Source organism: Roseiconus nitratireducens, from assembly GCF_008629675.1.
GTDB classification, from domain to species: domain Bacteria; phylum Planctomycetota; class Planctomycetia; order Pirellulales; family Pirellulaceae; genus Stieleria; species Stieleria nitratireducens.
The window spans coordinates 288358-346028 of the sequence record NZ_VWOX01000007.1 but is presented as its reverse complement, the minus strand read 5'-3'; the positions used below and the strand labels follow the sequence as shown (position 1 = coordinate 346028).

The window sequence follows — 57671 nt, the reverse complement described above, 5'->3', positions numbered from 1 at the left end:
AGAATCGGTTCCAAATCCACCACGGCCAACTCGGCACGTTCGGCTCGGGTCAATTCGCCAAACGGATTGCGAAACAGATTGGACCGGGGCCAACAACGGCTCGGCGACGCGTCTTGACGACAGGTCCCCAAACTTCGATGCGTCTGGATGCGATCGGCATGGAGGCGAAAGATTTTTGAGATCGAGGGCATTCTGGTACTATGCCTGTTGGCTCGGGCGGGTGGCAAGCTCGATCGGGATTTCACGCGTGAAAAGCTTGGCCTCCAGCTCGCTCGCATCCCGCCGTCGTCTTCGCCGTCGCCGTCGTCGGCCAGCGTGGGCGTTGCGGCGGGAGTGATTTGACAAGTCGACTGGCGGGGACAAGTTGACTTGCAGGGACAATCGACGCCCCCTTTTCGATGACTTGGCATGATTTCGCAGACAGGCTCGGAACGCACCTTGAATGCCGAAGCGGATCTCCCGTCGGATCCTTCCCGTCCCGGCCGACCTCGGCTGGGGCGTCGGATCTGGCTGCCAGCGGCCCTGGTGACGGTCGGTTTGATCTTTTACTTGCTGGGGTTTCGGCTGGGCGGCCTGTCGGAAAGGCTGGAGACAACCGGCGACTGGGCGCCGTTTTTCTTCTGGTTGGCGGGCGTCGCGGCGATGTCCCTGATGATGCCCAAGACCATGGTCAGCTTGACCGCCGGTGCTTTGTTCGGCACGGTTCTGGGATGCCCCCTGATGTTGCTGACCGCGGTCACCGCCGCCAGCCTGAACTACGCCATCGGCCGGGTCTACCTGGCGGGTAACCCGGATCCTCCGACGTCCTCGGCAGCGATGGAACTCCTTCCGGACCAGTCCCTGTTGTCGTGGCGCCAAGCGATCAGCCGATTGGCACGTGATGCCGGATTCGGTTTGCACCTGCTGGCCCGGCTCTCGCCGCTGCCGACCACCGTCATCAGCTACTCGATGGGCGCCGCCCGGGCCCGCTTTCTGCCCTACCTGGCAGCCGCCACGGTCGCCGTGTTCCCCCAATTCCTCTACATCCACGCCGCTTCACTGGCCACTTCCCCCGGCGGCTCGGATCGGTACCGCTGGGCATCTTCGGCGGTGTCGCTCACCCTGGCGGCCATCGTCAGCGTGACGCTCCCGCAGATCGCGTTGCGACGATTGAATGAGATCCGCCGCTCGTCCGGATTGCCCGCGGACGGTCACGAGCATTGAAAGCGGCTGATCCCGGTGCCGTTCGCCGCGGCACAGCCGACCGACCGTCAAGGCTATATTGATTTCTGTCGCGATCGGCGGGCAATTGGGGCCGGGAGGCTCCGCGACAAGGTCGGGTCCGCGTTCGTGAGCAATACTTCTCCGTCGGGTTCACGCCAATTCTTCTCCACGCCCCATGCTCTCATGAACACTCCAGCACTGTATCGCCACAGCGGCAAGGTTCCGCCCGCCTCCCTGGTCATGGCCGCGTTCATTCTGATCCCACTGGGATTGCTGGCCGGACTACTCTATTCCGCCGCGGTGGTGTACCTGCCCTTCATCAAGCTGCGGGGATTGGTCACCTTCTTCTTCGGCGCCGGTCTGGGAGTGATCGCCGGGACGGTGTGTTACAAGTTGAAATACCGGAACCGGCTGCTGGTGGCGCTGACCACGCTGGGATTCGTTGCCATCGCCTACTACACCTCCTGGGCGGTTCATCCGGCGCTGGTGATCGGTGCGGGCGAGTTGCAGGAAGCCTTCATCCCGACGTTGATCCAGGGTTTTGATCCCCGCATGATCATCGGCTGGGCAACCCTGATTTTTAAAGAAGGGATCTGGGGGATGGGCCGCAACGGGGGCGCCCTGTCCGGCTGGGGTGCCGTCATCGTGTGGCTGATCGAAGCCGGATTGATTTTCATCACCGCTCACGTGACCGCCAAAACGACCTTCGGTGATCGTCCGTTCTGTGAGAACTGCTATCGCTGGAACGACGAAACCGAAGAATTGGCCGTGCTGCCGGTCGCGACCAACGATCCGGCCTGGGATCAAGTTCGCAACGGCAATGTCGACGCGTTGAAGAAGTTGCAAATCGTGCCCAACCAACAGGGTTCTTACGTTGAATTGCGATTGGCAGATTGTCCCACTTGCGATGAAAACGATTACCTTTCCGCCATCGGCATCGTGTTGACGATGGATGACGGGCAATTGAAAAAGAACGAAACGCCGATCTTTCGGCACCTGAGTATCAGCCGCGACCAACGTGATGAAATCGTCGCCTTCGCCGCGGCGATGGCCGAAGCGATCGAAGAGATGAATGAAGCCGATGAGATCGAAGACGAAGATCAGGTGCCGCAGGAAATGGGAGAACCCGAGACCAACGCATGAATGCCGCCGGACTGAATTCGGATGACAAGATCTCCGATCCGCCGCACGATCCGCCCGCCCAAGAGATGAAACGGCCACGAAAGTCCGTCTACCCGTCGGCGGTGGACTGGTGGCTGCTGGTGCTGTTGCTGATCGGACCACTGATCCTGATCATGATGTCCGTTCTGCTGCTGGGGCAAGGCAGAGCCCGTGAGGCCGGCTACTGCATGTGGGCTTCGGCGGGGACGCTTTTGGTCACGGCGATGTTCACGGTGCCCTGTCGGTACACGATCCTCTCGGACTCGCTGACCATTCGCTGCGGGATCCTGTTCAACCGGGTTCCGCTGGAACAGATCCGCGCCATCGAACCGAGTCGCAGTTGGCTCAGCGGTCCGGCGCTGTCACTGCGACGCGTCAAGATCAGCACCGCGTCGCGTTTCTACCTGGTCTCGCCGGCCGAGCGAGATCGATTCATTGCCGAATTGACCGACGCGGTCGATCGTGCTCACCCGTCTGGCGAATCCGCACCAGGCTGACCGGGCGCGGCTGCCGGCCTCGGCGTGACTTGCGGAAGCGGGCTTGGCGCGACCCTGCGGAACACGAACTCGTTGCAACCCCAGCCGCTTCCGACGGTCTTCAGATTGATCAGCGAGAACTGACGATCGACCAACGGCAGAATCACCTCTTCGGGTCGTGCAACTTCAAACGGCAGCCCGCCGACCCAGTCCACCCAATCATGCCAGGCCGACATGCCGCGATCGCGTTTCTTCGCGCGCCAGTCGTCAAACGGCAACGGATTTCGAAGTCGCAACAATCTCGCCACCGCAAATTTGGTTTCGTACCAGGAGGCGATTGCCACGACCCAGGCGGAACGAAGGAACCGCGGAAGGCGGTGGTAGACCCGCTTGATCGTCAACCAGCGGCGACTGGCGCCCCCCTGATCGTTGTAGATCGACACGGCCAGGATCCCGCCGTCGCCGACGCGTTCACTCGCGTGTCGAATGGCGGTCGCCATCTGACCGGTGTGATGCAACACGCCCCAACTGTAAACGATGTCAAACGTCCCCAGCGATTGCATCCACGACGGGTCCAAGACGGATCCGCGAACGACCCGCCAGGTGTTGCCATCCCGTCCACGGCCAAAACGATCACACAGGTCCTGGGTGCAATGAACACAGTCGGCGTCGTAGTCGACGGACACGACGTCGGCGCCCAACCGGTGGGCTGCCAACGAAAACAGCCCGCTGCCGCTGCCGATGTCCAGAAACGTCTTTCCCTCCAACGGTCGTTCGGACGCTAAAGCTTCCGTACCACCCTGTCCCCGCCCCAAGCAAAGCAACTCGCACAGCGAACGGGTTGCCTGATCGATTCGGTCCTGGTCAAGCGAGTCCAGAAACGAGCTCCAATTCTGGCCGAACGCAAACCGGGTCTCCGTCATGACGCTTCCAAATCCAACAGAAAACGTTTCGTCGTCAGGCCGCCGGGGGCGCTGAACCCGCGAAGCTTGCCGCCGACACTGATCACACGATGACAAGGGATCACGATCAAGAGACGGTTTCGCGCCATCGCCGCACCGACGGCTCGGCTTGCCGCTGCACGGCCGGCACGGCTGGCCAGATCCTTGTACGTCAGCGTTTGTCCGCAAGGGATCTTACGGCACTCCCGGTAGACCTGTGTCTGAAAGGGCGTCCAGCCAGCTGCGTCTACCTCGATCGAACCGAAATCCGCCCGCCCCGTCTGGAAGTACGTCTCCAGCCGCTGTTGCAAACGCTGTGCGCGATCATCGCTCGCCGACACCTCCGGCGACGACGCGGCGGCATCGCTGTCGGATTCCGCCCAGGCCAGCGACCACAAACCCCGCTGCGTCCATGCCGCCGACAGCGGACCCAACGGCGTGGAAAATGTCGAGGCGAACTTCATGGCGACCGCAGCGAAAGGGAAAATCTGGCTACTTGCCGATGCAAAACCGGCTGAAGACACGGTCCAGGATATCATCCGTGTACACGGCTCCGGTGACTTCGCCCAGCGATGCCGACGCGATTCGCAATTCCGACGCAACGTACTCCTGGCCTTCGCCGAGCTCTGCATGTTCAATCGCCGCCGCGATGGCGGATTCCGCAGCGATCAAGCTGCCTTGACAGCGGGCCGCCGTGCCCAGCACGGATGTCGATTCGGCTGAGTCGCGGGCGGACAACAGGTTCCCCAAAGTCTCGACCAAATCCGATATCCCGCGACCGGTCACGGCGCTGGTCGCGATCCAATCCGCCCCGGGCGCGTCACCGGCCAAGTCGCACTTGGTCGCGATCCAAATGTCGCGGACCGACGCCCGCCGGTCGGCTGCCAACTGCTGCATTGCCGCAAACGTTTGGTGCCAATCGTCGCGGCTGTGGTCGACACACCACAGGCGTACATCGGCGTCTCGGCCGGCACGATCGGCCTGGCGCTGCGCCTGCTGCGACAACTCTCGCAAGACGTCCCCGCCGGACAGATCGTCCCCGCCGGACAAACCGTCATCGGCGTCGCCTTCAATACCGGCCGTATCAACCAGAACCACATCGTGACCGGCGATTTGCGTGCTGACCCGCACGACGTCACGCGTCGTCCCCGCCTGGTCGGCCACGATCGCCGCCTCGCGACCGGCCAGCACATTGATCAGCCGACTCTTTCCCGCATTTGGAAGGCCGCGAAGGGCGATCACCGTTTCAGACTTGCCGCCGCCGCGCCCGGCCAACTGTTCGCGCGACGCGCTGACGGCGGACAGAATGGCCCCCAACCGCTGAAGCAACTCGGGCTCCGATATGAATTCAATGTCTTCATCGACGAAGTCCAACCCGGCTTCCACGTCCGCAAGCAAATCCAGCAGTTGCCCGCGCAGGAATTCCAGCGGCCGCGACAGATTACCCGCCAATTGCCGCAGGGCGTGATCGAGCGCCCCGCGGTGGTCGGCATCGATGACTCCCAAAACGGCTTCCGCTTGCGTCAGGTCCAAACGTCCGGCCAAGAACGCCCGCAAGGTAAATTCCCCCGGCCGCGCCGCACGGGCGCCCGACTCGGTTGCACGGCGGACCACCGCTTGCAGGATCGGCAGGGAACCGAACGTGTGCACCTCCACGGCCGGCTGACCGGTGTAGCTTCGTCCGGTCGGCCATACCAAGGCACGCACCGGGATGACTCCCAAAGGACTCCCCAGATCGATCGACGTTTCGACTCGCGAAGCCCCACGCTGGTTTTCCGGATGGATGCCCAGCCGCCCAGCAATCGTCAACACATCGGACCCCGACATCCGCACGGCACCGCGGTGCGCCGCCGCGGGCGAAGATGCGATCGCAACGATGGTGTCATCGACATCGATGGCGGTGGTCGAAGCCATCTAACGGTCAATGTTCCGACGTCGATTCGGAGACGGACGGTCTGGCCGAAGTCAGCCGTTGACCGTTTCCGGCGCTGCCGGAAGCAACCTTGCGGGCCGCGACGCTGGGACCGGCTTCCTGGAGCGCTTCCAGAACCGAAGTCTGCGACACCAGATCGCGGAGCACGATTGGCGAATCCGGCTTCTGCCCGGGAAAGATCGCCAAGACGGGAATCGACCGGCTATCCAATTCGCGGAGCTTGGATTCGATCTGCTGGTTCTGGTCGGTCCAGTCCGCCAACATCGCTACTCCGTCCAGTTCCTTGAGCAGCTTGCTGGTCGCTTCGGTATCCAGCGCGACCTTTTTGTTGACCATGCAGTTGACGCACCAGGCGGCGGTAAAATCCAACATCACGGTGGTGCCCGACGCTTGCAGTTCTTCTAGTCGAGCCTCGTCGTACTTTTCCCAACGCAGATGATTGTCGACGATGTATTCCACTCCGGGCGTGCCCAACGTCGGCGGGGCCGGTTTCTCGCCAAGCGTCGAGAACGCCAACCAACCGATCACGGCGGCACTGGCGATCCCGATCGTCCAGCCGCGAAGTCGTTTGTGAACCGACTCCCACGGGGGCACCTTGCCGATGATCCAGCAGCCGAACCACACGCCGATCAAGGTGACAAACACCGGCAACTTGTCCGCATCAGCGAATTGGTTGAAGAAGAACGCGACCGTTCCCAGGAACAAGAATGCCAGGAATTCCTTCAGCGTCACCATCCAGTTCCCCGGCTTGGGAAGGAAACCAACGGCCGACGGAAACAATCCCAAAATGATGTACGGCAACGACATCCCCAGACCGACCGTCATCATCACGGCCGCTGTTTCGATCGGTTGCAGCGTGATCGTGTAACCAAGCACCACGCCCAACAACGGACCGCTGCAGGGAGTCGCCAGAATCGTGGCGAACGCGCCCGTGAAAAATGCCCCGGTGAATCCTTCACGCTGTTGCAACTCGTGCGATGTTTCGCCAGAAGCCAGACCGGGTGTGGGCAATTCCCAAACGCCCAAGTACGAAAGGGCCAGCGCGAAAATCAAAACGGTCAGCCCCAAGCGGACGGGGAAGTAGGTGAATTGCTGGCCCCAGCCGAACGATGCGAACACGGCCAACAGCGTCAGTCCGGCGAACACGGCCAGAATCCCGGCGACGTAAGCAAAGTTCAACATGAAGATCCGCTTGCGATCCTCGCCCGCCTGCTGGACGAAGCTCATGATCTTCAGCCCCACCACCGGAAGCACGCACGGCATCAAGTTCAAGATGATGCCGCCACCGAAGGCCATCAATAGAATGAGCGGCAATGAGGCCCTGGAACCGGGCGTCGAATCGGCCTCCCGAACCTGCAACGCTTCGTCCACCGCCGGTCCCGTCGCATCCGGTTCCGTCGCGTCTGGTGCGGCAGCGTCTGTCGATGGAGCCTCCCCGGCGGAATCTTCCGTACCAGAGGAAGACGGTGTCTCGGTGGTGCCGTCGCCCGCCTGCGGATTCGCTTCCCCGGACGTTTCCGGTTCCGCGATCGGTTTCAACTCGTCCACCCAGTCGGTCTCCGCCGCCAAGTCGACCGCGGTCGAGTACTTGGCCGTCGCCAGCTCAATCGGCCGGGCGGTCGTCGCTGTCGAATCGGAGACGGTCACTGTGGCCGTGAACTTCATCGCCTTGGGTTGCAGACAACTGCTGTCGGTACAGGCCTGGTAGGCGACGTATCCGTTCAACGGGTAATCGCCCGCCGCGGTGCCCTCGGGCACCTGGATCGGAACCGTCCAAGTGACCGGACCGACGTGGTACTTCACCGGCGGCGCATCGGGCACGCCCGGAATCGAAGGGAACAGCGACTTGGAAACGATCGGCTGATCCGTCCGGGGCTCTCCGACCCGCAACCCGCCTTTGTCGGTGACGATAAAGTTGGTTGACGATTCCGAATCGTCGGTGACAGCTTGGTAGACGTGGTAATCCTTTTCCGGCTTGGCCGAAAACACCAGGTAGCCTTCGCCGCCGGGAGCGATCGACGCGGACACTCCCGCGGTCCAAACAACCTCGTATCCGTCATCGCGGAAACTCGTTGACTTGGATCCGTCTTGGGTCAGCAGGGCCGCAGCGTTATTCACCACCGACGTCGCGGACTTTGAATCCTCGCTTGATTCTTTCGATCGATCACCGGCAGGATCACTTGAGGCCTGCGCATCAGGTGCCCCGGCAAATGAAGCGGTCAGAGTTTCATTGGCCGGCATGCACGAACCCCCGGTTTGGCACATCAGGGCGCGAACGTCCACTTTGATTTCACCTTCGAAGTCCGACGGCAAGGTGATCGGTGCCGTCCAGCGCACCTTGCCGGTGTGCTCTTCGATCGTGACTCCCGGGTACAGATCGGACACGCTCTTCTCCGGCGGAGCAGCCGGCTGGAAGGGACCGTCAACGGAGACACTTTTGGGTGCGACGATTGAGAACTGGGTTGCCAGAGGACCGCCCGGCGGTTGCGTCGTCGAATACACATGCCAGGACTTGCCGACCTGGGCCGTCATCTCCAACTGGCCGGTGCCGCCCGCGGCAAAGTAACGTGCCTGCCACGTGATCGGTTCTTGCGCGGCGTCCGTCAGCCCGCCAAAGTTGACATCACCAAAGACATCGGTTCCCGCACCAAAGTCGGTACCGAAATCGGCCTGACCAAAGTCGGTTTGGTCGAACGCGTCTTGGGCCGACGCGGGACGGGGCCCGGCGATACCGGCCAGCATCCCGACCACCAACGCCACCGCCGCGAAAGTGCCCGAGAGCGATTTCGCCCGAACGGTGGTTGGGCCGAGCATACAAGTAGGGTGAAATTTCATGATCTTCAGAAGGCTCACGGGATGGTCCGCGATCGGATTCTGCTTGGGAATGAAGGAAGGAGAACGGCAATTCGCTCAAGCGTGATTGGATACAAGCCTAGTTTTGGTCGACGAAAACGGTCAACGCCGTCGCAAAACGGCCCGTCGTCGCTCGCCCCCCCCCCAAGGAAACCGAGGGAAACGGCGGCAAAGCCGACAGGCACCGCTCAAAGTGTGCAGCGGATCTGCTCCAGCAAGCGTTTCAGTCTCTCGTCGACGCGGCCCCAGTCCGGAAACTGTCGCCCCTCGACGACCAACCAAACCACCCAATTTGCCAGACTGATCCAGCCCGCGGAATCAATCAGGGCTCTTAACAGTGTACGCAACTCAGCCTGCGGTTGGCGATTGAATAATGGTTCCTGATCGCCGTAACCCGCCACCACCGCCTCGATCGTACCGTCCGGATCCTGCCAATAGGCGGCAAAACTTCCGGTCCAACGGGCCAGATCCGTCGCGGGCGAATCGACGCGAAGGGCGTCAAAATCGATAATTCCCGAGGGTTGCCCCTGTCGAAACAGCACGTGTTCCCGATGCACATCGCGCAGCACGTAATGAGCCAACCGGGGTTGGCGGCCGACGGCCTCCAACCGACGCGAGTGGGATGTCGACACCATAGCCCAGTGCGTCCGCAACCAAGCCGCCGCCCGCACCACGGTGTCGGCAAGCTCCGATGGCAGTTGGCGAGGCGGATCCGTCGCGACCGCACGGGGTAACGCGGCATCCAAAGCACCGATCCGCACCTGTCGGTCACGCACCGCAGCGACCGGTTGCTCCGACTGTCCCTGGATCCGCAACGCACGGTGCACCGCAGCGATCGCTCCGGCCCCCGCGGCGACCTGATTGCGGGTCGCGGCATACGACAGCGGTTCGCCCGGCATCCAGTCAACCAATTCCCAAAGGCCACCCCGCGCGTCGACGACCACCGTCTCGCCCGCCCGCCCCCGCTGGTACTCCGGCAACAAGGGACAGTGCTTTTGGGCTTGCGAGATCACGCGATGAACCAATGCAACTCGATCCAGCTTCGTCCCGCTTGGCCAACGCCGCAACACCAGCCGACGCGGCCCCTGGCAGCCGTACAACTCGGCACCACTCATCCCGGCAGCCAAGGGATGCACCTGCGTCAGCCCGTGATGCTGCAGCAAGCCGGATCGGATCTCTTCAGGAATCATGACAGGGAAGGCCTCAACGTCTGCCGCCTGGCGACGGACACGGCACGGTCCGGGCAGGGCTCCCATTACCGCACCACCGCACCCCAGGACTGGGCGTCGCGGCGCAGCGATTCCAGAGCCGGCCGCCACACGGCATCTTCACTGGCAAAGGTGACGATTCGCGCAGGAGATTCGCCCCCAGCCGGATCGACTTCCATGGTGATCCAAAGCGTCTCCGTGGGCAGAACAGATTCCACTCGGTCGGCCCATTCGATCAGGGTCCAACTCCGCGGCGCTTCGAACAACTCCTCCACGCCAAGTTCCAGAAACTCGTCTTCGTCGCCAATGCGGTAGGCGTCCAGGTGATGCAACTGGATTTCACCGCTGGGCAGACGTGCCGCGTAGCTGGACAACAGCGTGAACGTCGGACTGGTGACGTCTTCCGGATCGATGCCCATCGCGGCGGCCAATGCCTGCGTGAAGGTCGTCTTGCCGGCACCCAGCGTCCCCACCAAACCGATGACGGCTCGCGAGGGAAAACCGGCGACGATCGCGGAAGCCAGCTTGTCCAACCGCGCCAGGTCGATGTTCGAAAGTGTCAACGTGGTCATCAAGTCCGGTCCGAATTACGGAATCAGCCAGAACGCACCGGTCATGGCAGCCGCCTGCGTGAGTGCTCCGCGGGCGCTGATCGGCACCGGCGGCACAATCCACGGGGCACAGTCACCCGGTCGATAGTAGCCCAGGGCATACTGGCACTCGTTGGGCGGGTGAATTCCCATTTTGTAGGGCGTCACCGCGATGTTCGCAAAGAAGTGCGCCGATGAAACGACCGGCTGCAGCCAGGGACCCGCGGTGTGACCGTAGCGTTCCAAATTGACTTCTTCGTAGTACCGCGGCTTGCTGCACAGGTTCGACGCCTTCCACGTCATGGTCAGTGGTGTCCACGATCGCGGGGTAAACGCAACCTGTTCGATCAGGCATTCCTTGGGAAGCCCCCAACTCTCGGACAGGTAAGCCAAATCGCCTTCGCTCAAATCGTCCACCGGCAATCGTTGCTTGTTCCCATCGGCGGACTCGATGATCACGTGTTCGTAAGCCAGGTCGACCAGTTTTCCTGAGGCCATGGGGCGTCCTCGCACGTCGCTCCATTTGCGCACCGTCTGGCTCTGCTCAAACTTCTCTCGTTGCTTGCGATACTCTTCCTGATCAAACAGGTCCGGTCGGAACGGCGGACTGATATCCAGCGTCAGTTTGTCGATCGTTTGATCGGCAATCCGATCGCGGAACTCGTCGCACGTCAGTTCGTTCGCGGCGATGGTCGACGTGGCACCGCCGTCCCGAGCCGCAGCGCCAGCCTGGCCGTTGCGAGGTTCGAACTCGCGTCCCCGCTCTTTGCGATCGAAGGGATTGTTAAACGGCGGCTGATCGCCCGAAGCGCGGTCGGATGGCGACTCGGTTTGACGATCCGTCACGTCGCCCTTAGGAAGAAAATCAATCTCTGGATCGCCTGGTGATTTGCCGTCGGCGGCCGGAAGGTCGTTGCTGTCCTGAAGCAGGTCGCGCATCGAAGGCTCCGCATCGCTTGAAGGCAACTCCGTTTGCGGCAGTTCGGGTTGCGGAAGCTGGTCAGCATCCCGCGGACTCTCAGCATCTCGCGGACGCTCAATCGATTGCGGCATGGGCAACGACCTTGCCCCCGGTTGCGTCGGCGCGACGGAAGGCGGAACCGCTTCGGTTGGCCCTGCCGACGGTGGCAACGCCGATGGTTCAGCCCCGGCGTTGCCGCGAAGCAAGTTCGAGGGCAGTTCCTCGGCCGATTCGGCGGCTTGCCCGGCCGGACCGGTTTGCGGGGAGTCCGACGGCAGCTGAAAACCGCCTCCCTGTTGTGCGACTCGCACCGCATTCTGCGGCGCGGCGTGATTCTGCGGCGCAACGTTCCGCGGTGCCGCGGCACCACGGCCAGCGGTGTCTGCAAACGGGTTGTTAAAGAAGTCGTTCGGCTGGGCAATCGACTCGTCTGCGGGCCGGTGGTAATTGCCGACGGGCTGTTCGTGACCGGTCTGACGGACCTGGCCGGGATCAACCGCAACCGCACCCTGGCGGCGGTGATGAGCCGCAGCGGCGGTCTCAAACGCATTGGCGGTTTGAACGGCCGGCGTGGCATAGCCGACCGGTTGAACCGCCGCGTGAACCGCTGACCGTTCCCCGACCCGCTGCGTCTGACGTTGCGAGGCGCTGGCAACCGCGGCGGCTTGAACCGGGACCGATTGCGACGCCGTCCGTGGGGGCCGGGCAAAGACATCCTCGGCGGGAACATGCACCGGCTTTGGAGCGACCTGGGCACTGCGACGCCAACGCAGATTCCATCCGGGCGGGGTGGTCGACGACGGCTGCTGGGCGATTGCCGCGGCGGGGTCAACGGCGACCGCTCCGCAAGCCAGCAAAGCCGCGAGGGCGGCCGGCCAGGCGCGTCGCCGACCGACAGCCAATTTCGACTCAGTTGTTTTCCGGCGATTGAACGTCGGGACTGTAATTGGGCGCTTCCTGGGTGATCGCAATGTCATGCGGATGGTTCTCCCTAACCGTCGCTGCGGAGACGCGAATGAACCTGCCATCACGTCTGAGCTCGTCAATCGTCCGTGTTCCTAAGTAACCCATTCCCGCTCGCAAGCCGCCGACCAGTTGGTAGACGTAATCGCTTAGCGGGCCTTTGTAAGGCACGCGGCCTTCAACGCCTTCGGGGACCAGTTTTCCGGCCTGGACTCCCTTCTGGCGATACCGATCACTGCTGCCTTTGACCATCGCGCCCATCGATCCCATCCCGCGGTACGTCTTGAAAGTTCGACCTTGGTACAGAATCGTTTTGCCAGGGCTCTCGCTTAAACCGGCAAATAGGCTGCCGATCATCACGGTGTTCGCTCCGGCGACAATCGCTTTGGTGATGTCACCACTGAAGCGGATCCCGCCGTCAGCGATGATCGGTATGTTGTTCTCTTTGGCGACCGAAGCGGCTCTCAAAATGGCGGACACCTGGGGTACCCCGACACCGCTGATCACCCGCGTGGTGCAGATCGATCCCGGTCCGATTCCGACCTTGATCGCATCCGCTCCAGCGTCGATCAACGCCTGGGCCCCTTCGGCGGTCGCAATGTTTCCCGCGACCACGTCAATGTCCCAATTTGATTGCGCTTTGATCTCCTTGACGGTATCGATCACGTTCTGGCTGTGGCCGTGAGCCGAGTCGACGACCAACAGGTCCACGCCCTGTCGGATCAGCCCTTCGGCACGCTCCAGATCACCCACTCCGATCGCCGCACCGACCCGAAGTCTGCCCTGGGAATCTTTGCACGCTCGGGGGAACCGCTTCATCATGTCGATGTCGCGAATCGTAATCAGTCCCGTCAGTTTTCTTTCTTCGTCAATCAGCAAAAGTTTCTCGACCCTTTTTGCCGTTAAAATTCGTTCAGCCTCCTCAAGCGTTACATTCCCCGTCCCCGTCACCAGATTCTCACAGGTCATGACCTCAGAAACTGGGATATCTGGGTCTTCCAGGAAACGCAGGTCGCGTCGGGTCAGGATGCCCGCCAGGGTGCGATCCTCGTGCACGATCGGGATTCCGGAGACGTTGGCCTCATCCATCAGCTCACTGGCTCGCCCCACCTTCTCGGTGGGCGGCAACGTCACCGGATCGACGATGATTCCGTTGGCCGACCGTTTGACCTTCAGCACTTCAATGGTCTGCAAATCCGCGGGCAGGTTCTTGTGAATGATGCCCAGACCACCCTCCTTGGCCAGTCCGATCGCCATCTCCGCCTCGGTGACGGTGTCCATCGGAGAGGACAGCAGGGGGATCTGCAGTCGGATTCGCTGGGTCAGCTGGCTGCTGACATCGACTTCACTGGGCACGACGTCGCTGTAGCGCGGTTCCAGCAGGACGTCGTCGAAGGTGACCCCGGAGTAGCTGATTTTGTCTTCAAACATGCCGAACCTGATAACCGAGCGCGAGCTTGGAATTGGGAAAAGTCCAGCAGTATGACGAACGTCAATCGGACCGGGAAGTGGCGGCGAATTTGGTCAAAGGTTCGCCCGCGGCCCCCTCTCGCTAGCGGCATGCTGTGCCGCAGATTGGCGAAATCCCCATCCGCGCCCCGCTGGTCCATTATCATCAGCTCCATTCTGAACACGCCCCGTTTGCTAGAAAGGCGCGCGATGCCCACCGAAATCTTTCGTACCCTGTGCCACCGACTCCTCTGTCTGGCCGCTGTCCTGATCGGTTCGACCGCGACCGCGGCGGACCGGCCCAATGTTCTGTTCATCTTTCTGGACGACTTCGGCTGGCGGGACGCGGGCTTCATGGGGAGCGACTTCTACGAAACTCCCCACCTGGATGCCTTGGCCGCCAGAGGAACCGTTTTCACGCAGGCCTACTCGGCCGCGGCGAACTGCGCCCCGGCCCGGGCGTGTTTGCTGTCCGGCCAGTACACGCCGCGCCACGAAATCTTCAATGTCGGGACGCAGCGGCGCGGCAACCGCAAGCACGGCAAACTGATGCACATCCCGGGAACCGACACGCTGCGGACCGACATCCGCACCTGGGCCCAATGCGTTGACCAGGCCGGATACCGGACCGGAACGATCGGCAAATGGCACCTCAGCGACGATCCCTTGCCGTACGGATTCGATTTCAATTTTGCCGGAACACACAGCGGTGGCCCCCCGCAAGGTTACTACCCGCCCCACGGCAAGATCGAAGAACTGGCCGATGCGCCCAAGGACGAGTACCTGACCAATCGCTTGACCGATGAAGCCATCGGGTTCATCAATCAATCGGACCCGGCCCCCTGGTTCCTGTACCTGACTCACTTCGCGGTGCACACACCGCTGCAGGGCGAACCCGATCTGGTCGCCAAGTACCGCGACAAGCCCCCGGGGGAATTGCACGATCACGCGGTGATGGCGGCCATGATCGAAAGCGTTGACACCGGAGTGGGGCGAATCGTCGAAGCACTCCAACAATCTGGCCAGTCGGACAACACCATCATCGTCTTCACCAGTGACAACGGCGGCTACGGGCCGGCCACTTCGATGAGCCCGTTGAAGGGCTACAAAGGAACGTACTACGAAGGCGGGATTCGCGAACCGATGTTCGTCGTCTGGCCGGGTGTGACTCAGCCGGGGAGCGTTTGCGAAGTCCCGGTGATCAACGTCGACTTGTATCCGACATTCTGCGAGATGACCGGCGCCGAATTGCCAGACCAAATCCGGGACGGAAAGAGCCTGGTTCCGCTGCTGAAGTCACCCGATGCGGCCCCCGAATCGTTTGATCAGCGGGCCCTGTTTTGGCACTTCCCGGCCTACCTGCAAAGCTACGCCAGGACCGATCAGCAGCGCGACGTGCTGTACCGCAGCCGGCCGTGCAGCATCATCCGCGCGGGCAAATGGAAGCTCCATGAATACTTCGAAGACGGCGGTCTGGAATTGTACGACCTGCAAGCGGACGTCGGCGAATCGAATGATCTGAGCGAGACCCACCCGGAGATCCGCGATTCATTGCACCAGCGGTTGCGTCAGTGGCGCGAATCGACCAACGCGCCGGTCCCGACCGAACCGAACCCGAACTACGACGAAGCCGCCGAACGCCAAGCGATGCGAAAAGCGTTGAAGAAACGCGACTGATCAGGCCGTTCCCGTTTCAGGGCGCCCCCGTTTCAGCGCTCGGTTGGCCGCGACGATCGAATCCCGATGCGTCGGCCAATTCGCCGGGCCAATTCGTCTCGCCGTCTCGCGTCCTACCCGCGGGCGTCAAAGTATTCCCGCAGCGGCCCGATCATCGGCGTCAATCCTTTGTAATCCGCCACCGGTTCGGGGATCGTCCGCAACACGCCCGCCATGATCCGACACTGATCCGCCGTCAGCTGATCCAGCGGACGGCGTCGCGTCAGGATGGTGAACACGATCGCCCCGCTGTCAGGCATGCGGGTCAGTGTCTGGTACTCGACGCGAAAGCAACACCGCTGACCGGCGGTCTGTCGGTCGACTTGTCGGCGGGCGGAATTCAACTCCGCTGCCCGTTCGGGTAACAATGCCAGGTCAGCCGTCGGGACGATGCCCCAGTTGTACCGGTGGACGGTCTTCAATGGCCGCAGCGAAGCCAACAGCTTCACCGTCCGCGACAAAAGATGCTCGGCGAACCCGGCCACCGGACCATGGGTCGACGCCATCGACTGGCCAAGCTTGCCGCGAATCGACCAACCGCTAGGAAAACAGACCAGTCCCGCCACCACGGGGAACCCCGACGCGGCGTCATCGCTGACGACCGCCACGTCTTCTTGAATCTGCAGCCCCACGTCGACCAGTTGCGGGTCTTCGTCCGACCGCTCCTGGACCCAGTCCGCCTGTGACCGAATCCAGCGGGCAACCTCCTCGACCAGCGTTTCCGATCCGGGGCGCACGGCAAACACCTGGTCGCGGTGCGTCCGATACAGTTCCCGCTTGAGCCGGACTTCGTCCTCGAATTCCGCAGTCCTTTGCAGCGGAGTTGCATCCGCCGGCAGAGCCTGGATGCCAAACTGGTGCTCAAAGGAGGGCCGCGTCAGCGGAAAATCGATCATCAGCGTGACGCCTCCTTCTTCGCAACGCGTTCGATCGCGAACACCTCCACATCGACGCCCGGGCAATAGTGCACCAGATCCGGCATGCGACCCGGCGCAGGCATCCCGGCGGCGGCAAGCAACTGCTCTTCCAGGTCCAACACCTCTGCGGTCCAAGCCTGGTAGGGCGCGTGATGCACTTGGCCACGGTACACCGCCCCGCCGCGCAAGACGAACAACAGGTAGCGTTCCAACAGAAAGTATTCCAGCGTTCCCGGCAGGGAGGCGCCCAGCGGATCCTGCACGCGAAACGCGACACGGTGCTTGCCTTGACCGCCCCGCCGATGACTCTGGTAGCGATGCACCTGGTCCTGTTGAGACCCCGTCATGGTCGCATGATGGTACGGCAACGACCAACCGATGCGCGCGGCCCAGACAGCCAGCAGAGAACTTGCGTCCAGCGAAAAAAAGTAGACGCCCGGTTCGCCGCGGTACGTCACGTACGTGCGAACGTTGGTTTCAAAAAAGTTGAAGGCCCAGCGTTGCGGCAACCACGGCGGCTTGATGTCGCGCATTTTGAAAGGAACCAGTCCGACAAAAGCTTGGCCCTCGAACAGGTCCAATTCCAGCGACTCCGGCACGAGAGGGCGGAGCACGGCCGCGTCGAACCGCCAATGACAGAACAACAGCGATTCCCAGCTTTGCGTGCCGTCATTCTTTCCCGGCGGTCGGGCCGTGGGGCCGATCCGATCAGCCATTCGTGTCTCGCCGTTGGGACTTGGCATCTACCCAAGTCACATCACGCTCCCACTCAGAGGTCATGCCGTTTTGTTTCACCCTCCTTTCCGCACTCGAAAAGCTGGACGACTTCCGAGCGGAGCCGCGTAGCACTCGCCGCGGGTTTCTCCGCATCAACCGGCGGCTAGCGCCTCGCCGCTTATTGCATATCAATTCGCATTCTCTTGGATTGAAAATGCGCTGTGCCGCTAGAGCGGTTTGATTTCCAAGTTGCGCCAACGGACTTCGTACGGCCCGGCTTTCTTGCCGATCCCGTGGACCTGCAGACCGATCAGACCTTCAGGATGAGTCTCGTAGATCTCCTCATCGGTCAAGTCCGCGATCATTTCGCCGTTGATCCAGACCTTGATGTTGGGCCCTTTGGCGACCACACGATACTGGTTCCACTGGCCGTTCTTGAAGTGATCGTGTTGGTTGACCGATTTGTCTTCCGACTGGGGTTCCGGCGACAGCCAACCACGTCCGGTCGCTTCTCCGTAGATGTAACCCGCTTGGCCGGGCCCCGATTCGATTTCGACTTGCGGGCCGTACACGCGACCGCCGTAAGCATTCTTGGCGTCAGCATTCTTCAGCTTCGAACGAATCTGGACACCGGAATTCAAACCGTCGTCGACTTTGACTTCAAACTTCAATTCGAAATCGCCATAGGTCGCATCGGTACACAGGAAACTGTTGGGGCTGCCTTCGGCCGTCCGTCCGACGATCACGCCCCCGTCTTCCACGCCGTAGGTTGCGTAGCCGCTCTTGACGGAAAACCCGTCCAGCGTTTTTCCATCGAACAGCGGTTTCCAGCCGTCTTCGGCCGAAACGACGGACGGGACAGATGCAATCAATCCGATCAGCAAAGCAAGGGTCAGTTTATGAAGCATGGGAGGCACTGATTTCGTCTGAGGGGGATGAAATGGGAAGGTCGGCGGGCATTATAGATCAAGCGACTGTTGCCGTCGGCGACGCGCGACCGGATCGGCCACGCCAATCGGCCGACGCCGATTGACACCTCCCCAGAAACCCTCGCACGCCCCCTCCGACGAGGCCTACAATAAAACCAAAGGAATCCCCAGGCCAACGCCCCACTTTTCTGGCCTGTCCACGGCGCGTCCCCCGCGGCCGCCGGGCGGAACGATGATCGTGCTCTGTTCCTTCGTTTCCCTTCACCGGAGATTCAAGATGTCAGTTCAAGCCCTGGGCGAACGCGTGCTCGAAGTCGAGTACACCAACCGGAAACAACACACCGCCTTCATGACCGGGCAAATCAAATGTGAAGACGGCGGCGCCGGAGAAATCATGGCGGAACTCTGCGACGCGGACGGACAGCGAAAATTCGATCTGACCGCCGGTGCCCACCAACATTCCGACGCGCGGGTCGCCTGCAACACCCTGACCATGCCAATCCCGCCCCGATGGAGCGTCAAGTGCTATCGCATCGAAACCAAACCCGGCATCAACACGCGGTGGGCCGAGATTGACTAGCCGGTTCACCTGCCCTGCTTTGCTTCACCCGCGAGGAGGTCGTGCAGCTTTGCTTCACCCTCCCTCCGGGAGGGTCGCGGAGGAGCTTGCGACGACGCGGGGAGGGCTCGTCCGGGGTCGTTGTATTTCAGCGGATTGTTGAAGACACCCTCCCCAAAGGCTCGTGCCTCGCCTTTGACCCTCCCGGAGGGAGGGTGAATTTCAGAAAAGCACGTCTCTTACCGGCTCGGAAAGCTGCACGACCTCCGAGCGGGAGGGTGAAGGCTGTTTGCCAATACATCACGGCGGATTCAGTCTCCACCCAGACAGTACAACACTTCTTGACGTTTGCCGTCCCGCATGACTCCGTGTCGCGCGTAGATGCGGCCGCCGACGATCGTCGGCGTGGCGAAAGCGTCGTCGCCCAGACGGCTGCGGGCCAGACGTTCAAAGCCTTCCGGGGTGGCACGGAACACCGTCGTCGTTCCATCTTCGTCCGTCGCATAAATCCGATCGCCGACCAAAACCGGTGACGCGGTGAAGTTGCCGCCCAACCGAGCCTTCCATTGTTCGCGTCCGGTGGCCGCTTCCCAACAGATGGCGACGCCCGCATCCATCACCGCGTACAAGTAACCGTCGCGGATCAACATCGACGGGACGTACACTCGGTCGCCCGTCTCCCACGCGACTTCGCCGCTGCCGTCGGCACGAATCGCGGCAACATGGTTTCGCGGATAACCGCCACTGCTGTAGACCAACTGGCCATCGGTCACCGTGGACGTCACACACTCGGTCGTCGCTCCCTCGATCTCCCACAGTTTCTTGCCCGTGTCAGGATCAAAGCTGGACACCAATTCACAACCGGTCATCACCAGCTGATCCTTCCCATTCGCTCGAACAACGATCGGTGACGCATAGTTGGGCTTCTCGGGGCGTTGCTGCTTCCAACGCACCTCCCCCGTTTCCCGATCGAAGGCGACCAACGCTCCGCCGCCCTTGTTGTCGGCCGCCACGATCACCAGGTCGTGATAGATCAACGGCGATGATCCGTAGCCTTGATGGATCACGTAGTCGGACACCTTCTGTTGCCAAAGCACGCGTCCCTTGCGATCCAAGGCGGTGGTGAACACGGCGCCGTCGTTCAGAAAGTTGACGAACAATCGCTCACCGTCACAAGCCATCGTCGAAGACGCCTGCGATGCCTTCTCATTCTTTTTCATCAACCCGTCACGGTGCACGACGGTTTCCCAAATCAATTCTCCCGTCTCGCGCGACAGGCACAGCACCGACTGCACCTGGCGTTCGCGGTCGGCGGTCGGCAGGTAGACGTGATCGCCGACGACAATCGGCGACCCGTGTCCCCGCCCCGGGATGGGTCGCTGCCACAGGATGCCTTCCTCCGGCCCCCACTGCATCGGTGGATCCTGGTCCGCGTCGGCGCTCCCGTCCAGTCGAGGACCACGCCACCAGGGCCAATCCTGGGAGGTCAAACCAAGTTCTGCTTCGGGTTGAGCGCTGGCGGTGGAAGCAACCGCCGCAACCAAAGTAGCAGTCAAAAGAAGAGCCGGAAGGACGCGTGAATTCATGAGCCTGGGCAACGTGGGAAGGAAGATGGGCTTGTTTTCGGGGCCAGCTGAACGCGATCGAACCCTCGTCACCCGACGGGATGCGCCCGGGCGCGGGAGGCAACTCGATCGCGAAAGCGGCGCCACCACCGCCTGAGAAGTGTAGCCACGCGAGCCAGGGCGTGGAAGAAATGCGGGGTAGCCACCTCCTGCCGACGGTGGCATCCGTGGATGCCCCTGGTTGACGGCCCGTGATCGAGGATTGGTTAAGCGAACCAGTCGTCGACGACGCGACCATGCACATCGGTCAACCGGAAGTCGCGACCGGAATAGCGATAGGTCAACCGCGTGTGATCGATCCCCATCAGGTGCAACACCGTCGCGTGCAGGTCGTGAACGTGGACCCGGTTTTCGATCGCGTGCATCCCGAAATCATCGGTGGCCCCGTGCATCTGACCGCCTCGAACCCCGCCGCCGGCAAGCCACATCGAGAAGCCGGTGTGATGGTGATCGCGGCCCGCGTTCTTGGGATCCTTGTCCTTGTCGACTTGGGCATAGGGAGTCCGACCGAATTCACCGCCCCAGATCACCAGGGTGTCCTCCAGCATGCCACGACTTTTCAAGTCCGCCAACAAGGCGGCCGTGACCCGATCGGCATCGGCGCACAATTTCTCATGCCCCGCGTTGTTCTTGGTGTGCGTATCCCAAGGTTGCTTGCTGTTCTTCTTGACGTAGAAAACTTGCACCACGCGCACGCCACGTTCGAGCAATCGGCGGCCCAGCAGACAACTGCGGCCGAATTCCGAATCACCGTACGCCTCCCGCGTCGCGAGCGTCTCGCGTTCCAAATCAAACGCTTCGGAAGCCTCGCGTTGCATCTCGAACGCCAATTCCATCGCGCGGATGTGCGTTTCCAAGGCCGCTTCGCCCGGCCGAGCGCGACGGTGGATGTCGTTGATTGACTGCAGCAGATCCAACTGTCGCCGTTGCTCCGCGGGCCCAAGATTCGGATTGCGAACGTTGCGAATCAGCTTGTCGACTTGCGTCTGATTGGTGTCGATTTCGACACCCTGGTGCTGTCCGGGCAAAAACGCGTTCGACCACAATTGGGGACCGACCACCGGCAAGCCGGGCGAGAGCGCGATAAATGAAGGCAGGTTGGCGTTCTCCGAACCCAGACCATAGGACAGCCACGACCCCATGCAGGGACGCGTCGGCTGCTGGTGTCCCGACTGCATCAACAGCAACCCGGGCTCATGGTTGGGCACATCAGTGTGCATCGAGCGGACGACGCACAGATCGTCGGCGTGCGCGGCCAACTGTGGAAACAGCTCGCTCATCACCACGCCGCTCTCGCCATGCGCTCGAAACTTGAAGGGCGACGGCATGTACCCGGATGCTCGATTCTTCTTGGCGATCTCATCGCCGGTCGGCGTTTCCCCGGCATGTTTGGCCAACATCGGCTTGGGGTCGAAGGTGTCGACATGCGACGGAGCGCCGTTCATGAACAGAAAGATCACCCGCTTGGCACGCGGCCGGTGGTGCAGTCCTTCGCCGGCGGACGATTCTGCCGACGCGGCCGACAACACGCCGCCGGCGTCCAACGCCGACAGCAACCCCACGGCACCGAAACCGGCGCCACTGCGACGCAACCATTGACGACGAGAAACAGGACTCAACATGATCAATCCACCATGAACATTTCGTTACTGATCAACAACGCCTGGGCCAGCTGAACCCAGCGTTGATCGGGCTCCGATGGCTTTCCGGAAGTTGCCACGCCGGACACGTCGTCAGCGGACAGCTCGTCACCGGGGCCACCCAGAAAGGCTTCGGCCAAGGCCATTTCTTCTTCATCCGGCTGGCGGGCGAACAGCCATTGGTAGGCCACCGAAATCCTGGCCCTCCGCGTCGAAGCCTGCGCGGCGATCCGGTCGGCCAAGGCCTGACTGTGCTGCAGCAAAAACGGACTGTTCAACAGGAACAGTTTCTGCAGCGGAGTAGTCGTCTCATGACGGACCGGGCTGTGGGCATTCGGATCGGGGAAGTCGAATCGCGCAAGCAGCGGGTTCAGATCCAGCCGGCTGACCTCACTGTAAACCGTCCGGCGACCCGAATCGACATCGGACGGATCGATGGACCGGCCACCAATGACCGGGTCCAGCCGGCCGGCAACCGACAGGATGGCGTCGCGATACGCTTCCACGCTCAGCCGGCGACGCGGCATCCGCCACAGAAAGCGGTTGTCCGGATCTTTGGCGGCCTTGTCCGGATCCACTCCGCTGTTTTGACCGTAGGTCGCGGACAGAACGATTTCGCGCTGCAACCACTTCAGTGACCAATCGTGCTGCATGAACCGGACCGCGAGGTCGTCCAGCAGTTGGGGATGCGACGGCCGGGCCCCCAACGATCCGAAATTGCTCGGCGTCGCGACCAGTGGCGTTCCGATCAACTGGTGCCAGACGCGGTTGACGATCACGCGGGCGGCCAGCGGGTTGTCAGCGTCGACGATCGCTTCGGCCAATTCTTTTCGCCCGCTGCCGCTTTCAAAGTGCGCCGCCTCCGCTTCGCCCAACACCGTCAGAAAGCCGCGCGGCACTTCCTGCCCCAAACGCTTGGCATCGCCACGAATCATCACCTGAAGATCCTGCGGCTTGCCCTCGCGAATGATGTGGACGGCATCCTGTGGCTTTTTCGCCTGACCGTTTTTCGTCTCGACGGATTCGTCCAACGGCCGGTTGTACATTTCCGTGCTGGCAAACACGCCGGCCAGGGCGTAGTAGTCGGAGGTCGGGATCGGATCATATTTGTGGTCATGACAACGGGCGCAGGCCACCGTCAATCCCAACAGTCCTCGCGTCAGTGTGTCGACGCGGTCTTCCCATTCGTCGGCCATCACCTCCAGGTCATTGCGGCGATAGTACTTTGGCCCCAGCCCGATGAATCCCAGGGCGACGTGTTCCTGCGGTGATTCGGGAAACATCAAGTCGGCAGCCAGCTGCCGCTGCACGAACTGGTCGTAGGGCAGATCCTCGGCAAGCGAGCGGATCACCCAGTCGCGATAGAGGTAGGCGTTTGGATAGGTCAATGAATCATTGTTGCCCACGATGTGCGCCTGATCCTCGGCGTAGCGGGCAACGTCCAACCACAACCGTGCCCAACGCTCGGCATGCTGCGGGGAAGAGAGCAATCGCTCCACGACTCGTTCCTTGGCCAGCGGCGAAGCATCGCTTACGAATGACCGGACCTCCGACGGGCTGGGAGGCAGGCCGATCAAATCAAACGTGACCCGCCGCAACCAGACCCGCTTGTCAGCCGGCGCGTTGGGGTGCAATTCGTGCTGCTGCAAACGCGCCAGGACAAACCGATCCAGCGGAGCCTTGGCCCAATCGACAAACGACTGCGGGGGCGGAGGCAGTTCGGACACGTCATGTCGCGTCGGTGGCTGGAAGGCCCAGAACGATCGAGCGCTGTCCCAATCGATCCCTGGTGTTTTCTCGGGGGATGTCGGCGCAGCATGGGAAGACGCCGGCATCGCCGCTCCCGACCGGATCCACGTTTGAAAATCTTCAATCACGTCGTCCGGCAGCGGTTCGTCGGGCGGCATCTCCATCCCTTCGTATCGCAACGCGGCCAACATCAAGCTGGAATCGGGGTCCCCCGGCGCGATGACCTCCCCGGAATCTCCGCCGCTTCGCATCGCAGCCGCATCGTCGACTCGCAATCCGCCTTGAAGCGGATCGGCGTCGGCCGAATGGCAGGAGTAGCAGCGCTCGACCAAGACCGGGCGAATTCTGCGTTCAAAAAAATCCACCGCCGCCGGATCGACGTCAGCGACGCTCGGTGCGCCGCCGGAGCCGCTCGCCTGCTCGGCTCTCACCCCCGCCGTCCCGGGCAACAACGGTAGCGTGATCAGCATCAAGATCGCTCGAAAGCACGTTCCGATCGGTGGCGCGGCGGGCATGGCAAGTCGCGGACGGGGGCGGGAAGTCTTGGTCACGCGGCGTCCGTCGGACTCGGCTTCCAAGAAAATCAGGCGGGACCCGTCGTGTCGGTCGGACCGCCGGGCCCGGGCCAGTATAACGGACCGATCAGCCCATCGAACGTCAAAATCTGGCCGGGCGCAACCGGACGAGTCGCGAGGCGACGACAGCAATACCGCATCCGGATCAAGCAGAAACTAGGAACGCGGCGTGTCCTCCAAGCGAGAAGGAAGCGATCTTTTTGGGACACGACGCTTTTTTTGCGACCCCGAAATGTGACTTTCTGTGCCCCTGCCCACGGCCCTCCGCCCTCGGAATCGGCCGACCGTCGTTATCATCGCAGTCGTTCGGCGCTCTCGCGTTTAGAGGAAGAAAACGGGCAATCGCCCGATCCGTTGCGCTGCGACGACGACCCGCAGGCGATGATTTGCGGGTTCCACCTTTCACGGGTTGCACGCGAACGTCCGCGGCCCGTCTCCGGCGGAACGACCGCGATTGCAATGGAGCCGCACCGCGGATCGATCCTCACTGATCCTTGTCTTATTGGAGTAATCCCTATGTTACCCCTGGTCGGTTTCTTAGCTGGCTTGCTGCTGTACATCGCTGGGAAAGTCGTGTTCGGCTGCCTGTACACCGTCTCGCCCGACCAGCGAGCGGTGGTGACCAGTTTCGGCGCTGCGGAACGCCTGGCCGGTGCGACGCCAGCGCCCTCGGTCGTTGAAGACCAGACGCTCAGCCACGAAGAGCGTGAACGCTACGAATACCCGCAAGTTCGAGTCATCGGGCCCGGGGGCCCGTATTTCAAACTGCCGTGGCAACGTGTGCACAAAGTCAGCGTGGCGACGCAAGCCGTGGACCTGTGTTGGGATCCGACCAAGCGACAGGACACCATCGAAGCGGTCACCAAGGACAACTTGACGACCGGCGTCAACGGCCAGATCCGATACCGCATTTGCGAAAACAATCTGTACGCCTACCTGTTCGGTGTCGCCAGCCCGTTGGAACACGTGATGGGGTACTTTGTCTCCGTGCTCCGCGAACGGATCGCCAACTTTGTCGATCCCAAAGGTCAAAGCCTGCTTTCGGAAGACGAAATCTCCGAAGCCGATCCGGTCGCGACCGGTAGCAGCGCCGTGGAACTTTCCGAAGGCGTCTCGATCAATGACCTGCGAAAGAACTTGCCGCTGCTGAATCAGTACATGGAAGAACAGTGTCGTTCGACCCAAGGCCGATACGGGATCGAGCTGGATGCGGCCCTGATCACCGAAATCGACCCGCCGGCTCAAGTCGACCGCGCCCTGTCGGCGATCAACAGCACCCGCAACCAGGTGGCGGCGGACATCAGTACCGCCCAAGCCGATGCCGAGCAACAGATCACGATGAGCGCCAGGGCGGTCGAAATCGCGACCAACAATGCCCAGGCCGAAGTCGCGCCCCTGCAGGAACTGGCCGGAACGCTGGCGACCATCAAAAACGAGGGGGGCTCCGCTTGCCTGAGAGCGTACCTGCGTAACGCTCGTGTCCCACTTTACAAACGGGCGGGCCGACTGGTACACGCCGACCGCAACTCACGACGCTCGGAGGTTTGATCATGTTGTTCATTCCAGCATTCATCGCCGGCCTGCTGATCATCCCGATCGCATTGGGAATTGCCCGCCTGTTCGGCATCTACACCTGCGTCAACGAGTGTGAGTCTCAGGTCTTCACACTGTTCGGCAAGGTGATCGGAACCATCGACGAAGCGGGGCTTCACTTTCCGGTCAGCTACTTCGGCCCCCGCGCGATGCTGATTCCCTTCTTCGGCAAGAAGTACGAAGTCAGCACGGCGTTGCGGCAACACTACCTTCGCAGCCAGATGGTCAATTCCGAAGAAGGCACGCCGATGGGCGTGGGCATCTGGTACGAAATGCAGGTCAGGGACCCCGTCGCCTACCTGTTCACCAACGCCAACCCCGACGGATCGCTGCAAGCCAACGTGACCAGTTCCACCATTTCCACCCTGAGCAACCTGGAAATGGAAAAGATGCTGGAAGATCGCCACAGCTTGAGCCGAACCGTGCGGCGGACCGTTTCGCCACTCTCGGAAAAGTGGGGTTACCGCTTGGGGTCGGTCTACATTCGCAAGGTCGAATTCACCGACGTGCAAATGGTCGAGAACATCACCGAGAAGGTCGTCAAGCGGCTGGTGCAGGTGACCAGCGCGATGAAGCAGGACGGCGAGAACCGGGTCGGGCTGATCCGCAGCGAAACCGCCTACAAGGTTTCCCAGAAGATGGCCGAGGCCGCCGCGGCACGCCCGGACATCGTCGGGAAAAAACTGAACGAAATCGCCAAGCAGGACGCCGAAATCCTGGATACGCTGCTGGAGGTCATGGAAGTCGACGCCTTGCTGGAATCCAATGCTTCCATCGATATCCTGCCCGAATCGAGCAACCTGCTGATCGAAGTCGGTGAGTCGAAGTCAACGTCGACGACAGACAATTTCATTGAACGGGCGCGACGCGCCGATCGATAACCCCCCTTTACCCCCGGTGTCCCAATGGATGCAAAAGCAGCGTTCGGCAAGTGCGCCAACTTGAGCGCAACGGTCCTCAAGACCTACATCAGCGACATGGACGACAAGGACTTGATGGTCCGCCCGGGCGAAGGGTGCAACCACCTGGCCTGGCAGCTCGGACACTTGATTGCGTCCGAAGTGATGCTGCTGGAGAAAGTTGCCCCCGGCAGCGGCATCGAATTGCCCGAGGGGTTTGCGGACGCGCACTCGAAGGCCACCTGCAGCAGCGACGACGCCGATCATTTCCTGACCAAGGCCGAGTACCTGGAACTGTTCGACAAGGTGCATGCCGCCTTGCTAGCCGCGCTCGAGGATTACCCCGAACCTGATTTTGACGACCCGGCGCCCGAGGACTTCCGATCGTTCTGCCCCACCAACGGGGACGTTTTCAGCCTGATCGCCACGCACCCGATGATGCACGCGGGCCAGTTCGTGATCGTCCGGCGCAAGCTGGGAAAACCGATCCTGATGTAAGGGTCTATCCGCGTGGTTTGGCGGGAACGGCCACGGCCCTTCGATTTTGCAATCTTGAATAACGCAGCTTGGGAAACTCCGGCTTCAGCGCCTCCAAACCCTCCTCGGTCACCTGCGTGTCGTAGAACGTCAACGTTTGCAATTCGTCCAGTCCTTTCAAGTGAGGCAGGCCTTCATCGGTGATCGGTGCTCCGTAAATCCTCAAGGATTGCAGCGCCTTGATGTTGCCCACGTGGACGAGGTCGGAATCTTTCAATTGACATCGCATCAACGTCAATGACTTCAGATTTGCCTGGGGCAAGCAACGCCAACCCGATTCACCAATCAGATCGCCGCTCATCAGCGTGATGTCGATCGGAACCTCAATTTTCGCCAACAGACCGAGCTGTCGATCGGTCGCGTTGGAAAGCGTGAATCGGAGCGTCCTGAGTTGCTGGAGCTTCGCAAAGGTCTTCGGTGATTCAGGAGTCAGCCGGTAATCTGAAAGAGAGAGCGATGCCAATTGTTTTGCATCCGCCAGACACTCCAGATGGGCGTCACCGACGGAATCCGCCAAAGACAAATTCCTCAGCCCCGGAATCCGCTGAATCTGCTTCACGTCAGCGACTGCCAGTGACTCCTGACGCACGATCAATGATGACAGCGACGCGATTCCGGCCAGCCGGCTGAATCCGATGTCGCTGACGGTGGTGCGACTGAGTGACAGCGATGACAACGACGTCAATTCCGAGATGGATTGCATGCAGTCGTCCGTGATCCCGTTGCCGCTCAATTGAACCATCCGCAGCTGTGGCAAGTGGCGGAGGTGATCGACATCGCGGTCCCGTGAAATGCTGACCGACAGCACATGCCCCTGGCGATCGAGATGCAACCGCACGCCGGCCGCTTTCAACGCTTCGACCGCCCGTTCTTCGTCCGTCATCGTCAGCCGATCAAAACGCTGACGCGCCAGATCGTTGATCGGCAACGACGGATCGGAAGCCAACCGCTCCAGGACCGCCATGGCCGCCTGGACGGATTCCTCTTTCCTGGCGACCTCGCAGATGGCTTCCAGGCAGCGCGTCCGAATCTCCGGATCTTCACCGTTGCATTCCCGGGCAAGCAGTTCCAGTGAAGTTGCCCCCGCCTGGACGAGTTGCCGATACCCGGCCTCGCGTTCAGAAAATCGATCGCTGTGCAGCGAGTCGATCGCCCGTTGAAGCTCGGCCTCCGATACCACCGCTTCGTCGGCCTTCGCCAAGTCTTGGCCAGACGCCGGCGCCCAAGGACCGGCAAGAGACGCCAACACAACCAAACAGCCAATTGGCTTACAGGAAAAGAATCCCACGGAACCGGTTGCCTCCCGTCGCGCCGGCCAACGGCCACGCGACCTTGGGTGTCAGTGGAAACGTCACTCCCGGGGGCGCGACGAACGCAAGTGCCGATCGGCAAACTCAAGATACTGCCGCCAATCGTATTCGGTCAAATCATGCTTGCCGGTGCGGAGGTGATATCCGATCACGCCCTCGTTGATCGGCTGATCGGGCGACGGCATTTGTTCGGGTGCGGCATCGGAACCCATCCCGTCGGTATCCAGCAAACGGTACACCGGATCCGCGTGGACGGCCGACAGAAACTCGCCCTTGGGATCCGCCCACCGATCTTCGGTGGCGCTGGCCACGTACAAGGGACGCGGCGCGATCAGAGCCAACAATTCGTGCTGATCAACGGGCAATGCCGATTCGTTTTCGTTGTACTCGTTGAACTTGTCGTTGAACCAATGCGGAAACGAGGTGTTGATCCGACCGACGGTCTCACCAATGGCGCGCCGCGAAAGCGCGGCACCGCCGCACCCCGAATCGTTGCTGATCACCATCGCAAACCGCGGGTCCGAAGCTCCGGCCCAAAGCGAGGTCTTTCCCAGACGCGAATGTCCGATGACGGCCACACGGTCGCCGTCAATCGAAGGACACTGGTCCGATTGCAGGTAATCAAGGGCCCGGCTCAACCCGTAAGCCCAAGCGGCAATGCTGCCCCAGCGCGACTCGTCTTCGACGCCCGTCAGTGAATCTCCCAACGCGCCGTGGATGCCATTGTTGAACCCGTCATCAAAATCCGGATCGATGTCACCGTAATAGATCGTGACCAATCCGTATCCTCGCGAGACGATCAAGTCGACCGGCCAACGATCCGCCGCGACGCCGCGGGCCGCCTCGGTCGTGCGGTTGCCGTCGGTTGTTTCGCCGCGATTGCGAAACCAACCGGGATTCAACTGGATCGACGGGTCGGAATCGATGCTGTGATTGCCTTGAAAGTTCAACCCCAGGAATGCCGGAACCGGACCATCGGCCGACGTCGGCACGTAAATCAGCAACCTCATCGACGCCGCATCGTCGCCGGATCCGAAAAAGACGTCGACCTCGCTGCGGGTGGCCTTGCCGTCCAGGACTTGTTTTTCGCTGACACGCTCACTGCGAATCTGACAGGGCTCCGGCGAGAAACCGTAAACGTGCTTCCGGAACAATTCCAACAGTTCCGCGCGCCGCTGGTTTTCCCATCGGCCGGGGGTGGTCACTGCCGATCCGTCTTCCATCACCAAGGGATCAGGAAGCTTGTAGGGAGCAATCTTGGACTCGTCGTAGTTCGGCTCAAACGCCGTGGCATTGGATACACAGGTGGCCGCGGTCAGCAAGAACGCGGCGCAAGCCCACGCGTGCCGGAGATCGATCAGGTGTCGCATAGAGAACATCGTGCAGGAGGGAGAGCGGAGGGAGGCATTGTAACGCCCTGTGGTCGTTCACCGCGACAAATTGTAAAACGTCCGACCCGACGTTGGGGCTGCTTCCACCGGAAATCCTGGAGATCATTGTGACGGACTCATCGAATTTTCTCGGCAGCGTGATCGCCGCTTCGACACGACTGGGAATCGGATATGCCGACCGGATGCTGGCGGGAGTCTCACAAAGGCAATTCGCACGCTTCGCGATCGCCGGCAACACGGTGATCGAATCGAATCACCCCTGTTTCATCCTGGGCCACCTCAGCCTGTACGCTCCCCGCGTCGTCTCGGAACTGGGTGGGGATTGCAGCGGGATCGAACCGACCGAGGAATTCGTGCGGCATTTCAGCAAGGATGCCCGCTGCGTGGACGACCCGGACGGCAACATCTATCCCAGCATGGAACAGGTGGTTGAAACCTTTCGCCAGGGTCACGCCGCGGCGTTGCAGACGCTGCAGCAGACACCCGACGCGGTCTTTCAACAGCCGAACCCGAACGAACGGATGCAGGAAAAGTTCCCGACGATCGGCGCCATGCACGCCTTCTATCTGGGCGGGCACTTCATGCTTCACATCGGCCAGTTCAGCGCGTGGCGGCGGGCGATGGGGCTGGGCGCCGCCTGATCGGGTCCGGACAGCCCAAGTGTGACTGCAAAACGCCACTTTGCGTGAGCCGCGTGGCGCTCAATGCGCTGCAATTCATGGTGTTTTTGATTGAAAGTGGCACTGTCCAACGAGTGGTTCAACTGCCCTGCATTTGTAGGTCAATTCCGCAGAGGTCCATGTAGCGATCAATGTCAGGCGTTCTCTGGTTCACCCTCCCGCGAGCGGGAGGGTCGCGGAGGAGCTTGTGACGACGCGGGGAGGGTTGTTGCTGAGCCATACGTTTTTGACATTCGCTTCCGGTTCTGCCCTCCCCGGAGTCTCGTGCCTCGCCTCCGACCCTCCCGCGAGCGGGAGGGTGAAGTGGCCAAACACGTCGTCGCTGGTCACAAATCCAGAATGGAAGAACCACTAGACCGAAAGTCATGACTCCAAACCGCCAGTCATGGCGACGGTTGACTGACTCATGCCCGCCGTGCCAAAGCGGACTGGACTGAAACCAGCCAGTCGTCGTGGGCTACCATCTGACGTCGCTGTTCGACCAATTTCGAGTCGATGGTCTGCTGCAACGCGTCCAACCGATCGGCAATCCGCTGGCGACATTCGCCCGATGGATCAGCGGCGGCAAGGATGCGGGCGGCCAGATCCGCGTCGTGGGCCTGAATCAGCGGATCCTCGGCGGAAACAAAACGTTGGTAGCTGCCGGGATCCCCCTGCCGCGCCGAACGCCCAGCCAATTGACGGTCGACGCGCGCCGAAGGCTGCAATTCGGTCGACGCGACGTGCAGGCCGCCGGCGCGACGTGCCGCATCGTCCAAGCGAATGTCGGTGCCGCGGCCGGCCATGTTCGTTGCCACCGTCACGGTCGCCGCGATTCCCGCCCGAGCCACGATCTTCGCTTCCTGCTCCGTCTGCACGCCGTTGAGCACCGCGTGGGTGATCCCCTGTGCGCTGAACCGTTCGCTCAACCGGCGGCTTTCCGCGATCGTGCGAGTTCCGATCAACACCGGCTGGCCGGCACGGGCGCGACCGACGGTGTCCTCGATCACGGCGCGGAACTTTTCCTCCCGCGAGGCGAACGCGCGGGTCGGCAGGTGACGCCCCGCGCTGGGACGATGCGTCGGGATGCGGACCACCGGCAAATCGTAAAACTCGCGCAGTTCACCTTCGCTGCCGGCCGCCGTCCCGGTTAACCCCGCGACACGATCGTAACACTGCATGAAACGTTGCCGCGTCACGCGACCCTGGGTTTCGTTCTCCGCCGTGATGTCCAACTGTTCTTTCGCCTCGACCGCCTGATGCATCCCACGGCTCCAGGTTCGTTCGGGATGGATCCGTCCGGTGTGCGGGTCCACGATCATCAGCTTGCCGTCGCTTACCACGTACTCCGTGTCGCGGGAGAACAGATGTTCCGCCGCCAAAGCATTCTCGACCATTTGCGTCCACGGCCGCGTCAATAGCAACGACGTCTCCGATGTGGGCAACTGGGCTGAAACACGTTGCCGTCCACCGGGCGTCAACGCCACGCGTCGGTTGGAGGCGTCCAGAAGAAAATCTTCCGGCTCGCGGAGTGACTTCGCCATGTCTCGCGCCCGGTGGTAGGTGGATGGGGACACGGGGGTTTCGCGAGGTCCACCGCCGAGCACCAATGGGATCGTGGCCTCGTCGATCAGAACACTATCGGCTTCATCGACAATCGCCATCGATAGTTCGCGTTGACAAACTTGATGGCCGTCCGCGATCCCTTGCAGTTGCCGCAGATAGCGATCACCCAACGGCCGGTGAGCATCGGCACGAATCGCAAGTTGGTCTCTCAGGAAGTCAAATCCGAACTCGTATCCGGGACCATAGGTCAGGTCACAGGCGTAGGCCATGCGTTTTTCCTCCGGTGACGCACCGGATTCCAAATGACCGACGCTCAGCCCCAAAGTCTGGTAGACGGGCAACAGCGTTTCGTAGTCCCGCCGCGACAGATATTCGTTGGTCGTCGCAATGTGCACGCCTCGCCCACCCCAGGCGTGCAGCACGCTCGGCAACGCGGTGGTCACCGTTTTTCCCTCGCCGGTTTGGATTTCCGCCACGACGCCGGCGGCCAGCACAAATCCGCCCATCCATTGCACATCGTAGTAGTTCATGCCGGTGGCACGCCGCAATGCTTCGCCGGTCAACGCAAATGATTCGATCACGTGGTCCAGTTGCGACGTGATGTGCGGACCGCTCCCTGCCGAACGCATGCGGTGCCGCAATGCATCGGCCGCGGAACGCAGTTCGGCTTCGCCCAAGGTGCTCAGGCTCTCGGCGCGACGGCGGACGTCATTGATCCACCGCAGTGTCATCGGATGCACCGACTGGACGCCGCGGAGTGGGCTTCCAATGAACGATCGGTAGCTGGCGATGGTGCTGCGTCGTGAGAGCATCGAAGGGTGCACGGCGTCATTCGGAAACAGGATTGCTGCTTTCCGAAATCGGCCCACACGGTGTTGCGGCTTGACCGGCAACGTGATGGAAGCCGAGCGAAGCCTGCATTTCGCACTCAGGTAAGGGTTCGCCGACTTGGCCGGGTCCGAAAGCCTGTCATCAGAATCCCTGTGCCGTGCGATCCCTGCAGACGACAAGGTTCACGTAATCGTTCGCCTCCCCGGTCGGACGTCCGATCGGCCATCCGATCAGCCGCGACGGATTTCGCTGCCCTTGAAGAAGATGGCGATGCGGTAGACCTTCTGCTGGCGAACAATGATCTCGCCGGTCTTCAAGTCGATGCGTTCGGGAATGGCACGGCGACGGAGATCGATCACGGCGTGGTATCCCCGCTCGGAGAACACGTCGATCAACATCTGCAGCGCGAGCGGATTGTCCAGCAACTCATCTTCGCTGCTGACGGTGGCCCGACCGGAAATGGCGTGCCGCAGGACGATCGGAACCAATTTGCTCTCGATCAGCTCGACCACGCGGTGAAACAACTCGCTGTGTTCGTGTTCGTACTCGTCCAAACGTCGGACAAGGTCGCGTCGGGCGTGCTGGATGATGTTGCTCGCCAGCGGAATGTCACCGATCGCGTGAAACGTCCGGGGGTCCAACTCGAGCGAACTTTGGTACTCCAATTCGTTGAGGATATTCTCCTGGACCACCACCAGGTCGGCTTGCGCGTTGATGAAGTGGAAGTGGAACAGCTGTTTCAGCGAGACCAGGGCGTCATAGGTCTTTTCTTTGAACACCCGGTAGCGGTTCCGAGCCAGGGCTTCGTTGAAATCGGTTGGCCGTTCCTCCCACATCTCCCCGATGCCGCTGCGGGCGACCTCTTCGTTGTGGGCGATCACCTGCCGTCCGCGAGCGAGCTGGCGCTTGACGCTCTCGGATTCGTCGACAAACAACACCATGATGTGGAACACCGGCGGCTTCATTTGCGACAGGTGCGGGTTATCGATCAGCTCTCGGCGAAGCGCCTTCATGCTGTCGTACAGCATCTTCAAACACTCCACCTGCACCTTCGTCCGCGGGAATCCGTCCAGGATCGCTCCGTTCTGGTATTCGGGCTCCAGCAGCTTGCGGAACACCAGCGCGACCACCTCGCGGTCGCCGACCATTCCGCCCTGGGATTTGATCCGTTGAGCCTCGGGGGTGTTCAGCAGTTCGCTGACGATGATGGGAGGCGCCGTGATGTCGCGGACGTGACAGATGAAGTTGGTGTTGGTTCCCTTCCCGGCCCCCGGGGCACCGCCCAACAGAATCAATTCCGTCGGAAACCTCAGGTTCAGACGGCCCTTTTGCGCCTCCAACTCCTTCCAGACGGAATTGAAAATCAGCTGGGCGTCTTTGACTTCCAGGTCCTCGGGCGGCTCCGGCTTCGGATCGTTTTTGGAAGCGATGGTCACGGGGCGAATGTCACGGGTCGGGTGGGCGGAACGGTCAGCGGGTGGGACAATTTAACACGGCCGAATTTCGACAGACACCGGACATCCCGACGCATGCTGCGTCCGCGCTTTGGCGTAGCCACGTTCGCCAGAACGTCGCCGCGCCACGTTCGCCAGAACGTGGAACGAGAACGCCGGTCCGCCGTCTGGCGACGGCAGCGACGGAAAATTGATGAGTCCTCAGACGCGGCTTCGCCGGACAGCCCTACTTTGCGTGCGTCGCGTGCCAGACATCGCACCGCAAATCTAACTGGGGTAACGCTGCCCCGTTAGTACGGCACCCCGATGGCGTCGCACAGGAAACGCATCAGGGGCCTGGCCCGCTTGATGCGATCCAGGATCAACGCCGGCAAGTCGTCGCCGGTGGCCTGCTGCCGCGTCAGGGGCGCCGTGGCGATGAAGTCCTTGCGCCGCAGGTCTTCAATCATGGCGTGGTCTTTCGGATAATCCCGCGGCGAGGTCTTCAGGCTTTCGCCGACCAGCGTGAAGTGTTCGCGGAAGGCCTTGTGGTCCCGGGCTTTAAGCCAGTCCTTGGGCTGCTGATCAATCGCGCGGCGGATGTCCGCAAGGACGCGGCCTTCCGGGTGCCAACAACCGGCCCCGATGAAACACTGGTCGGGATCAAAATGCAGGTACACGCCGGGGGCGTGAATGTCCTTGCCCGCCTGGTGCCGCAGCGAGATGCCGACATTGGTCTTGTACGGATCCTTGTTCTTGCTGAACCGCGTGTCGCGATAGATCCGCATCAACGAACCGTTGTGCGGTCGCGGGTCGACCAGCAGCATCGGCGCGGACTTGGCCAACGGTTTCTCCAACCGCTGGATCAACCGCACGGCCGGGTCGCGAACGTCCCGCTGGAAGTCCGATTTGTGCTCGTTGAACCAATCGCGATCGTTGTGGCGTCGCAATTGCTCCAGAAAGTCGAACAGCGATTCGGTGAGGACAGGTTCGCTCATGAGGGACAGCCGATCGGCGTTCGGAAGACGGCTCGGAACGGCAGCAGGATAACCGAAATGCCGGACCCGTTTCGGCACGGCATCGTCATCAACGCCCCCGCCGCTCTACCGAGGCGTGCGGACACCGGCCGGACGCACGCCCGGGGGCTGCTGGGCCAGCGCCAGATGCTTGGCCGCGACCGAAACGATCACGCGAGCAAACCGAGCCTTGGTCGTACCATCCACCTGCGGCAATTGGTCCGCCATCTCCAACATCGCGTTGGGATTGGTTTCGCAGGCCTGAGAGATCTGGCTAATGAACTTGGCGGTCTCGGTGAAATTGTGGTCGGCGGATTTGCCGATCAGGCCTCCCAGAGACCGCGCGATCAGATCCGCTCCCAAGCTTTCAAACTTCACGTAGCAATCCAGCGACCCGCTGACCGTGGTCGAACCATCGGCGGCCTTGGCGTAGGAGCTTTGCAACACAAAGATTCCTTTGCCGGTGATCGGTTTCTGGGTGAACTTTCCGTCGTACATCCCGTCGGCGACAAAAATGTGCAAGTTACGGTCGCCGTACAGCAGATCGACGTGGCAGCTGGTTCCACTGCCGTCGATGGCGTCCATCTGGAAAGGTCCCGTGCGGGTCGCCTGGACCTTGGTGATTCCCATCAGGTCCCAAATGCCGATGATCGTTTCCGGCTGTCGCGTCAAGAACAGGAACAGCTCTTCATCACAGCGAATGGCCTGGGTTGGCAGCTGCCGATACAGCGTGGGTTGGTCGGTGACCGCAAAGATCCGCTGCCGCGCCTGAGGCGTCAGCCGGTCCAGTGGCAGCGATCGGATCAAATCCCGTTCGCGGTTGGCGTCTTCGTCACCGCCGCGAAAAATCGCGCCCAATCCCAACAGTCCATTCGGGGTGGAGGCCTGATCGGCATCCGCTTGGCCGCCCGTGTCTCTGGCCGCCGAGCGGTAGCGAGACTTCGGCCCCGGGGTCTCCGCGTGCGTCGACCGCGCCCCGGCGAGGACCGCCACCAGTAACATCAGGCGGACGAATCCGGCGGGCACCGCGACGAATCGCCGGCCGACAAGACAACGTCCGAAAGCCCCCGGCGGTGTCGTGCAGATCCAGCGAGCGGCGTGCGGGACGCCTGCAATCGTGTGTCCGGTCCTTTTCGCCACCGATATTCCTTGGTACTCGGGCAGGCCGATCGATCCGCCCAGGTGGAAAATGAGGTTTCGGTGCTGTGCGCACAGCCCAGTTTAGGATTCGGCCGTTGCGATCGACTGAGTTGAGCCAAAACGGAGGGTCACTCCATCGGGCCCGATCACGCCGGCGGCCGGTTGCGAGAAAGACGGCGGAAATCCAGATTTCGGATCGAATCGGCTCAAGTTGCCGGGACTCGACACTGTCGGGAGGATGCCGATAATCGACCCGTTGAGATCTTTGACCGACCATTCACCTTGCACCGAATTCACCGATGGCAAAAAAAACGATCGACCAAGTCGAAGTCGCTGGCAAAACCGTGTTGATGCGCGTCGACTTCAACGTCCCGCTCGATGACCAGCAGAACATCACCGACGATCGTCGCATCCGGATGGCACTGCCGAGCATCAAGAGTGTTGTCGATCGAGGCGGAAAGCTGATCCTGATGAGTCACCTGGGACGTCCCAAAGGCGAACCCTCCGACGCCGACAAGTTCTCCCTGGCTCCTACGGCCAAACGACTCGGTGAAATGCTGGGCAAGGAAGTCGCCTTCGCGTCCGATACCGTGGGCGAGGATGCCAAAGCCAAGGCAGCGGCCCTGTCCGACGGTGACGTGTTGGTGCTGGAAAACCTGCGTTTCAACGACGGTGAGAAGGCCGGATCGGCTGAATTCGCTGCCGAGCTGGCCAAGATGGCCGACGTTTATTGCAACGACGCCTTCGGAACCTGCCACCGTAAAGACGCCTCGATGGTTGCGGTCCCCCAGGCGATGGCGGGCAAACCCCGCGTGGTCGGCCACCTGGTCGCCAAAGAGATCCAGTACCTCAGCGATGCCATCGGGAACCCGGAGCGTCCGTTCGTGGCCATCCTGGGTGGGGCCAAGGTCAGCGACAAAATCAATGTCATCAACAACCTGTTGGGCATCTGCGACGCGGTGCTGATCGGCGGCGCGATGGCGTACACCTTCTCGCTGGCCGAAGGCGGTGCGGTCGGCAACAGCCTGGTCGAAAAGGACAAGGTGGACCTGGCGAAGGAGTTGATCGCCAAGGGCGGCGACAAGCTGGTGCTGCCGGTTGACACCCATTGCGGCGACGACTTCGGCGATCCGGAAGGATGCAACAAGGAAATCGTCGAGTCGGGCAAGATCCGTGACGGCTTTGAAGGCATGGACATCGGTCCCGCCACCAGCGCCAAGTACCAGGAAATCCTCTCGTCGGCAAAGACGATCGTCTGGAACGGCCCGATGGGCGTGTTCGAAAAACCTCCGTTCGATGCGGGCACCAAGGCGGTCGCCCAAGCGGTCGCCGACAGCGATTCGATCAGCATCATCGGTGGCGGAGACAGCGCCGCGGCCATTGAACAATTGGGCTTTGCCGACAAGGTCAGCCATGTCAGCACCGGCGGCGGGGCAAGCCTGGCGATGCTGGAAGGCAAGGCGTTTGAAGCGGTGGACCTGTTGGACGACGCCTGAACGACGATTTGAATGAACGCATGACCTGGGGTCGGGCGCGGCGTTTGCGGTAGGACGCTCGCGTGATCGATCGACCGCCAGGCCAAAGGCAATCTGCACGTCATCGGCGCCCCGAGAACGGGGCGACCGCGGACGTGCCGGCGGGCCGACATTCCCGGCACGCCCGATTTGTGGTTGTGACAACAGCCGCCGGATTCCGGCCGGCGTCACCACCAATGACATTGCGCCAATCGACGTTCGCGCCGACGCGCCGCCTTTTTTTCCTGTAACGACGATAGGTCGCCACTACCGATGAATGCCGAAGATCAACGTCTGATCGAAAACGAAAATCGCGAAAAGAATTGGCAGCGTTGGGGGCCCTATCTTTCCGAACGTCAGTGGGGAACCGTTCGCGAAGACTACAGCGACGGGGGCGATGCGACGTGGAGCTACTTTCCGCACGATCACGCACGCAGCCGCGCCTACCGCTGGGGCGAAGACGGACTGCTGGGGATCACCGATCGTCGCGGACGCCTGTGTTTCTGCATCGCGCTTTGGAACGGTCGCGATCCGATTCTGAAGGAACGGCTGTTCGGCGTGACGGGCCCGGAAGGCAATCACGGCGAAGACGTCAAGGAATGCTATTTCTATCTCGATAGCACGCCGACGCACAGCTACATGCGGGCGCTGTACAAGTACCCGCAAGGCCGGTACCCCTACGAGGAACTGGTCGACGTCGGGCGTCGACGCGATCGCACCGAACCCGAGTACGAATTGACCGACACTCGCGTGTTCGACGAGTCCCGCTACTTCGACGTCGAAGTCGAATACGCCAAGGCCGGTCCCGACGACCTGTTGATCCGCTTCAACATCACCAACCGCGGCCCGCAACCGGCCGTGCTGCACCTGCTGCCGCAGCTATTCTTTCAAAACACCTGGACCTGGCAGTGCGACGACGAAGGCTGCAGTCCCGCTCGGCCGTCGATGAAGCTGGTCGGCGACGTCGTCCAGGCCCAACACGACACGCTCGGCCAGTTCTGGTACGCCTGTGACTGCATGGGAACTCCGGACACCTGGGCCTGGCTGTTCACCGACAACGAAACCAATAAGGTCCGCCATCACGGCCTGCCGTCGGAATCGGACTACTACAAAGACGCCTTTCACCGATACGTCGTCAGCGGTGAGATCAAAGCGGTCAATCCTGCCCAGCGCGGGACCAAATGCGCTTCCTACGGATTGGATCTGATCCAAAGCGGACAAACGAAAACCGTTCGGCTGCGGTTGACCCACGTCGACGAACCGCTGATCACCGAGAATTGCGACGGACACATCGAACGCTTCTCCGAAGTCGCGTTCGAAGGTTTCGATGACACGTTCGAAACCAGAATCCACGAAGCCGACGAGTTCTACCAGAGTCGGATTCCGGAATCCGTCGACGACGGCCGCCGACAAATCATGCGACAAGCGTATGCCGGCCTGCTGTGGACCAAACAGTTCTACCACTACGTCGTCGACACCTGGCTGGACGGTGATCCCAACGGTCCGCCCAGCAGCGACACTCGCAAGTTTGGTCGCAACAGCGAGTGGCGGCACCTGTTCAACCGCGACGTGATCTCGATGCCGGACAAGTGGGAATACCCCTGGTACGCCGCTTGGGATTTGGCGTTTCACATGGTCCCGATGGCCCACCTGGATCCGCGATTCGCCAAGGACCAGATGATCCTGTTCCTGCGCGAGTGGTACATGCACCCCAGCGGCCAAATCCCCGCCTACGAATGGCACCTCGACGACGTCAACCCGCCGGTCCACGCCTGGGGCGTCTGGCAGGTTTACAAGGCCAGCGGCCCGCCACGCAACCGAGACAAACTGTTTCTCGCCCGGGCCTTTCAGAAACTGCTGATCAATTTCACCTGGTGGGTCAACCGCAAGGACCCGCGAGGCAAGAACATCTTCTCAGGCGGCTTCCTGGGGCTGGACAACATCGGGGTGTTCGACCGCAGCAAACCGCTGCCGCAGGGCCACCTGGAACAGGCCGACGGCACCGCCTGGATGGCGTTCTATTGCGGCACCATGTTGCGGATGGCCATCGAACTGGCCGAGGACAACGAGGCCTACGGGGACATGGCCAGCAAGTTCTTCGAACACTACGTCGCCATCGCTGAGGCGATGAACTGCATGGACGGCACGGGTCTGTGGGACGAAACCGAAGGCTTCTACTACGACCACCTGTTCGTCGACGGCAAATCGATTCCGATCCGTGTCCGCTCCCTGGTCGGGCTGCTGCCGCTGATGACCGGTGTCATCCTGGAAGAAAAAATCATCGGCCGCCTGCCGGGATTCAAGCGTCGCATGCGATGGTTCCTGAACAGCCGTGACGACCTTTCCACGCACATGACGTACCTGGAGGGGGAAGGCCCCGAATCGGAAACCATCACCCGGCGGCTGTTGGCGATCCCCAGCGAAGACCGTTTCCGGCGTCTGCTGGCGGTGATGCTGGACGAGTCCGAATTCCTGTCGCCATTTGGAATTCGCAGCATGTCGGCCGCGCACGGTCTCGAACCGCTGGCGTTCGAGTTCGGCGGCCAGCTGCACGAGGTGCATTACGTCCCCGGAGAAAGCGAAAGCGGCATGTTCGGCGGCAACAGCAATTGGCGCGGACCCGTCTGGTTCCCGATGAACTACCTGATCATCCAGTCGCTCAAACGCTACCACGCCTTCTACGGCGACAGCTTCCAGGTCGAGTGCCCAACCGGCAGCGGCAACTTGATGACCCTGATGGAAGTCGCCAAGGAACTGGAGGACCGTTGCATTTCGCTGTTTGAGCGGGACGAGGACGGAAGCCGACCCGCGCACGGCGACTTACAACGCTACGCCAGCGATCCCGCCTGGAAAGACCTGATCCTGTTCTACGAGTACTTCCACGCCGACAACGGCAAGGGACTCGGGGCCAGCCACCAGACCGGCTGGACCGCCCTGGTCGCATCGATGATTCGCAGCCAGGCCAACGTGCCCAAATACTCACCGGTCGCGGAGGCCGTTCAATAGCAGTGCCTAACCGGCTTGGCCCATCAGAGTCACGATCACCCGCCGCGACCCGCCACGGTCGCGGTGCTCGCACAGGTAGATTCCCTGCCAGGTCCCCATCAACAACCGGCCGCCGCCGACGGGAATCTGGACGCTGGCTCCCATCATGCTGGCTTTGACATGCGCGGGCATGTCGTCGGGTCCTTCCAGCGTGTGCACGTACGGCAGTGATTCGGGGACCGCGTGGTTCATCGCCGTTTCAAAATCGACCCGCACATCGGGATCGGCGTTCTCATTGATGGTCAGCGATGCGCTGGTGTGCTGAATGAAGACGTGCAGCAGGCCGACCTCCGTGGTGCCAATTTCGGGCACCGCATCGGTGATTTGCGACGTGATCAAATGGAACCCGCGCGACTTGGCCGGCAACGATAAACTCCGCTGGACCCACATGAATTGCCTCATCGTTCCCAAGAATCCTCGCCGGCCGGGTGAGATTCTGAAAAATTTCCGATTTTTTTTCGACGCCGACGATCGGCAAAGGCTAACGATTTTCCCACGAATTCCAATGCCGGCCCCGCCGTAAGAAATTCCGGTCGGGCAATTTGCGGCAGCCCCCCATTGACGCGCCGCCGGCACGGTATCACGCCGAAATCGTGCCGCAGCGTTAAGATTTCCCCCATTGCCGCGTGACGACCCCATGAACAGGTCCGGTCGACCCGAACCGCGGCCTGCAGAGGCTTGCCGATCGAGGTGATGCGGGGGTTGTGGCCCATTGTCGCGTTTCATTAGCAACCGGCGACTCGGCGACAACCCACCGCCCGACAATTTTCTTGACTCCCCTGATCCAACGTCAATAATCCCTCGTCGCCGCCCGGGAGATATGGAAACGTCCACAGGGCAGAATCGCACACCGATGCGTCAACCAGGATCGACCCATCGAACAGAACTCGAGTTTCCGAATTGGTACCAAATGAAAGACATGACACGTTGTAAGAACGTCTTCGAAGCCATCCTCCGTTATGGCCACGACGAAGACTTTGTGCCGCACGAGGATGACCTGTTCTCGCCGACCGATGCACCCGCCGGAAGTCCGGAAAAGATTGAAGTGCTTCGTCGTCGCGTGGAACTGGGCCAGCCCCTGTGGCACAACACCGACCGAGTCGATTATAGCGGCTTGACCGGGGCCATCCGTCCCCGCGAGTAGTCGTCGACCGCCTGCCGGCTACGATGCCGGCACCCTCCAGAGAGAGAACGTTTTCGCTGCGGCGAAAACTTGACCCAGCGCCCCGGCCAGTTCAGCTTCCAGCTTGACTCGCCGGGGCGTTTTTCGTGCGCCCCCCCCAGGTCTCAACCTGCGACGTCCTGCATGACGTCCCCATCCACCCTCTCACCGTCGGTTGATCTCGATGCCCGGCCGCTGCCTCCTCGCCCTCGCGTGCCACCTCGGTCTGGCCTCCGTGTTCGCCGCCGACCCGACTTCGGAACGAATCATCACCTGCGGCTGGAATGCCCCGACGCTGGGCCAGTTCGCACGCGACGTTCCGCGGATGCCAGGAGCGGTGCCACTGACCGGAGCCGTCCTGACGCTGCACGCCGATTCGGGAATTCCCGATCCGTTGGCCACCGCACACGGCCGCGCCGATTGGAACGGCTTGGATGTTGAACGATCGATCCAGGCCATGCGGACCGCCGCGTCGCCCACGATGACCGATAACTATCTGCTGCTGAAAGCGAATCCGGGCGATATCGATTGGTTCGACGATGCAGGCTGGGAAATCATTGTGGATCACTATCGCGTCGCAGCGGACATCGCCCGCCGCGCGGGTCTGCGCGGACTGCTGTTGGACGCCGAGCCTTACACGGATCCGCATCGCCAATTCCAGTACTCGCGACAGGCCCAGGCATCCCAACACACCTTCGCCGAATACCAAGTGATGGCCAGGACCCGCGGTCGTCAGGTCATGCAGGCGATCGCGAAGGAGTTTCCGGAGGCCCAACTGGCCAGCTTCTTCTTGCTCAGCTACCTGGTCCAGGATCATCCCCACCGCGGACCTTCACCGGTCGGGCGCGGCGACGCCGACTGGTGCTTGGCCGGTCATGCCTACGGTTTGCTCCCGGCGTTTGTTGACGGCTGGCTGGACGTGATTCCCAAAACGATGACGATCATCGACGGCTGTGAAAACGGCTATTGGTTCCAGTCCCGCGACGACTTCTTTTCCCACGCGGCCGCCGTTCGTGATGGTGGCGAGCAACTGGTTTCGCCGGCCAACCGAGACAAGTATCGCAATCAAGTCGAGATCGCGTTTCCGATCTTCCTGGACGCGATCCACCCGTCCCTGGCGGGCGAATACACGCTGCAGCCGGAACGTTCCGATCGCCTGGCATTGCTGCGACGCAATCTGGCCGCCGCAATTGACGCCGGCGATGGCCTGGTCTGGCTGTACGGTGAACACGGCCGCTGGTGGCCAGAAGCAACGGACGAAGCGCTGTGGCACGGCAAAGACGTTTACCCCACCTGGGAAACACAGCTGCCAGGAATCTCCGCGGCGATTGCGGAAACCGTCACCGCCGCCGCCCACAACCAAACCGCGGGACACCGCGCCGTGACGTCACCGATCGATCTCCAATCGCCAGCGACGGAGCGGAGCGACCAGACGACCGAGCGGAGCGACCAGACGACGGCAGACGGTGATGGGCCGACGGATCCGAACGACGGGCCGGAGGCTCCCGGTGACGGGCAGATCGAAGCCACCGTGATCGACAGCGTGCCCACCTGGGAATCCATCCCGGCCGAAGACGGAACGGTGAAGTTGGATAACGGTCAGGTTCACATCTCGGGCGCCGATCGCGGCTCAGCCATGGCCGTCCTGCAGGTCAAGCCGGATCGCCAATACATGGTTCAAATCCAGGTCGTTCAACAGGGGTACGGATTGACCCAAGTCGACATTCGCTGGCGAACGTCCGATGGCCACTGGGCGGACAAACCGTTCGAGGTGGTCGCTTTTCCTGCTGACGGTGACCCGACGCAGCCTCGCACCATCACGGCCATTGCCCAGTCGCCCCCGGAACCCCATGACTTGGTTGTCGTCTGCACGGCCTCACGCCAGCGGAACGAACAGGATGCCGCCTTGTTCGGAAACCTGTTGGTCGGGGAAGTGGATTCACCAACGGAAACCTCTTCACCGCCATCCGAAACCGCGCCCAGCCAGATTCCTTGACGACCGGCTGCCGAACCTGCCATTTCAAGGCGAACCTTGCCGCCCGACGGGCGTCTGGACGATCAAACATTGCCTGCCGGAGCGGGATCGACCTGCCGTAGGTCAGGCTGTGCCTGACGGCTACCTGATGTCGCCACGCTCGCCAGAGCGTGGAAGATGCGCGTCCGCTACCGTCTTCGGTTGATGCGAGGGAATCCGCGACTAGCGCCACGCGGCCCCCGCGAAGTGCCGCTGTCCAGCTGGACAGATTCCGGCACATCCCCGAAAGTTTATTGATGCCCGCTCCCGTTGCCAAACACAGCCCGTTGCCGAACCAAGCCAATCCGACTTCATGAAATACCCGCTCTCTACCTTTGGCCGTCGTCTGGCTTTGCAGTCGGGCATCGGAGAACTGATGCAGGATCTCGGCGACGCGTTGGCGTCCGGGGATGAGAACCTGTGCATGCTCGGCGGCGGGCAACCCGCCCACATCCCAGAAGTCGATGCGATCTGGCACCAACGCCTGTCGGAGATTGCCGCCGACCCCGAGCGGACCGCGGCGTTCCTGGGCGACTACCAGCCGCCAGCCGGCGACGCGGCGTTTCGCGATTCCGTGGCCCGACTGTTTCGCCGCGAATACGGATGGCCGATCACGCGTGACCACGTGGTGATCACCGCCGGAGGTCAAACGGCTTTCTTCTTGCTGCTCAATGCCCTCGCGGGGCGATTTGATGATGGCCGTCGCAAGAAGGTGCTGCTGCCGTTGGTCCCGGAATACATCGGGTACGCGGACCAGTCCGTGACCGGCGATCTGTTCCAGGCGACGCGTCCGAAGATTCAACGGATCGGTGACCACGAATTCAAGTACGCGATCGATTTCGACGCCTTGGAAATTGGGCCGGAGGTCGCCGCAATCTGCTTGTCGCGCCCCACCAACCCCTCCTCCAACGTGGTCAGCGATACGGAACTCCGCCATCTCGCGGAATTGGCAAGCGAGCATGGGATCCCGCTGCTGGTGGACAACGCCTACGGAGACCCGTTTCCCGGCGTGATCTTCACGGACACCAGTCCACAGTGGAATCCATCCATGGTGCTGACCTACAGCCTTTCCAAACTGGGGCTGCCCGGAACCCGGACGGGAATCGTCATCGCCGATCCGGAGATCGTTCAATGCCTTGCGGCGATGAATTCCATCACCGCTTTGGCCAACAACAACATCGGGCAAGGCATCGTGAAACCATTGATCGCCAGCGGCGAACTGCTGAACATCAGCCGCGAGGTGATCCGACCGTTCTATCGGGAACGTTCCGACCAGGTCCGGCGTTGGTTGGCGGCGACCCTCGATGACACGGTTCCCTACCGAATCCATCGCAGCGAAGGCGCGTTCTTTTTGTGGCTGTGGCTGGAGGGGCTGCCCATCACCTCGTCGGAACTCTACCAGCGATTGAAACGTCGCGGCGTCCTCGTCGTCTCGGGGCACTATTTCTTCTTCGGGTTGGAAGACGACGACTGGCCCCATCGCCACGAATGTGTCCGAATCAGCTTCACCGCGTCCGAGCCGGTGGTCCGTCGAGGAATCGAGATTCTGGCCGATGAAGTCAACCAGTTGTACGCCCACGCGGACCAGCAAGTTTGCTGAAGGAGTATGCAAGCGATTCCGGCCAACATCATCAAGCGTCGGACCACTCGGAGTGCTGCAGCACACGCTGATTGATCGGTGCGCTGGCATGCACAGCATGCCCTACGGAAGGACGAAGGCGAGGCCCGAAGGGCCGAAAGCGATCTGCCGGCGGCCTCGGCCGCCGGATTCCCAGCCAGACTCATGGCCAGCCCCGAAGGGGCGACAGCATGGTCCGCAACGCATCGCAGTATGATTTGCCAGGACAACAACCCGCCCTCAGCGTGACAACACACCAAGACCTCCCTTCAACACATCGCTTCACCGCGTGAACCTCGCGACGCGACTTTCGCGGAGCGAAAGGCGACGAAAGATTCCACGATGCCACTGCACCCTCAAGCCGAAGCGTTTGTCGCCTCGCTGGCTGAACAGAACCTTCCCGGATGGGACGCCCTGTCGGTCCAGGAAGCACGCCAACGATTTGCGACGTTCGAACCATTTTTTGGCGAGGGACCGCCACTCTCCCGCGTCGAAGACGACGTGTTGTCAAACGGAGTCTCGGTGAGGTTGTATTCCAACCGATCGGACTTGGCTCCGGTCGTGCTCTATTTCCATGGCGGCGGCTGGGTGCTGGGAAGTGTTGCAACGCACGATGCCGTGTGCCGACGACTGGCCTTGCATTCCGGCTGCACGGTCGTCTCCGTCGACTATCGACGTTCGCCCGAACATCCGTTTCCCGGTCCAATCGATGATTGCTACAAAGCGATCGAGGAAGTTGCCGACCGCGCCGAGGCGTGGAACATCGACCCGACGCGAATCGTCGTCGCCGGCGACAGCGCCGGTGGGCAGTTGGCCGCCGCGGTCACGCTGCGATCCCGTCAGGAAGGCGGCCCATTCGTTTCATTGCAGGTTCTGATCTACCCGGTCATCGAACCTGAGTTCTCAACGGAGTCCTACAATCGGTTTGCTTCCGGGTACGGATTGACCCGCGCCGGAATGCAGTGGTTCTGGGGCCACTTCCTTGGAAGCCAGGAAGTCACGCCATTGGCCTCACCGATTCGCGCCGACTCGTTGGCAGGGCTTCCACCGGCCGTCATCGTGACGGCAGAGTATGACGTCCTGCGGGACGAGGGCGAGGCGTACGCGGATCGGCTGCGCCAGCACGGCGTTGACGTCGAGCTCGAACGCTACGATGGCATGCTGCACGGATTTGTTCACTTCGCCGGTCTATTTGACCGGGGCGTGGAAGCCACCGAATGGATCGGCAGGACGATCCGACGCCGAATGGCATTGCAGTAGGACCAGCGTGAAACGCGCTGCGGGTCCACTGTCTGGCGACAGTGGCTAGTTGATTCGCGCTGCGGGTCCACCGTCTGGCGACGGTGGCTACATGATTGGGGTGACTTCGTCTCCACAGTGCCACGACAGTCACCGCGACGGGGCGTTCAACGTTCTGACTGGCCGGCAACGTACTCCGCTTCACTCATCCAGGCCAAGTCTTGCCAGTAACCGGTGTCGTTGGACTGCGACGGGCCCGGCGTTGTCCGACCGCGGGCAACGATCCGCGTGATCTGGCCCGTCAACCGTTTGACGATCTCCGGATGGTCTTGCGACACGTCGTTTTGCTCGCCGGGATCCTGTTCCAAGTCATAGAGCTCGGCCTTGGCCTTGCCCTGAGGCAGCACCAGCTTCCATCGATCCTGGGTAATCGCAAACCGACCGCGGGCGGCGTGGTTGATCAGAGGTGCCCGACGGTGTTCCGCCTGGGCGTCTCGCAAGACGTCCGCGAAACTCTGGCTATCGACCGCATCCTGAGGGTTCAGCGAAGCGTCCACGATCTCGGCAATCGTTGCCAACAAATCGATTTGGCCCACCAACCCATCAAATCGGCGTCCCGGCTGATCGATCCCCTGCGGCCAGCGGATCAGCAGGGGAACCCGATGACCGCCTTCGTAGACCGACCGTTTTCCCTCCCGGAATCGATCGTTGCTGCGATGTCCGAACTGTTCGATCCGCTGCTTCCAAGAGTTCTCCGGGCCGTTATCGCTGCAAACGACCAACAGCGTGTTCTGTTCCAACCCGCTGGAACGCAAGAAATCCAGAATGCGTCCGATGTGGTAGTCCGTTTCGATCACGAATTCACCGTACCCGCCACAGTCGCCTTGTCCGTGGAACTGCGGCAGCGGACAAACCGGATAATGTGGCGAGGTGTACGGCAAGTAAAGGAAAAACGGGCGCCGTTCGTCGCTGGCATGCGTCCGCTTCATCCAGTCAATCGCGCGATCGGTAAAGCGAGTCAAGCACTGGTTGTCGATGAAGTCAGGCGCAACCTCCAAAGCCGGTTTCCCGACGTTCTCAATCGTTTCCTGCGGCGTGTCCTGGTAGGGCGGCCGGATCCGGTAATCCACGTGCCTCGCGTTGGGCTTCTTGGCCGTGAACAAGGTGGGTGGCACCGCCGCGTGCCGTCCTTCGAACCATGCCAAGACACCGTAATTCAAGGACGCCGGTACCCCGTAGAAAAAATCAAATCCCTTGTCCAAGGGCATGTCGCGCACTGGCTGACTCCAGTCGCGATCGCGATAATCCTCTCCTGGAAAGTCCATCCCCAAATGCCACTTGCCCACCATCCCGGTCGCGTAACCTTGATCACGCAACATGGATGCGATCGTCCGCTGTCCGTCCCGGATCAGACATTTGCCCTCCGCACCCATCACCATCCGCTTCAACGAAGTGCGCCAGCAATAGCGACCGGTCAGCAAGGCATACCGCGACGGCGTGCAAACGGAGTCTCCGCTGTGCGCGTTCGTCATCGCGATGCCTTCGGCGGCAATCCGATCCAAGTTCGGTGTCGCAAACTTCGCCTCCGGATTCAAACATCCGACATCGCCGAATCCCTGGTCGTCGGTGTAAATGATGATCACGTTGGGTTGCTCGGCAGCCACCAACGTCGAACGGGCTAGCAAGAACAAAACCGAAAATGCAACCAAACGGGACATGAGGAGCCACCAGGGAGAACCGCCGACAAGAAGCTGTGAACGTCTGTGCGTCTAACGAATCCATGGGATGTCACAAGATCCGATTCGGCACGTGTTGCTTCTCATCGTAACGACTTGGCGGCGAGGGGTGGGCAGAGCGTCGTTGAGGGCGTTCGGGCCCTGCCAATTCATTCTCCCGTGCAGTGTGTTCGGGTCATGACAACCCTGGCAGCCTGACGATCGGTCGACGTGATCGCTCGTCAATCGCGATCTCAAATCTTCCAGTTTGTCCGCCCTGCCTGGATTGCAATCGATCACATGATCGCGACATCCGCGCAATCTTCTCAGTCCTGCCGAGCCATCGAACCCTTCAACGAGTGCGTGTTGTCTCGTGTTGTGATTGGCTTCTTGATCAGGGCGGCTGATTCCCGCGGCGACTTCGGAAATGGGCACAGCAAATGCATCTCATCACGCCTGTTGGAAACCACTGTTGGCGTGGACGATTTCGCGCCGCGTCCTGGTAGAGCTTTGAATCCAAACGTTCAGATTTTGACGCACACCGCTTTCTAACAGATCACTGCCGCGAGGAACTCGTCATGCGAAATGCTTTCGGATTCGACTGCGGCATCAGTGTCCAAGAACGGCTGGGCGTGCTTTCCTTAAACCACCAAAACCAATCGAGGCAAATGATGGCAATGAAAAACCTGGCAGATGCGTTCCATGACGAACTTCGTGACATCCTGAGTGCGGAGAAGCAGCTGGTCAAAGCACTGCCCAAGATGGTCAAACATGCCTCCAGCGACAAACTTCAGTCCGCCCTTGAGGAACACCTGGAGGAAACCAAGGAGCATGTTTCCCGAGTCGAGCAAGCGTTTGAGGATACCGGCAAGGCCGCTCGCGCCAAAACTTGCGAAGCCATGAAAGGGCTGGTCGAAGAAGCCGAAGAAATGCTGCAAGAAGATGCCGATCCGGCCGTACGTGACGCGTTGATCATCGCGTGTGCCCAAAAGGTCGAGCACTACGAAATCGCCACCTACGGAACCCTGTGCACCTGGGCCGAGTCGTTGGGCTACGACCAGGCACTCAAACTTCTCAAACAAAACATCGACGACGAAGAAACGGCTGACAAGAAGCTGACGCAATTGTCGAAAACGATCAACCAAAACGCCATGGCCAGTTGATCGGCTGTGTCGTAGGAGCCACGCTCGCCAATGCGTGGATCGATCTGGCCGCGTTGCCAGCAACTGGCGTCCTTCGAGACGCCCCACATCGATCCAGCCCTCTTAAGAACCATTCCGAAAACCACGCGATTCTCACGTCGAGATCGCATCTTTCTTTCCACAGGAGTTCGATATGAATTGGGATCAAATTCAAGGCAAATGGAAACAGGCCAAAGGTCAAGCCCAACAACAGTGGGGCAAATTGACCGACGATGACTTGGATCGCGTCGAAGGCAAGCGCGAAGAGTTGGTTGGACGGATTCAGGAGCGCTACGGCGTCGCGAAGGAAGAGGCGGAGCGACAAGTGTCCGAATTCGAATCCAGCTGCAATTGCTAGGCAGCTGCACTGCAACGTCCGCTGGCCCCGCAGCGTCTTCGTGAACCGATGGAAAACCAAGCCGTTGGCGAATGCTGCGACGCAGAGGGTAGCAACCTCCCGATCCATCCGAGTTCAAACATGCCAGGTGGGTTCTCCACGTCAGAATCCGCCGATGTTTGAATTGTGATTCCCCAAACCATTCCCAATCGGAACACAGTCATGAAACGACCCTTTTTGACGCTGGGCGCTCTATGCGCCTTTGCGTTCGCCCTGGGCACCTCCGTCTCCGCCCAGGATGATGCCGCCCTCAAACAGCGGCTGAAAGACCAAAACCAAACGCAACAACGCGACGATCAGTCGTACCGCGGTTTGGACCGACAGACCAGTGGCGAAACGGTTCGCGCCAGTCAGCTGATCGGCACGAATCTGGAGAACTCCCAAGGCGAAGGCGTGGGAGAGATCAACGACATCGTGTTGGACCCGCGTAGCGGACGCATTGCTTACGCCGCGGTCAGCTACGGCGGTTTCCTGAACCTGGGTGACAAGCTGTTCGCAGTCCCATTCGATGCGTTCAAAATCAAACGCGATGCCGAAGATCGTGATGATTACACGGTCATCCTGGACGTCACCGAGCAACAGATGGAAGGTGCCAAAGGTTTCGACCAAGACAACTGGCCAAACTTTTCGGACCAGAACTTTGTCCGAGATCTGAATCAGCGCTATCGCACCAACATGACGCAAAACCGTCGCGCCGCTCGCGACCGTAATGTCGATGTCGATGTCAATTTGGATCGCAGAAACGAATAGGAGCGGACGACGTTCTGCATCCGCCAAACGGTATTCAGCCAATGGCCGCGGGTCGGTTCAACCGATCCGCGGCCTTTTTTCTGCAGCACGACAAGCCGCGGAGGACACCGAGCCCGCAGAGATCATCAACTTGGTACTATCAGTGAACTCTGCGGCAGACTCTGGGCTTCAAGAACCTCTGGGCTTCAGGAACCTCTGTGCTTCAAGAACCTTTTTCCAACTCCACGGCGCGACCATCACTTGCCGACCGGTAACAGGCATCCACCAGTGCCATGGTCTTCAGATTGTCTTGACCGCTCAGGGTCGGCTGCTCGCCGTTCTCCAACGCCACCAACAGTTCGGCCATGGGTCCCAGGAAGGCATCCGGGAACCACACCTGGTCCCAACGTGGCCGGTGCCAGCGTCCGGTCCGAGTTGAAGTGTAGTCGATCGTGCTGGGCTGACGTTCCGGGTACTTGGGCCATCCGATCTCACCTTTGGCCAATCCCTGGGTTCCCTCGACACGCCAGTGGATCCCCAGGTCGGCCGCGGCGCCTTCCCTGGCCGGTCCGGTCCAGACGTCATCGCAAATCAGGCAACGCACGCCCGAATCGTACTCCAGCACGTACAAACCGATTCCATCGACGTGTTCAAACGCCGTCCGCGGGTCGGTGCGAAAACTAGCGAATACCCGCCGCGGCTCTCCCAGCCAGTAGCGCATGGTGTCCAGATGATGGATCGACATGATCCGGCAGGTCAGCCAACCCTGCCGCTGCTGCCAGGGCATCCAGTGAGGGATCGCTCGCATGTCGATCGTCGCCAGCACGGGATCGCCCAAAACACCGCCGTCCAACAGGTGTTTGCAGGCCCGTACCGACTGGTCATAGCGCATGTTCTGGTTCACGCACAACGTGATTCCGGCCTCGCGACACAACCGCACGATTTGGGTGGCCTGGGCGAGATCTCCACCGAGCGGCTTTTGCGCGAGAATCCCGCGGACGTGTTTTCCTTGGACGATTCGCCGCACCACCGGCAACAGGGCGTCGGGTGGAACAGCGACATCGATGACTTCGATGCGATCATCGGCCAGCATCTGATCGACCGAGTCGAAAACCGTCTCCAAGCCGTGACGTCGGGCAACTTCGGCGGCCGCTTCCTGTCGCCGTGACGTGATTCCCAGCGGACGCAGCCCGGCGGCGCAGTACGCGACCAGGTGGCAATCGGACATGATGAATCCTGCCCCCACGCAACCGATCCCGACGTCGCGATTGCGCGGCATCGTCGGCAGATAGTCCAGAGACTCCGGGTCGGAAAAGTCTTTCATGATGGCCGGTGCACTCACTCCCGCTCCAGCGAGCGGGCGCTGGCATCGTGATTGGGATCCAGAAAGGCCACGTCCGCATCGTCTTGCCCGAACCGTCGGGCACCGACTTCTTTGATCACCTCATCGGCGACCGGTTCCAGCGGCGTGTATCGCGGATGATGGGATTCCTTGTACGGATCATTGCTCTTGGCGTTGTAGCAACAAATCATCGCCCACCGCGGATGTTCGGATTGGTTGCGATCGCTGCGGTGAAGCAGATTGCTGTGGAAAAACAGCACGTCGCCCGGCTCCATCTCCACGTACAAGTGTTTCATCCGCTCCAGGATGGCCGAGACCCGTTCCATATCGGCCCCGGCCTGTTCACCACTCAATTGGTGATGGATTCTTCCGCAATGCTGCGACCCTTCAATCACTTGCAGGCAACCGTTTTCCTTGGTCGCCGGATCCACCGCGATGTAGGCGCTGACCAGATTGGGAGTCAACACGCCGTTGGAGTACCAGTAACCGTAGTCCTGGTGCCAGGTCCAAGCGCCTCCGACGCGGGCATCCTTCATGATCATCTTGGAATGATAGTGATAGGGTTCGTCACGGAGCAGTTGTCGGGCCCCTGAGACCAACCGATTGCAACGCGCGAACGCGCCATAAATGCCTTGGCCCGGATGGTTCCATAACGACAGCCGAACACTGCCGCCTTCCCCGTCGTCGCGTCCGAAGGCGTGGTCGTCCAGCGCCTTGTCCTCCTTCGCAGCTTTGCGGAGCAGGTCAATTTCCTCGCGGTCAAACAACGACCGTTTCAACACGAAACCCCGCGCGTCGTACTGTTCGACTTCACCGGTGCTGAGCGTTTCCTGGAAGCCCGGGGATTCCTGGGAGTTCAAGGGTGCCGAGGACATCGTCGATCCTGGATCGAAGGGGGGAACGGGACGGGGGTGAACGGCAGGAACTTCGGGAACGAAAGTTCCTTGCCGGCTGCCACCATCTTAACGCCCGCCCGGCCGCTTGAGCGACCGCCGGGCGGGCGTCAACCCGGGAAGGCTCAGACGCAACCGAAACGCCCAGCGAAAACTCGCAGGCTAAGGTAAACTCGATGCTCCTGTGCTTACGCACTCGATTCCGTGCCTACCGCCATACCGAAACGGCGATGTCTCCGGTTTCTGAATCGACCTACTGACATGACCTGTTTCGCTTCAGATCGAGCACCTGAGAAGCAATCTCGCGCGGCAAGGCCACCGCTGCGTTTTGCGGTGATCGGCATTCTGATTGCCGCAGGACTGGGTGGACCAACCCTTGCGAAAGTTGCGGCTGCCGATCAGAGGAAGCGAGTGGTCGTTTTGTATAGCTTCCATACACTGATGCCCGTCAACATCGATCGAGACCGAGGCTTGCGACGGGCCTTCGCGGAGGAATTGGGTCCCAACGTCGACTTAGACATCGAATACCTCGATCTATCCCGCTATGGAGACGACGAGTATGTTCGGGACTGGATTATCCTGCTGCAAAAAAAGTACGCGGACAGGCAAGTCGATGTGGTCATCCCCGTGGCCGCTGATGCCATTGAGTTCACTCTGGCGCATCGGTCGGTGGTGTTCCCCGATGCCCCCATCGTCTTCTGTAGTGCTGGAGTGAACCTGGCAAACGTCGCAACTTCCGAGCCAAACGTGACCGGCGTTGCCTATCGACTAGATTTCGACGAAACGCTTCGTGCGGCACTGCACCTCTATCCCCAAGCGGACCATCTGCTGGTCATTGGTGGCGTGTCGGACCAGGACAACCGCATCCATGCTCTCGCAGAATCCTTTGCGACTCAATACGAGCAAGCTCTGCAGGTGGACTTTCTGGTCGGGCTTCCGATGGCGGAATTGCTTGACCGTGTGGCTAACGTTGATCCCCAAACGGTCGTGTTGATGCTGACCTACAACAAGGACACTTCCGGCAACAACTACGTCACTCGGGACGTGGTCGAAAAAGTCAGCGGCGTCTGCCCCGCGCCCGTGTTTGGACTTTGGGATTCTCTGCTGGGACACGGAATTGTGGGCGGAAGTCTGATTGAGGTAGAAGCGCAGGGCGAGTTGGCTGGCCGGATGGCAGCCCGCGTACTCCGCGGAGAACGGCCATCGGAAATCCCCGTCGCAGGCCTGGACGCGAATCAATTGATGTTTGACGTTCGCCAGTTGCGTCGATGGGGCATCCGCGAAGACAGCCTGCCGGACGGCTCCATTCGACGATTTCGGGAACCGTCAAATTGGGAGCGTTACGGCTGGTTAATTGTGGCCACCGGCACCATCGTGCTGTTGCAGTCCGGGCTGATCGCCATCTTGTTGGTGAATCGATTTCGACGTCGGCGCGCCGAACAAGCACTCGAAGCCAATCAGGACGTCACGCGACGGCAACGAGACGAACTGGCGCGCGTCAACCGCGTGGCAACCGTGGGCGAATTCTCCACGTCGATCGCCCATGAAGTGAACCAACCGCTGTCGGCCATCGTCAGCAACGCCCAGGCCGCCCTTCGGCTGCTTCGGCAATCGCCTCCCGACACAGAGGAGGTTGCAGCTGCCTTGCAGGACATTGCCAACGATGGAAACCGCGCGGCCGGCATCCTCAGCCGTGTGCGATCGCTCGCCCGGAAGGAACAGCCGACGAAGATGCCTTTGGACCTGAACGAAGTGGTCCGAGAAGTGCTCCGACTCGCCGCGCCGGACACCGAAAACCGCGGAATCATCATCCACGAAGAACTCGACGGCTCGCTGCCCGCGGTCACAGGGGACAAAATCGAACTGCAGCAGGTCATCTTGAATTTGCTGATCAATGCCACGCAAGCCATGCAGGACGTCGATCTGCAGTCCCGGCAAATCACCGTGCGAACGACTCACGACACCGCGTCGGTGGAGCTTGAAGTGGAAGATCGCGGGATTGGATTGGCCGATGATCAACTGACACAAATTTTCAACGCGTTCTACACCACGCGGCCGGGCGGCATCGGCATGGGGCTATCCATCAGCCAATCGATCGTCGAATCGCACGGTGGGAAGATCTGGGCCACTCAGAACGTAGACGGCGGCGCGACTTTCCATGTCAGCTTGCCAGCCGCATCGATCATTGGCAGCAATGGACCAGGGCTTGAAAACCTGGCAATCAATCCTGGAGGCTCTTCATAGTGGTTCTCATTCTTGGGTCGTAGTGGTTAGGATGAATCCATGCCATTTCGAAACGCCATTGTCTACATCATCGATGACGATCAATCCGTCCGCACGGCGAAAGCACGGTTGCTGAAATCCGTCGGGCTGGGTGTCCAAACCTTTGGCTCAGCGCGAGAGTTCTTGGATCATGATCGTGCCGACGTCCCAGGCTGTTTGCTCCTGGACGTCCGCATGCCGGGACTGAGTGGTCTGGACCTGCAGCAGGAACTGGTGGCTAGGAAGGTCGACTTGCCAATTGTCTTCATGAGTGCTCACGGCGACATCCCGATGTCGGTCCGCGCAATCAAGGCGGGCGCCGTAGACTTTCTGCCCAAACCAGTCGACGATCAAGTGCTGCTTGACGCGGTGGGACAGGCTATCGACGCCCATGTGCTTGAACGGCGAGCGAACGCCGAGTTGAGCGACATTCATGCCCGGATCGAATCTTTGACGCCGCGAGAACGTGAAGTTTTGATGTTGGTCACCGAAGGTCTGATCAACAAGCAAATTGCCAGCCGCCTGGGAATCTCCTTGCCCACGGTGAAGATTCACCGCCGACACTTGATGGAGAAAATGGGCGTCGCTTCCGTCGCAGAATTAGTTCGCATGGTGGAAAAGTCTGGGGTCTCTACACCCTAAGTATTAGATGCTTCACCCCAAAAGATAATTTTCGGCACAACGGCCGAAAATTATCCTCATCCCTGAAGATGCTCTCGCGGGGATCGCGCTATTTCTCGTGCTACCGGCGTCGTTTTGAAGACGCATCGGCACGCTCGCTTTAACGTGGCTTTCCATCGCGACGCGGCGGCGTGATTTTGCGATTTTCCGACAGCACTTCGTCCTGGGACGCGGGTAAAGACCCGGAGGAATCCAACGCTACCGGAGCACGGATTTCCATGGCACGCCAGTTCACCGTCGCGGTCATTGACAATGATGACTCCATTCGCAAAGCGCTGCAGCGGCTGCTGCTTAGCAGCGGCTATGCGGTCCAGGCCTATAGCTCAGCCGAGGCGTTCCTGGAATGCGACGCGGCCGAACGCGCCGATTGCCTGCTCCTGGACGTGCGTCTCGGAGGGGCGAGCGGAATTCAGCTTCAAAGGAACCTTCTGGAAATGAACCGGCAAGTGCCCACCGTGTTTATGACGTCGCACCAGGATGAGAATTCGCGGCGAGCTGCACTGGAAGCCGGCGCCTCCGGATTTCTCTCCAAACCAGCCGATACTGATGCGCTGCTGGAATCGATCCGAAGAGCCCTGGAGCGATTGGACTGAAGAATAGTCCACACAAGACTCACGCGTTCATAGCGACTTGTCGCACATGCCAATGGGAGAACGCACACAAACACGACCAATCATTGCCGGTGGCAGGAACCATCGGGCGCCTCCGACGGATTTTGTTTCAACAGTTACCTACGCGGGAGAATCTCAACGTGATTAGAACCTACTCGTATCAAAAACTAGGCTTGATGGGCTTCGCAGCTCTGTTGAGTTGCGTCATCGCTGTGACCGACTTGCAAGCTCAGCAAGATGGCAAAAAGCCGAACATTGTCTTCATCATGGGCGATGACATTGGGATGTGGAACATTGGCGCCTATCACCGCGGCTTGATGGCCGGGCGGACTCCGAACATCGACCAGCTTGCTCGCGAAGGCGTGCTATTTACGGACTACTACGCGGAAGCAAGCTGCACCGCCGGGCGTGCCAATTTCATCACGGGACAGCTCCCCATCCGCACCGGGCTAACCACCGTCGGCCAGGCCGGCGCGGAAGTCGGCATGCCTGCCGCGGCGCCGACGATCGCCACGGCGATGAAAGAACTCGGTTATGCGACCGGCCAATTTGGCAAAAACCACCTCGGAGATCGAAACGAATACTTGCCAACATTGCATGGGTTCGACGAGTTCTTCGGGTACCTGTACCACCTCGATGCGATGGAGGATCCCTGGAAACCGAACTACCCGAAAGAATTGCTGGATACGGTTGGCCCGCGAAACGTGCTGCACTGCCTCGCAACCGAC

General features: G+C 61.0%; 47 protein-coding genes (2 of these 47 only partly in view). 22 read left to right on the top strand and 25 right to left on the bottom strand.

Annotation, left to right across the window (positions count from 1 at the left end; translation table 11 throughout):
- Positions 1-191 carry the beginning of a hypothetical protein gene (locus FYK55_RS14660; RefSeq protein WP_150077169.1) on the bottom strand. It extends 553 nt beyond the left edge of the window, so 191 of the gene's 744 nt are visible here — the first part of the coding sequence; its start codon is at positions 189-191; its stop codon lies off the left edge, out of view.
- Positions 192-408: 217 nt separating this feature from the next.
- Between FYK55_RS14660 and FYK55_RS14655 the strand changes: the two genes are divergently transcribed.
- From FYK55_RS14655 to FYK55_RS14645, 3 genes are all read left to right on the top strand, one after another.
- Positions 409-1203 carry a TVP38/TMEM64 family protein gene (locus tag FYK55_RS14655; protein WP_150077168.1) on the top strand — a complete coding sequence of 265 codons (795 nt, stop codon included), beginning with the start codon at positions 409-411 and terminating at the stop codon, positions 1201-1203.
- Positions 1204-1386: 183 nt separating this feature from the next.
- Entirely contained in the window at positions 1387-2346 is a 960-nt protein-coding gene (locus FYK55_RS14650) for a hypothetical protein (RefSeq protein WP_150077167.1), read from the top strand.
- A complete protein-coding gene (locus FYK55_RS14645; protein WP_235908699.1) occupies positions 2343-2861 on the top strand; it encodes a PH domain-containing protein in 519 nt (172 codons plus the stop codon). Before FYK55_RS14650 ends, FYK55_RS14645 begins: the two co-directional genes overlap by 4 nt.
- Here the strand turns inward: FYK55_RS14645 and FYK55_RS14640 are convergent.
- The 8 genes from FYK55_RS14640 to guaB form a co-directional block, all read right to left on the bottom strand.
- A complete protein-coding gene (locus tag FYK55_RS14640) occupies positions 2831-3763 on the bottom strand; it encodes a class I SAM-dependent methyltransferase (RefSeq protein WP_150077166.1) in 933 nt (310 codons plus the stop codon). The two genes, FYK55_RS14645 and FYK55_RS14640, sit on opposite strands and share 31 nt — an antisense overlap.
- Positions 3760-4245: a methylated-DNA--[protein]-cysteine S-methyltransferase gene (locus FYK55_RS14635; RefSeq protein WP_161604512.1), complete on the bottom strand. Its 486-nt coding sequence runs from the start codon at positions 4243-4245 to the stop codon at positions 3760-3762. Before FYK55_RS14635 ends, FYK55_RS14640 begins: the two co-directional genes overlap by 4 nt.
- A 28-nt stretch (positions 4246-4273) precedes the next feature.
- Entirely contained in the window at positions 4274-5695 is a 1422-nt protein-coding gene (locus FYK55_RS14630) for a tRNA modification GTPase (RefSeq protein WP_150077164.1), read from the bottom strand.
- 7 nt (positions 5696-5702) lie between these two features.
- Positions 5703-8549, bottom strand: a complete 2847-nt coding sequence (locus tag FYK55_RS14625; protein ID WP_150077163.1) for a protein-disulfide reductase DsbD family protein — start codon at positions 8547-8549, stop codon at positions 5703-5705.
- Between the two features lie 206 nt (positions 8550-8755).
- Complete coding sequence (locus FYK55_RS14620; protein WP_161604511.1) at positions 8756-9757, bottom strand: aminoglycoside phosphotransferase family protein; 1002 nt, start codon at positions 9755-9757, stop codon at positions 8756-8758.
- A 65-nt stretch (positions 9758-9822) separates the two neighbouring features.
- On the bottom strand, positions 9823-10347 hold the full coding sequence (gene tsaE / locus FYK55_RS14615) for a tRNA (adenosine(37)-N6)-threonylcarbamoyltransferase complex ATPase subunit type 1 TsaE (RefSeq protein WP_150077161.1): 525 nt from the start codon (positions 10345-10347) through the stop codon (positions 9823-9825).
- A 15-nt stretch (positions 10348-10362) separates the two neighbouring features.
- Entirely contained in the window at positions 10363-12228 is a 1866-nt protein-coding gene (locus FYK55_RS14610) for a hypothetical protein (RefSeq protein ID WP_150077160.1), read from the bottom strand.
- A 7-nt stretch (positions 12229-12235) separates the two neighbouring features.
- Positions 12236-13720: an IMP dehydrogenase gene (guaB, locus tag FYK55_RS14605; protein ID WP_150077159.1), complete on the bottom strand. Its 1485-nt coding sequence runs from the start codon at positions 13718-13720 to the stop codon at positions 12236-12238.
- A gap of 228 nt (positions 13721-13948) precedes the next feature.
- Here guaB and FYK55_RS14600 point away from each other — a divergent pair, with 228 nt between their 5' ends.
- The gene (locus tag FYK55_RS14600; RefSeq protein ID WP_150077158.1) at positions 13949-15415 is read left to right on the top strand and encodes a sulfatase; all 1467 of its coding nucleotides are present in this window, start codon (positions 13949-13951) and stop codon (positions 15413-15415) included.
- Between the two features lie 113 nt (positions 15416-15528).
- Here the strand turns inward: FYK55_RS14600 and FYK55_RS14595 are convergent, their stop codons facing one another.
- The 3 genes from FYK55_RS14595 to FYK55_RS14585 all read right to left on the bottom strand — a co-directional run bounded on the left by FYK55_RS14595 (position 15529) and on the right by FYK55_RS14585 (position 17996).
- Positions 15529-16350, bottom strand: a complete 822-nt coding sequence (locus FYK55_RS14595) for a heme-dependent oxidative N-demethylase family protein (protein WP_150077157.1) — start codon at positions 16348-16350, stop codon at positions 15529-15531.
- Complete coding sequence (locus FYK55_RS14590) at positions 16350-17087, bottom strand: YqjF family protein (RefSeq protein WP_161604510.1); 738 nt, start codon at positions 17085-17087, stop codon at positions 16350-16352. Before FYK55_RS14590 ends, FYK55_RS14595 begins: the two co-directional genes overlap by 1 nt.
- Positions 17088-17315: 228 nt before the next feature.
- Entirely contained in the window at positions 17316-17996 is a 681-nt protein-coding gene (locus tag FYK55_RS14585) for a 3-keto-disaccharide hydrolase (protein WP_150077155.1), read from the bottom strand.
- Positions 17997-18294: 298 nt separating this feature from the next.
- Here FYK55_RS14585 and FYK55_RS14580 point away from each other — a divergent pair, with 298 nt between their 5' ends.
- Positions 18295-18597, top strand: coding sequence for a hypothetical protein (locus FYK55_RS14580; RefSeq protein WP_150077154.1), 303 nt, complete (start codon positions 18295-18297; stop codon positions 18595-18597).
- Between the two features lie 290 nt (positions 18598-18887).
- Here FYK55_RS14580 and FYK55_RS14575 read toward each other — a convergent pair whose 3' ends face one another.
- The 3 genes from FYK55_RS14575 to FYK55_RS14565 all read right to left on the bottom strand — a co-directional run bounded on the left by FYK55_RS14575 (position 18888) and on the right by FYK55_RS14565 (position 24141).
- Positions 18888-20162 carry an outer membrane protein assembly factor BamB family protein gene (locus FYK55_RS14575; RefSeq protein WP_150077153.1) on the bottom strand — a complete coding sequence of 425 codons (1275 nt, stop codon included), beginning with the start codon at positions 20160-20162 and terminating at the stop codon, positions 18888-18890.
- A 245-nt stretch (positions 20163-20407) separates the two neighbouring features.
- A complete protein-coding gene (locus tag FYK55_RS14570; protein WP_150077152.1) occupies positions 20408-21823 on the bottom strand; it encodes a DUF1501 domain-containing protein in 1416 nt (471 codons plus the stop codon).
- 2 nt (positions 21824-21825) lie between these two features.
- Positions 21826-24141: a PSD1 and planctomycete cytochrome C domain-containing protein gene (locus FYK55_RS14565; protein WP_150077151.1), complete on the bottom strand. Its 2316-nt coding sequence runs from the start codon at positions 24139-24141 to the stop codon at positions 21826-21828.
- Positions 24142-24681: 540 nt separating this feature from the next.
- On the opposite strand from FYK55_RS14565, the gene FYK55_RS14560 reads away from it, so the two are divergent.
- Genes FYK55_RS14560 through FYK55_RS14550 form a run of 3 tightly spaced genes read left to right on the top strand, consistent with a single transcriptional unit; the run spans position 24682 to position 27155 of the window.
- Positions 24682-25713 carry an SPFH domain-containing protein gene (locus tag FYK55_RS14560; protein WP_150077150.1) on the top strand — a complete coding sequence of 344 codons (1032 nt, stop codon included), beginning with the start codon at positions 24682-24684 and terminating at the stop codon, positions 25711-25713.
- A 2-nt stretch (positions 25714-25715) separates the two neighbouring features.
- Complete coding sequence (locus FYK55_RS14555) at positions 25716-26639, top strand: SPFH domain-containing protein (RefSeq protein WP_150077149.1); 924 nt, start codon at positions 25716-25718, stop codon at positions 26637-26639.
- Between the two features lie 24 nt (positions 26640-26663).
- The gene (locus FYK55_RS14550; protein ID WP_150077148.1) at positions 26664-27155 is read left to right on the top strand and encodes a DinB family protein; all 492 of its coding nucleotides are present in this window, start codon (positions 26664-26666) and stop codon (positions 27153-27155) included.
- Positions 27156-27159: 4 nt separating this feature from the next.
- Here the strand turns inward: FYK55_RS14550 and FYK55_RS14545 are convergent, their stop codons facing one another.
- Both FYK55_RS14545 and FYK55_RS14540 read right to left on the bottom strand, forming a co-directional pair.
- Positions 27160-28443: a hypothetical protein gene (locus FYK55_RS14545; RefSeq protein WP_150077147.1), complete on the bottom strand. Its 1284-nt coding sequence runs from the start codon at positions 28441-28443 to the stop codon at positions 27160-27162.
- 102 nt (positions 28444-28545) lie between these two features.
- The gene (locus tag FYK55_RS14540; protein WP_235908698.1) at positions 28546-29874 is read right to left on the bottom strand and encodes a glucuronyl esterase domain-containing protein; all 1329 of its coding nucleotides are present in this window, start codon (positions 29872-29874) and stop codon (positions 28546-28548) included.
- A gap of 92 nt (positions 29875-29966) precedes the next feature.
- Here FYK55_RS14540 and FYK55_RS14535 point away from each other — a divergent pair, with 92 nt between their 5' ends.
- Positions 29967-30536 (top strand): DinB family protein, encoded by a 570-nt coding sequence (locus FYK55_RS14535; protein ID WP_235908697.1) that lies wholly within the window; start codon positions 29967-29969, stop codon positions 30534-30536.
- Between the two features lie 443 nt (positions 30537-30979).
- Here the strand turns inward: FYK55_RS14535 and FYK55_RS14530 are convergent, their stop codons facing one another.
- The 4 genes from FYK55_RS14530 to FYK55_RS14515 form a co-directional block, all read right to left on the bottom strand.
- Positions 30980-32944 (bottom strand): preprotein translocase subunit SecA, encoded by a 1965-nt coding sequence (locus FYK55_RS14530; RefSeq protein ID WP_150077146.1) that lies wholly within the window; start codon positions 32942-32944, stop codon positions 30980-30982.
- Between the two features lie 237 nt (positions 32945-33181).
- Positions 33182-34387: a nucleoside monophosphate kinase gene (locus FYK55_RS14525; protein ID WP_235908696.1), complete on the bottom strand. Its 1206-nt coding sequence runs from the start codon at positions 34385-34387 to the stop codon at positions 33182-33184.
- A gap of 308 nt (positions 34388-34695) precedes the next feature.
- Entirely contained in the window at positions 34696-35382 is a 687-nt protein-coding gene (locus tag FYK55_RS14520; protein ID WP_150077145.1) for a DUF2461 domain-containing protein, read from the bottom strand.
- A gap of 105 nt (positions 35383-35487) precedes the next feature.
- Positions 35488-36540, bottom strand: a complete 1053-nt coding sequence (locus tag FYK55_RS14515) for a hypothetical protein (protein WP_150077144.1) — start codon at positions 36538-36540, stop codon at positions 35488-35490.
- A 299-nt stretch (positions 36541-36839) separates the two neighbouring features.
- Here FYK55_RS14515 and FYK55_RS14510 point away from each other — a divergent pair, with 299 nt between their 5' ends.
- On the top strand, positions 36840-38036 hold the full coding sequence (locus FYK55_RS14510) for a phosphoglycerate kinase (protein ID WP_150077143.1): 1197 nt from the start codon (positions 36840-36842) through the stop codon (positions 38034-38036).
- Between the two features lie 291 nt (positions 38037-38327).
- A complete protein-coding gene (locus FYK55_RS14505; protein WP_150077142.1) occupies positions 38328-41060 on the top strand; it encodes an MGH1-like glycoside hydrolase domain-containing protein in 2733 nt (910 codons plus the stop codon).
- Positions 41061-41066: 6 nt separating this feature from the next.
- Here the strand turns inward: FYK55_RS14505 and FYK55_RS14500 are convergent, their stop codons facing one another.
- The gene (locus FYK55_RS14500; RefSeq protein ID WP_235908695.1) at positions 41067-41501 is read right to left on the bottom strand and encodes a secondary thiamine-phosphate synthase enzyme YjbQ; all 435 of its coding nucleotides are present in this window, start codon (positions 41499-41501) and stop codon (positions 41067-41069) included.
- Positions 41502-42018: 517 nt separating this feature from the next.
- Between FYK55_RS14500 and FYK55_RS14495 the strand changes: the two genes are divergently transcribed.
- The 4 genes from FYK55_RS14495 (at position 42019) to FYK55_RS14480 (ending at position 47153) form a co-directional block, all read left to right on the top strand.
- The gene (locus tag FYK55_RS14495) at positions 42019-42243 is read left to right on the top strand and encodes a hypothetical protein (protein WP_150077141.1); all 225 of its coding nucleotides are present in this window, start codon (positions 42019-42021) and stop codon (positions 42241-42243) included.
- A gap of 202 nt (positions 42244-42445) precedes the next feature.
- Entirely contained in the window at positions 42446-44257 is a 1812-nt protein-coding gene (locus FYK55_RS14490; RefSeq protein ID WP_150077140.1) for a hypothetical protein, read from the top strand.
- 331 nt (positions 44258-44588) lie between these two features.
- Positions 44589-45875 carry a valine--pyruvate transaminase gene (locus tag FYK55_RS14485; RefSeq protein ID WP_150077139.1) on the top strand — a complete coding sequence of 429 codons (1287 nt, stop codon included), beginning with the start codon at positions 44589-44591 and terminating at the stop codon, positions 45873-45875.
- 360 nt (positions 45876-46235) lie between these two features.
- Complete coding sequence (locus tag FYK55_RS14480) at positions 46236-47153, top strand: alpha/beta hydrolase (protein WP_150077138.1); 918 nt, start codon at positions 46236-46238, stop codon at positions 47151-47153.
- A gap of 146 nt (positions 47154-47299) precedes the next feature.
- Here the strand turns inward: FYK55_RS14480 and FYK55_RS14475 are convergent, their stop codons facing one another.
- Positions 47300-48850, bottom strand: a complete 1551-nt coding sequence (locus FYK55_RS14475; protein WP_150077137.1) for a sulfatase-like hydrolase/transferase — start codon at positions 48848-48850, stop codon at positions 47300-47302.
- A 575-nt stretch (positions 48851-49425) separates the two neighbouring features.
- On the opposite strand from FYK55_RS14475, the gene FYK55_RS14470 reads away from it, so the two are divergent.
- From FYK55_RS14470 to FYK55_RS14460, 3 genes are all read left to right on the top strand, one after another.
- Positions 49426-50010 carry a YciE/YciF ferroxidase family protein gene (locus FYK55_RS14470; RefSeq protein ID WP_235908693.1) on the top strand — a complete coding sequence of 195 codons (585 nt, stop codon included), beginning with the start codon at positions 49426-49428 and terminating at the stop codon, positions 50008-50010.
- 172 nt (positions 50011-50182) lie between these two features.
- Entirely contained in the window at positions 50183-50386 is a 204-nt protein-coding gene (locus FYK55_RS14465; protein WP_150077136.1) for a CsbD family protein, read from the top strand.
- 201 nt (positions 50387-50587) lie between these two features.
- Complete coding sequence (locus FYK55_RS14460) at positions 50588-51175, top strand: PRC-barrel domain-containing protein (protein WP_150077135.1); 588 nt, start codon at positions 50588-50590, stop codon at positions 51173-51175.
- 202 nt (positions 51176-51377) lie between these two features.
- Here FYK55_RS14460 and FYK55_RS14455 read toward each other — a convergent pair whose 3' ends face one another.
- Both FYK55_RS14455 and FYK55_RS14450 read right to left on the bottom strand, forming a co-directional pair.
- The gene (locus FYK55_RS14455; protein ID WP_150077214.1) at positions 51378-52478 is read right to left on the bottom strand and encodes a Gfo/Idh/MocA family protein; all 1101 of its coding nucleotides are present in this window, start codon (positions 52476-52478) and stop codon (positions 51378-51380) included.
- A 14-nt stretch (positions 52479-52492) separates the two neighbouring features.
- The gene (locus tag FYK55_RS14450) at positions 52493-53371 is read right to left on the bottom strand and encodes a phytanoyl-CoA dioxygenase family protein (protein ID WP_150077134.1); all 879 of its coding nucleotides are present in this window, start codon (positions 53369-53371) and stop codon (positions 52493-52495) included.
- A 459-nt stretch (positions 53372-53830) separates the two neighbouring features.
- Between FYK55_RS14450 and FYK55_RS14445 the strand changes: the two genes are divergently transcribed.
- From FYK55_RS14445 to FYK55_RS14430, 4 genes are all read left to right on the top strand, one after another.
- Positions 53831-55633 carry a sensor histidine kinase gene (locus FYK55_RS14445; RefSeq protein ID WP_161604509.1) on the top strand — a complete coding sequence of 601 codons (1803 nt, stop codon included), beginning with the start codon at positions 53831-53833 and terminating at the stop codon, positions 55631-55633.
- Positions 55634-55672: 39 nt separating this feature from the next.
- Complete coding sequence (locus FYK55_RS14440) at positions 55673-56293, top strand: response regulator transcription factor (protein ID WP_150077132.1); 621 nt, start codon at positions 55673-55675, stop codon at positions 56291-56293.
- A gap of 257 nt (positions 56294-56550) precedes the next feature.
- Positions 56551-56925, top strand: a complete 375-nt coding sequence (locus FYK55_RS14435) for a response regulator transcription factor (RefSeq protein WP_150077131.1) — start codon at positions 56551-56553, stop codon at positions 56923-56925.
- A gap of 158 nt (positions 56926-57083) precedes the next feature.
- Positions 57084-57671: the beginning of an arylsulfatase gene (locus FYK55_RS14430; protein WP_201743718.1), read on the top strand. 1047 nt of this gene lie beyond the right edge of the window; only the first 588 of its 1635 coding nucleotides appear in the window; the start codon lies at positions 57084-57086; its stop codon lies off the right edge, out of view.

Coding starts and splice junctions, on each gene's coding strand:
- FYK55_RS14455 (WP_150077214.1), bottom strand. CDS start 52,478: ATGAAAGACTTTTCCGACCCGGAGTCTCTGGACTATCTGCCGACGATG.
- FYK55_RS14590 (WP_161604510.1), bottom strand. CDS start 17,087: ATGGCTGATCGGATCGGCCCCACGGCCCGACCGCCGGGAAAGAATGAC.
- FYK55_RS14645 (WP_235908699.1), top strand. CDS start 2,343: ATGAATGCCGCCGGACTGAATTCGGATGACAAGATCTCCGATCCGCCG.
- FYK55_RS14570 (WP_150077152.1), bottom strand. CDS start 21,823: ATGTTGAGTCCTGTTTCTCGTCGTCAATGGTTGCGTCGCAGTGGCGCC.
- FYK55_RS14475 (WP_150077137.1), bottom strand. CDS start 48,850: ATGTCCCGTTTGGTTGCATTTTCGGTTTTGTTCTTGCTAGCCCGTTCG.
- FYK55_RS14490 (WP_150077140.1), top strand. CDS start 42,446: ATGCCCGGCCGCTGCCTCCTCGCCCTCGCGTGCCACCTCGGTCTGGCC.
- FYK55_RS14465 (WP_150077136.1), top strand. CDS start 50,183: ATGAATTGGGATCAAATTCAAGGCAAATGGAAACAGGCCAAAGGTCAA.
- FYK55_RS14585 (WP_150077155.1), bottom strand. CDS start 17,996: ATGCTTCATAAACTGACCCTTGCTTTGCTGATCGGATTGATTGCATCT.
- FYK55_RS14620 (WP_161604511.1), bottom strand. CDS start 9,757: ATGATTCCTGAAGAGATCCGATCCGGCTTGCTGCAGCATCACGGGCTG.
- FYK55_RS14650 (WP_150077167.1), top strand. CDS start 1,387: ATGAACACTCCAGCACTGTATCGCCACAGCGGCAAGGTTCCGCCCGCC.
- FYK55_RS14510 (WP_150077143.1), top strand. CDS start 36,840: ATGGCAAAAAAAACGATCGACCAAGTCGAAGTCGCTGGCAAAACCGTG.
- FYK55_RS14505 (WP_150077142.1), top strand. CDS start 38,328: ATGAATGCCGAAGATCAACGTCTGATCGAAAACGAAAATCGCGAAAAG.
- tsaE (WP_150077161.1), bottom strand. CDS start 10,347: ATGACCACGTTGACACTTTCGAACATCGACCTGGCGCGGTTGGACAAG.
- FYK55_RS14470 (WP_235908693.1), top strand. CDS start 49,426: ATGCGAAATGCTTTCGGATTCGACTGCGGCATCAGTGTCCAAGAACGG.
- FYK55_RS14595 (WP_150077157.1), bottom strand. CDS start 16,350: ATGATCGATTTTCCGCTGACGCGGCCCTCCTTTGAGCACCAGTTTGGC.
- FYK55_RS14575 (WP_150077153.1), bottom strand. CDS start 20,162: ATGAATTCACGCGTCCTTCCGGCTCTTCTTTTGACTGCTACTTTGGTT.
- FYK55_RS14550 (WP_150077148.1), top strand. CDS start 26,664: ATGGATGCAAAAGCAGCGTTCGGCAAGTGCGCCAACTTGAGCGCAACG.
- FYK55_RS14520 (WP_150077145.1), bottom strand. CDS start 35,382: ATGAGCGAACCTGTCCTCACCGAATCGCTGTTCGACTTTCTGGAGCAA.
- FYK55_RS14635 (WP_161604512.1), bottom strand. CDS start 4,245: ATGAAGTTCGCCTCGACATTTTCCACGCCGTTGGGTCCGCTGTCGGCG.
- guaB (WP_150077159.1), bottom strand. CDS start 13,720: ATGTTTGAAGACAAAATCAGCTACTCCGGGGTCACCTTCGACGACGTC.
- FYK55_RS14655 (WP_150077168.1), top strand. CDS start 409: ATGATTTCGCAGACAGGCTCGGAACGCACCTTGAATGCCGAAGCGGAT.
- FYK55_RS14500 (WP_235908695.1), bottom strand. CDS start 41,501: ATGAGGCAATTCATGTGGGTCCAGCGGAGTTTATCGTTGCCGGCCAAG.
- FYK55_RS14540 (WP_235908698.1), bottom strand. CDS start 29,874: ATGCGACACCTGATCGATCTCCGGCACGCGTGGGCTTGCGCCGCGTTC.
- FYK55_RS14495 (WP_150077141.1), top strand. CDS start 42,019: ATGACACGTTGTAAGAACGTCTTCGAAGCCATCCTCCGTTATGGCCAC.
- FYK55_RS14485 (WP_150077139.1), top strand. CDS start 44,589: ATGAAATACCCGCTCTCTACCTTTGGCCGTCGTCTGGCTTTGCAGTCG.
- FYK55_RS14630 (WP_150077164.1), bottom strand. CDS start 5,695: ATGGCTTCGACCACCGCCATCGATGTCGATGACACCATCGTTGCGATC.
- FYK55_RS14480 (WP_150077138.1), top strand. CDS start 46,236: ATGCCACTGCACCCTCAAGCCGAAGCGTTTGTCGCCTCGCTGGCTGAA.
- FYK55_RS14580 (WP_150077154.1), top strand. CDS start 18,295: ATGTCAGTTCAAGCCCTGGGCGAACGCGTGCTCGAAGTCGAGTACACC.
- FYK55_RS14555 (WP_150077149.1), top strand. CDS start 25,716: ATGTTGTTCATTCCAGCATTCATCGCCGGCCTGCTGATCATCCCGATC.
- FYK55_RS14450 (WP_150077134.1), bottom strand. CDS start 53,371: ATGTCCTCGGCACCCTTGAACTCCCAGGAATCCCCGGGCTTCCAGGAA.
- FYK55_RS14625 (WP_150077163.1), bottom strand. CDS start 8,549: ATGAAATTTCACCCTACTTGTATGCTCGGCCCAACCACCGTTCGGGCG.
- FYK55_RS14445 (WP_161604509.1), top strand. CDS start 53,831: ATGCCCGTCAACATCGATCGAGACCGAGGCTTGCGACGGGCCTTCGCG.
- FYK55_RS14460 (WP_150077135.1), top strand. CDS start 50,588: ATGAAACGACCCTTTTTGACGCTGGGCGCTCTATGCGCCTTTGCGTTC.
- FYK55_RS14600 (WP_150077158.1), top strand. CDS start 13,949: ATGCCCACCGAAATCTTTCGTACCCTGTGCCACCGACTCCTCTGTCTG.
- FYK55_RS14640 (WP_150077166.1), bottom strand. CDS start 3,763: ATGACGGAGACCCGGTTTGCGTTCGGCCAGAATTGGAGCTCGTTTCTG.
- FYK55_RS14435 (WP_150077131.1), top strand. CDS start 56,551: ATGGCACGCCAGTTCACCGTCGCGGTCATTGACAATGATGACTCCATT.
- FYK55_RS14560 (WP_150077150.1), top strand. CDS start 24,682: ATGTTACCCCTGGTCGGTTTCTTAGCTGGCTTGCTGCTGTACATCGCT.
- FYK55_RS14440 (WP_150077132.1), top strand. CDS start 55,673: ATGCCATTTCGAAACGCCATTGTCTACATCATCGATGACGATCAATCC.